Annotated in this window: 52 protein-coding genes (2 of these 52 running past the window's edge); 23 read left to right on the top strand and 29 right to left on the bottom strand. The window is 38.4% G+C overall.

The window, feature by feature from the left end:
• Together ACM03V_RS02470 and ACM03V_RS02465 are read left to right on the top strand one after the other, a co-directional pair.
• On the top strand, positions 1–178 hold the end of the coding sequence (locus tag ACM03V_RS02470; protein WP_414619159.1) for a sensor histidine kinase. The gene continues 1313 nt to the left of window position 1, outside the view; the window shows 178 of its 1491 coding nt (coding positions 1314–1491); its start codon lies off the left edge, out of view; it ends in the stop codon at positions 176–178.
• A gap of 722 nt (positions 179–900) precedes the next feature.
• Positions 901–1353, top strand: coding sequence for a DUF2267 domain-containing protein (locus ACM03V_RS02465; protein ID WP_414619201.1), 453 nt, complete (start codon positions 901–903; stop codon positions 1351–1353).
• 727 nt (positions 1354–2080) lie between these two features.
• On the opposite strand, the gene ACM03V_RS02460 is transcribed toward ACM03V_RS02465, so the two are convergent.
• Together ACM03V_RS02460 and ACM03V_RS02455 are read right to left on the bottom strand one after the other, a co-directional pair.
• A complete protein-coding gene (locus ACM03V_RS02460) occupies positions 2081–3175 on the bottom strand; it encodes a tetratricopeptide repeat protein (RefSeq protein WP_414619158.1) in 1095 nt (364 codons plus the stop codon).
• An 87-nt stretch (positions 3176–3262) separates the two neighbouring features.
• Positions 3263–3901 carry an RNA polymerase sigma factor gene (locus tag ACM03V_RS02455; protein ID WP_414619157.1) on the bottom strand — a complete coding sequence of 213 codons (639 nt, stop codon included), beginning with the start codon at positions 3899–3901 and terminating at the stop codon, positions 3263–3265.
• Between the two features lie 445 nt (positions 3902–4346).
• Between ACM03V_RS02455 and ACM03V_RS02450 the strand changes: the two genes are divergently transcribed.
• Positions 4347–4931: a glyoxalase-like domain protein gene (locus tag ACM03V_RS02450; protein ID WP_414619156.1), complete on the top strand. Its 585-nt coding sequence runs from the start codon at positions 4347–4349 to the stop codon at positions 4929–4931.
• A gap of 120 nt (positions 4932–5051) precedes the next feature.
• Here the strand turns inward: ACM03V_RS02450 and ACM03V_RS02445 are convergent, their stop codons facing one another.
• The 4 genes from ACM03V_RS02445 to ACM03V_RS02430 all read right to left on the bottom strand — a co-directional run bounded on the left by ACM03V_RS02445 (position 5052) and on the right by ACM03V_RS02430 (position 9030).
• A complete protein-coding gene (locus ACM03V_RS02445; RefSeq protein WP_414619155.1) occupies positions 5052–5513 on the bottom strand; it encodes a hypothetical protein in 462 nt (153 codons plus the stop codon).
• Between the two features lie 69 nt (positions 5514–5582).
• Positions 5583–6278 (bottom strand): hypothetical protein, encoded by a 696-nt coding sequence (locus ACM03V_RS02440; protein WP_414619154.1) that lies wholly within the window; start codon positions 6276–6278, stop codon positions 5583–5585.
• A gap of 123 nt (positions 6279–6401) precedes the next feature.
• The gene (lysS, locus tag ACM03V_RS02435; RefSeq protein WP_414619153.1) at positions 6402–7928 is read right to left on the bottom strand and encodes a lysine--tRNA ligase; all 1527 of its coding nucleotides are present in this window, start codon (positions 7926–7928) and stop codon (positions 6402–6404) included.
• 139 nt (positions 7929–8067) lie between these two features.
• Complete coding sequence (locus tag ACM03V_RS02430; protein ID WP_414619152.1) at positions 8068–9030, bottom strand: M48 family metallopeptidase; 963 nt, start codon at positions 9028–9030, stop codon at positions 8068–8070.
• Positions 9031–9321: 291 nt separating this feature from the next.
• On the opposite strand from ACM03V_RS02430, the gene ACM03V_RS02425 reads away from it, so the two are divergent.
• Complete coding sequence (locus ACM03V_RS02425) at positions 9322–10881, top strand: ATP-dependent DNA helicase (protein ID WP_414619151.1); 1560 nt, start codon at positions 9322–9324, stop codon at positions 10879–10881.
• 108 nt (positions 10882–10989) lie between these two features.
• Here the strand turns inward: ACM03V_RS02425 and ACM03V_RS02420 are convergent, their stop codons facing one another.
• The 6 genes from ACM03V_RS02420 to ACM03V_RS02395 all read right to left on the bottom strand — a co-directional run bounded on the left by ACM03V_RS02420 (position 10990) and on the right by ACM03V_RS02395 (position 19449).
• Positions 10990–11196 (bottom strand): hypothetical protein, encoded by a 207-nt coding sequence (locus ACM03V_RS02420; protein WP_414619150.1) that lies wholly within the window; start codon positions 11194–11196, stop codon positions 10990–10992.
• 479 nt (positions 11197–11675) lie between these two features.
• Positions 11676–14843 (bottom strand): translation initiation factor IF-2, encoded by a 3168-nt coding sequence (gene infB, locus ACM03V_RS02415; RefSeq protein ID WP_414619149.1) that lies wholly within the window; start codon positions 14841–14843, stop codon positions 11676–11678.
• Positions 14844–15321: 478 nt separating this feature from the next.
• Positions 15322–15579 (bottom strand): YlxR family protein, encoded by a 258-nt coding sequence (locus tag ACM03V_RS02410; RefSeq protein ID WP_414619148.1) that lies wholly within the window; start codon positions 15577–15579, stop codon positions 15322–15324.
• A gap of 57 nt (positions 15580–15636) precedes the next feature.
• A complete protein-coding gene (gene nusA / locus ACM03V_RS02405; RefSeq protein ID WP_414619200.1) occupies positions 15637–17016 on the bottom strand; it encodes a transcription termination factor NusA in 1380 nt (459 codons plus the stop codon).
• Positions 17017–17243: 227 nt separating this feature from the next.
• On the bottom strand, positions 17244–17708 hold the full coding sequence (rimP, locus tag ACM03V_RS02400) for a ribosome maturation factor RimP (RefSeq protein WP_414619147.1): 465 nt from the start codon (positions 17706–17708) through the stop codon (positions 17244–17246).
• Positions 17709–17997: 289 nt separating this feature from the next.
• Positions 17998–19449, bottom strand: coding sequence for a hypothetical protein (locus ACM03V_RS02395; protein ID WP_414619146.1), 1452 nt, complete (start codon positions 19447–19449; stop codon positions 17998–18000).
• Between the two features lie 341 nt (positions 19450–19790).
• Between ACM03V_RS02395 and ACM03V_RS02390 the strand changes: the two genes are divergently transcribed.
• A complete protein-coding gene (locus tag ACM03V_RS02390; protein WP_414619145.1) occupies positions 19791–20558 on the top strand; it encodes a peptidoglycan-binding protein in 768 nt (255 codons plus the stop codon).
• 103 nt (positions 20559–20661) lie between these two features.
• Here ACM03V_RS02390 and ACM03V_RS02385 read toward each other — a convergent pair whose 3' ends face one another.
• The gene (locus tag ACM03V_RS02385; protein WP_414619144.1) at positions 20662–21549 is read right to left on the bottom strand and encodes an SDH family Clp fold serine proteinase; all 888 of its coding nucleotides are present in this window, start codon (positions 21547–21549) and stop codon (positions 20662–20664) included.
• A 187-nt stretch (positions 21550–21736) separates the two neighbouring features.
• Positions 21737–23533 (bottom strand): protein kinase domain-containing protein, encoded by a 1797-nt coding sequence (locus ACM03V_RS02380; protein WP_414619143.1) that lies wholly within the window; start codon positions 23531–23533, stop codon positions 21737–21739.
• Between the two features lie 430 nt (positions 23534–23963).
• On the opposite strand from ACM03V_RS02380, the gene ACM03V_RS02375 reads away from it, so the two are divergent.
• Both ACM03V_RS02375 and ACM03V_RS02370 read left to right on the top strand, forming a co-directional pair.
• Positions 23964–24608, top strand: a complete 645-nt coding sequence (locus ACM03V_RS02375; RefSeq protein ID WP_414619142.1) for a CHRD domain-containing protein — start codon at positions 23964–23966, stop codon at positions 24606–24608.
• 351 nt (positions 24609–24959) lie between these two features.
• Entirely contained in the window at positions 24960–25874 is a 915-nt protein-coding gene (locus ACM03V_RS02370) for a c-type heme family protein (RefSeq protein WP_414619199.1), read from the top strand.
• 339 nt (positions 25875–26213) lie between these two features.
• Here ACM03V_RS02370 and ACM03V_RS02365 read toward each other — a convergent pair whose 3' ends face one another.
• Positions 26214–27449 (bottom strand): protein kinase domain-containing protein, encoded by a 1236-nt coding sequence (locus tag ACM03V_RS02365; protein WP_414619141.1) that lies wholly within the window; start codon positions 27447–27449, stop codon positions 26214–26216.
• Positions 27450–27828: 379 nt separating this feature from the next.
• Positions 27829–28716 carry a phosphate/phosphite/phosphonate ABC transporter substrate-binding protein gene (locus tag ACM03V_RS02360; RefSeq protein ID WP_414619140.1) on the bottom strand — a complete coding sequence of 296 codons (888 nt, stop codon included), beginning with the start codon at positions 28714–28716 and terminating at the stop codon, positions 27829–27831.
• A gap of 380 nt (positions 28717–29096) precedes the next feature.
• On the opposite strand from ACM03V_RS02360, the gene ACM03V_RS02355 reads away from it, so the two are divergent.
• Complete coding sequence (locus ACM03V_RS02355; RefSeq protein ID WP_414619139.1) at positions 29097–31526, top strand: ATP-binding cassette domain-containing protein; 2430 nt, start codon at positions 29097–29099, stop codon at positions 31524–31526.
• A gap of 322 nt (positions 31527–31848) precedes the next feature.
• Complete coding sequence (locus ACM03V_RS02350; protein WP_414619138.1) at positions 31849–32040, top strand: hypothetical protein; 192 nt, start codon at positions 31849–31851, stop codon at positions 32038–32040.
• 317 nt (positions 32041–32357) lie between these two features.
• Here the strand turns inward: ACM03V_RS02350 and ACM03V_RS02345 are convergent, their stop codons facing one another.
• The 3 genes from ACM03V_RS02345 to ACM03V_RS02335 form a co-directional block, all read right to left on the bottom strand.
• Positions 32358–33530 carry an ARPP-2 domain-containing protein gene (locus tag ACM03V_RS02345; protein WP_414619137.1) on the bottom strand — a complete coding sequence of 391 codons (1173 nt, stop codon included), beginning with the start codon at positions 33528–33530 and terminating at the stop codon, positions 32358–32360.
• Between the two features lie 173 nt (positions 33531–33703).
• The gene (locus tag ACM03V_RS02340; RefSeq protein WP_414619136.1) at positions 33704–35143 is read right to left on the bottom strand and encodes a hypothetical protein; all 1440 of its coding nucleotides are present in this window, start codon (positions 35141–35143) and stop codon (positions 33704–33706) included.
• Between the two features lie 419 nt (positions 35144–35562).
• On the bottom strand, positions 35563–35928 hold the full coding sequence (locus tag ACM03V_RS02335; protein ID WP_414619135.1) for an alr0857 family protein: 366 nt from the start codon (positions 35926–35928) through the stop codon (positions 35563–35565).
• A 746-nt stretch (positions 35929–36674) separates the two neighbouring features.
• Between ACM03V_RS02335 and ACM03V_RS02330 the strand changes: the two genes are divergently transcribed.
• Positions 36675–36932 carry a hypothetical protein gene (locus ACM03V_RS02330; protein ID WP_414619134.1) on the top strand — a complete coding sequence of 86 codons (258 nt, stop codon included), beginning with the start codon at positions 36675–36677 and terminating at the stop codon, positions 36930–36932.
• 191 nt (positions 36933–37123) lie between these two features.
• On the opposite strand, the gene ACM03V_RS02325 is transcribed toward ACM03V_RS02330, so the two are convergent.
• Positions 37124–37474 (bottom strand): hypothetical protein, encoded by a 351-nt coding sequence (locus ACM03V_RS02325; RefSeq protein ID WP_414619133.1) that lies wholly within the window; start codon positions 37472–37474, stop codon positions 37124–37126.
• 287 nt (positions 37475–37761) lie between these two features.
• Between ACM03V_RS02325 and clpS the strand changes: the two genes are divergently transcribed.
• The gene (gene clpS, locus ACM03V_RS02320; protein WP_414619132.1) at positions 37762–38043 is read left to right on the top strand and encodes an ATP-dependent Clp protease adapter ClpS; all 282 of its coding nucleotides are present in this window, start codon (positions 37762–37764) and stop codon (positions 38041–38043) included.
• A 123-nt stretch (positions 38044–38166) separates the two neighbouring features.
• Positions 38167–39006 (top strand): lysostaphin resistance A-like protein, encoded by an 840-nt coding sequence (locus ACM03V_RS02315; protein WP_414619131.1) that lies wholly within the window; start codon positions 38167–38169, stop codon positions 39004–39006.
• A 105-nt stretch (positions 39007–39111) separates the two neighbouring features.
• On the opposite strand, the gene ACM03V_RS02310 is transcribed toward ACM03V_RS02315, so the two are convergent.
• The 4 genes from ACM03V_RS02310 to ACM03V_RS02295 form a co-directional block, all read right to left on the bottom strand.
• Positions 39112–40266, bottom strand: coding sequence for a WG repeat-containing protein (locus ACM03V_RS02310; protein WP_414619130.1), 1155 nt, complete (start codon positions 40264–40266; stop codon positions 39112–39114).
• A gap of 280 nt (positions 40267–40546) precedes the next feature.
• The gene (locus tag ACM03V_RS02305) at positions 40547–41188 is read right to left on the bottom strand and encodes a pentapeptide repeat-containing protein (protein WP_414619198.1); all 642 of its coding nucleotides are present in this window, start codon (positions 41186–41188) and stop codon (positions 40547–40549) included.
• Between the two features lie 128 nt (positions 41189–41316).
• Positions 41317–42711 (bottom strand): DICT sensory domain-containing protein, encoded by a 1395-nt coding sequence (locus tag ACM03V_RS02300; protein ID WP_414619129.1) that lies wholly within the window; start codon positions 42709–42711, stop codon positions 41317–41319.
• Positions 42712–42960: 249 nt separating this feature from the next.
• Positions 42961–44553 carry a photosystem II high light acclimation radical SAM protein gene (locus ACM03V_RS02295; protein ID WP_414619128.1) on the bottom strand — a complete coding sequence of 531 codons (1593 nt, stop codon included), beginning with the start codon at positions 44551–44553 and terminating at the stop codon, positions 42961–42963.
• A 741-nt stretch (positions 44554–45294) separates the two neighbouring features.
• Here ACM03V_RS02295 and ACM03V_RS02290 point away from each other — a divergent pair.
• The 3 genes from ACM03V_RS02290 to ACM03V_RS02280 all read left to right on the top strand — a co-directional run bounded on the left by ACM03V_RS02290 (position 45295) and on the right by ACM03V_RS02280 (position 47065).
• Entirely contained in the window at positions 45295–45678 is a 384-nt protein-coding gene (locus ACM03V_RS02290) for a DUF1830 domain-containing protein (RefSeq protein WP_414619127.1), read from the top strand.
• A gap of 217 nt (positions 45679–45895) precedes the next feature.
• Positions 45896–46357: a DUF4079 domain-containing protein gene (locus tag ACM03V_RS02285; protein WP_414619126.1), complete on the top strand. Its 462-nt coding sequence runs from the start codon at positions 45896–45898 to the stop codon at positions 46355–46357.
• A gap of 171 nt (positions 46358–46528) precedes the next feature.
• The gene (locus ACM03V_RS02280; RefSeq protein WP_414619125.1) at positions 46529–47065 is read left to right on the top strand and encodes a hypothetical protein; all 537 of its coding nucleotides are present in this window, start codon (positions 46529–46531) and stop codon (positions 47063–47065) included.
• A 142-nt stretch (positions 47066–47207) separates the two neighbouring features.
• On the opposite strand, the gene ACM03V_RS02275 is transcribed toward ACM03V_RS02280, so the two are convergent.
• From ACM03V_RS02275 to ACM03V_RS02265, 3 genes are all read right to left on the bottom strand, one after another.
• Positions 47208–47642 (bottom strand): NUDIX hydrolase, encoded by a 435-nt coding sequence (locus ACM03V_RS02275; protein WP_414619124.1) that lies wholly within the window; start codon positions 47640–47642, stop codon positions 47208–47210.
• Positions 47643–47651: 9 nt separating this feature from the next.
• Complete coding sequence (locus tag ACM03V_RS02270) at positions 47652–48104, bottom strand: DUF3531 family protein (RefSeq protein WP_414619123.1); 453 nt, start codon at positions 48102–48104, stop codon at positions 47652–47654.
• 191 nt (positions 48105–48295) lie between these two features.
• A complete protein-coding gene (locus ACM03V_RS02265) occupies positions 48296–49222 on the bottom strand; it encodes a Sll0314/Alr1548 family TPR repeat-containing protein (protein ID WP_414619122.1) in 927 nt (308 codons plus the stop codon).
• 288 nt (positions 49223–49510) lie between these two features.
• Between ACM03V_RS02265 and ACM03V_RS02260 the strand changes: the two genes are divergently transcribed.
• Together ACM03V_RS02260 and ACM03V_RS02255 are read left to right on the top strand one after the other, a co-directional pair.
• Complete coding sequence (locus ACM03V_RS02260) at positions 49511–50185, top strand: ABC transporter ATP-binding protein (RefSeq protein WP_414619121.1); 675 nt, start codon at positions 49511–49513, stop codon at positions 50183–50185.
• Between the two features lie 136 nt (positions 50186–50321).
• Positions 50322–53003, top strand: a complete 2682-nt coding sequence (locus ACM03V_RS02255; protein ID WP_414619120.1) for a DNA methyltransferase — start codon at positions 50322–50324, stop codon at positions 53001–53003.
• 21 nt (positions 53004–53024) lie between these two features.
• On the opposite strand, the gene ACM03V_RS02250 is transcribed toward ACM03V_RS02255, so the two are convergent.
• Together ACM03V_RS02250 and ACM03V_RS02245 are read right to left on the bottom strand one after the other, a co-directional pair.
• The gene (locus ACM03V_RS02250; protein WP_414619119.1) at positions 53025–53309 is read right to left on the bottom strand and encodes a type II toxin-antitoxin system YafQ family toxin; all 285 of its coding nucleotides are present in this window, start codon (positions 53307–53309) and stop codon (positions 53025–53027) included.
• On the bottom strand, positions 53306–53506 hold the full coding sequence (locus ACM03V_RS02245; protein ID WP_414619118.1) for a hypothetical protein: 201 nt from the start codon (positions 53504–53506) through the stop codon (positions 53306–53308). The genes ACM03V_RS02250 and ACM03V_RS02245 overlap by 4 nt, the downstream gene beginning before the upstream one ends.
• 183 nt (positions 53507–53689) lie before the next feature.
• On the opposite strand from ACM03V_RS02245, the gene ACM03V_RS02240 reads away from it, so the two are divergent.
• The 6 genes from ACM03V_RS02240 to ACM03V_RS02215 all read left to right on the top strand — a co-directional run.
• Positions 53690–54004, top strand: a complete 315-nt coding sequence (locus ACM03V_RS02240) for a GIY-YIG nuclease family protein (RefSeq protein WP_414619117.1) — start codon at positions 53690–53692, stop codon at positions 54002–54004.
• A gap of 67 nt (positions 54005–54071) precedes the next feature.
• Positions 54072–54278: a hypothetical protein gene (locus ACM03V_RS02235; protein ID WP_414619116.1), complete on the top strand. Its 207-nt coding sequence runs from the start codon at positions 54072–54074 to the stop codon at positions 54276–54278.
• 258 nt (positions 54279–54536) lie between these two features.
• Positions 54537–54755 (top strand): hypothetical protein, encoded by a 219-nt coding sequence (locus tag ACM03V_RS02230; protein WP_414619115.1) that lies wholly within the window; start codon positions 54537–54539, stop codon positions 54753–54755.
• A complete protein-coding gene (locus ACM03V_RS02225; protein WP_414619114.1) occupies positions 54752–55021 on the top strand; it encodes a type II toxin-antitoxin system RelE family toxin in 270 nt (89 codons plus the stop codon). The genes ACM03V_RS02230 and ACM03V_RS02225 overlap by 4 nt, the downstream gene beginning before the upstream one ends.
• 110 nt (positions 55022–55131) lie before the next feature.
• Entirely contained in the window at positions 55132–55875 is a 744-nt protein-coding gene (locus tag ACM03V_RS02220) for a phycocyanobilin:ferredoxin oxidoreductase (RefSeq protein ID WP_414619113.1), read from the top strand.
• Between the two features lie 1013 nt (positions 55876–56888).
• A protein-coding gene (locus tag ACM03V_RS02215; protein ID WP_414619112.1) for an HlyD family efflux transporter periplasmic adaptor subunit crosses the window boundary here: on the top strand, positions 56889–57671 show its 5' portion. The gene runs 645 nt beyond the window's last position; 783 of the gene's 1428 nt are visible here — the first part of the coding sequence; its start codon is at positions 56889–56891; its stop codon lies off the right edge, out of view.

Genomic DNA, 57671 nt, shown 5'->3' with positions numbered 1-57671 from the left:
TCCAGCACGCAGCCATACATCGGGAAACACTTTGACTAAAAATACTCACGGTTCTGGTTTGGGACTACCTATCTCTAAGGCAATTCTGGAAAACCATCAAGGACAAGTGCAATTTGAAAGCGTTCTTGAAAAAGGTACAACAGTTACCGTCACTTTGCCAATTATTCCTGAGTCTTAATTCTGAACGCTAAAAATGTTTCGGCTGGTGGATGCAATTTGTTTCTAGTGGCAGATGTGGATGAGTAACTGTACCTATTAAGGTGGTTGATGAAGCTTAAAGGATAAAAATAATCATCGAATCAGTAGCAGTTTGATGCAAAAAGTAGAAAACAAATGATTTTTCTATTGATTCTTAATCTTTGATAATTTGATAATTTTTTTAGATTATCTAGATTATTTAGATTAATTCCACAAATTGCCAATTTACTTTTGATGATAATTTATTCAGCTAAATATAAATAAAAATAAAGCTTTCAGGAGAATTGAATGCCTATTAGTTTAAGAGAAGATGTTGCCTTTATTATACTCAAGAAAATTAAAGAAGGCGGTGACAAAATTCACGAAATTGGCTTCACCGAAACTGATTTTACAGGTAGAGGATTGACACAAAGTGACTTCATGGGTCATTTGGATTACTTAAATCAAAAGCAGTATATCCAAGCAAAGTTTTCGGGTAATGCATACGCAAATCAGGAAGATGTCCCCGATCTAATAAACTCAGATGAAGTTGGAGTTAGAGTCGCAAATACTTTAGGTGCCGAAGATGGCCCTCTTCCACATCTAATCAAATTTGAAGAGGCAAAATTAACAGATAAAGGGAAAAAGTTACTCGAAAGAATGGAGGAAAATCCTCCTCAAGCTTTAGATCAAGGTCCCGCAAGTCCAATAGCTACAAAAGATATGCCTTTCTTAGAAAAGGTAATGCTTAAAGGTGGTTTAAATGATATTTTCGATGCTAGAGATATTAGCGAAGTGGTATTTCGGGTAATGCGCGACCTAATGACTACAGAAGCAGCCGATCGCGTTGCTGAGGAATTGCACGAACCAGCAGAACCTACAAAAGATAAAGCCCTACAAATGGAAATTGTAGAGCTTTGGAAAGATACGAATCCAATTGTCGGATTTTTAAGTCGGGTACGTCCACCTTGGCAAGGTCCCGGTATCTTTAAAATTGACTCTGACCGTTTCTTATTCCGAGTCGCAAACGAAGGTGGAATGCCAAAAGATGTAGACCGCGAACAAGTTGTTAAGGCTATTTTCTCTGCCACAAAAGATGAGTTATCAGAAGAAAGAATTCAGGAGATAGCTAAATGGCTACCCGATCGAATTCTTGAACTGTGGAAAGCAGCTTAATTTTAAGTGTTAGGAGTTAGGAGTTAGGAGTTAGGAGTTAATTCCTAGCTCTTATTTTTTTAGTCTTTTTCCCTATTCAGTAAAAATTATCTTAACTGAGCTTAGACCATTCCCTTATCCTATTTTTAAGTCCTTGCTAAGATAGCCCATTTATCTTTCTTTCGTCATATATATCATCAAGAATATTTGGCAAATCCTCAGTTCTTGCACCATTACCGTTAAGCCCAAACACCCACCTTGTAAGCCGGAGGCTTTCTAGCCCGCACGCTCCGCGTGAACGCAGAGAAATCAGTTTCAAGGCTTATATACAAAGTGCGTTAAAATTCACATCTTGCACCATTCTCGTCTTTGCCCTAATTCCCGCCTCGGAATCAATTCCGAGGCTAATATACAAAGTACGTTAAAACGCACTAAAAGCCTCTCCTAGTCAGATTTATCTGACTTTGTTTATGAGCCTGGGAATTTATTCCAAGGCGGTATTGAGAATGGTGTAAGAAATACAAGAAGTAAATTAAGCCATCAGTAACTTCAAATAGCTTTTTCGCAACTTCTAGTAATTCCCTCAGCATCTTTGTGTTAGATTATGCTTTTTTTCAAGCATTACACCAACAATATCAGAACAAGTTTGTGGTTGGGAGTTAGGAGTAACTAAAGTCAAAGGTTAAAGGAAAAGGTTAAAATTCTCCTTGTCCCCTTGTCTCCCAATCCCCAATTCCCAATTCCCAAATCAGCTTTTTTTCATCATTTGAGTAACTCGATCGCGCAATAGCAATTCCTTTCTACTATCTTCAAGGGTTTTTGCTAAAGTAATCGCTCTTTCATAAAAGTTACGGGCTGTGGAATATTTACCAAGCTTTTCATATATTTGAGCGTAGGATTCAAAGGAATTTAGTTGCTCGCGGGGGCTTCTTAAGTATGAGGCGATCGCCAACCGTTTTTCTAATAATTCAATTGCACTATTGTACCGACCTACCGAACTATGAGCAGCTACTAATCCATCGATTGCTCGTAATTGATTAATATTATCTCTTGATGCTTGAGCAAGTCTTAAAGCGGCTCCATAAGTATCAATTCTGTCTTGATAACTACCAACTATTTGGTAAGCTTCACCTAGATTATTTAAGGTGTTTGCTTCACCTATGGGATTACCAACTTTTCGTCGATAATTAAGAGCGTTTTTGTACAGTTTAATTGCTTTATTATAATCTCCTACCCTTGCTGCGGATAATCCCAAATTACTTAAGGATATTCCGTAACCTTCACTACTACTAAGGTTTTGAGCAATTGTTAATGCTTGCTCAAAAGTTTGAGAAGCGGTTTGAAATTCGCCTTTTTGTAGCAGCAAGGTTCCGATGTTATTTAGCGCAAAAATCTGACTTTGAAAGTCTTTGGTGTCGCGAGCGATCGCCAAACGTCTGCGAATTGCGTCCGACGCTTTTTTATACTGTTTTAACTCAATGTAACTTTTGCCTAAAAACTCGTAGGTTAAACCAAGTGCATTTAAGTCACCAATTGAATGGTAAATTTCTTTTGCTTGCAATAAAGAGTCAACTGCTTTGTTAGGATTTCCCTCGATATTTTGTCTTTCACCTAAACGCAACAAAGTATCTGCTTCATCCCTTGATTGCTGCAATACTTTTTTGTCAATTTGAGGATAATGTAGTTGTTCGGTAATATCAGCAGCAGTTACAGTTATGGGACTTAATAATAAGGAAAATAGTAAAAAACCAAAAGCCTTGTTAAGCTTTTTGGGAAATTGCTTCCGGGCACGATAGGATGATGATTGAAATTTGGCTGCTGCTAGTAGGTTCGATTGTTTCATATAGATTTACCGTAAAAAATTATTTTTAAGTAAAAACATTTACTTTAAACTAAATTACTACCAGCTTGATTCGTTGAATAAGCATTATTACGCAGATACAGGTTGAAGGAAATTTTCACCTAAATATATGGCACGAATGTCTGCTGGTAATTTTTCTTCTAGCATACGATAACCTTGTTGAAGAAAATTTGCTACCTCATTTGGAGAAATACCTTCTCCCTCAGCTTGCAAATAAGCTGCAATTCTCGTTTCGCTCCAGTGGAAGGTTTGAGCCATTAAGACTATCAATCTCAACATAGGTGGTAATTGGTCTAAAGACTGTTCTACATAGCACCACAGAGGCGGAGAAGTAGTTTTGAGGGAGTAATGAATACTTTCCGTAGGTGGTAGTTCTGTTTCATTGATACAGTAAGCAGTCATATTAATCAGCCAATTTTGTAAAGTCATGGCTGGTGCTTGTGGATCTGTACTTTCTAAATTCACCCCACCGACTTGGTAGTAAATATGTTTCCAAGTCATGGCGAACAAATAATCGGCTTGTACTGGCGATCGCGCTGAATGCATAATCAAAGTGTAGACGATCGGACTATATCGGCAAAAAATCGCCGTAAAGTATCTTCCAGCGTCTGGGTACTGTCCAAATAAATTTATCAGTTCTTGATCGCTTTTATGGAACAGTGACTTAACTAAAGGATGGTTGGATTCTGGGAAATGAGGAATTTGCACAGTCTTTTTTAGTCTATATTGCTAGAATTATTTGAGGGATGTATATTTTTCGTTAATCGCATAATATCTTGGTGTTGATGTATTTAGCACGAACATTTAGATTAAAAGTTTTCATAGATTAGAAGCACTGCTACTCGAACAACCCCTTCATTGCTGGGTAAAGCTAGAAAGCAGAAAGCACAAAGTAGGAAGTAGGAAGTAAGAAGTAGTAAAATATTGTTATTTTTACAGCTTTCATTAACTCTGCTTAGATTCTAAGGATACTGCGGTGCAGGAGTTCTCTCATAAAGTAAGTGTCCAGGATTTTAGAATAAATTTCTACTCTTGATTAACGAAGATAATGCCGGAGCGCATTGAATTCCCTGCATTAACAATCCCTGCACAAAAAACATCCGTTGTTAAAATCCAAAATAGATTCAATTCTTATATATTTACTAATTTGTTCATGGTTACACTAGTTGACGCGATCGCTTACGTTTTTACTCCGAATATTTTAGGTTCTTTTCTGCCGTTGGATAGCTTGTTTTCCACGCAAGGCATAATGGTGATGCTCCTAGCAGCTTATGCTGGAGCGATGTGGATGTTTCTCTCCAGCGCTCCAAAAGTACATACTATTATGGTTTCTGATTTAGAGGTAGCCCGAGATTTATATGAAGGGCTGTTAGACTTACCCGCAGCGGAAGTACCTTTGCACTATTATTACAATTACGAACAAACAATCGGCGCAACGGGAATCGATCCGATGTATTTAGGTAGCAGCCCTAGCTATCCAAGCAGGATGTCAAATGCTACTGAAGGACTTTGGTATCAACTTAAGAAAAATACTCAGCTACACGTAATCACTGGAGCTAGTTTGGGCACCAAAAATCAACAGCGTCACGTATGCTTTGATCGTGATTGTCTAGAAATGGTATTACTGCGAGTTGAAACACGAGGTTTAAAATTTAAAATTCGCAATCGCAAGCCACTGAATTTTTTGGTGAAAGATTACGACGGCAGAGTTGTTGAAATGGCAGAAGTCGCAAATTAATAAAGGGAGTTGGGAGTTAGGAGTAACTAAGGTTAAAAGTTAAAGGTTAAAGGTTTAATTTCTCCTTGTCCCCTTCTCTCCCCATCTCCCACTCTACTCCTGTTCCCCGTTCCCTATTCCCTATTCCCGATCAAAAATTCTTTCCAATCTCTCTACCAATTGTTCGGCTAAATCTAATAAATCAACTGTATCGCTGTCATCGCTAAAACTACAGTTAATTTTTGCAAAACTCGCACTTTCAACTAATACGGTTTTGATCGCAAATACTCGACTTTGCAATTCAGAAAGTCTCAGACAGTCTTCCAATTGAGCCGCAATTTCACAGAGCGATTTACCTTGCAACTGCTTTCTTACACTTACAGCTACCCAATTATCACTTTCTAAAAAAGTTGTTACCGATTCGACAAAATTGGTTTGCGTATTCTCATCTTCATCCCACTTTTCTAACCAATCTCCATCTACATCTTCAGCATATAAATAAGCTGCTTCGAGTCCGTATCTAACTATGTCATTTTGTAATTTTTGAGCCGCTTCTACTGATTCTATAAACTTATCTAATCTCTTTTTAGTGTCTATTGACATTTCTTTTACCATTATGACTCGAATTATTAAGAGATATTACCGATGCTTTAATTAGCTAATAATCAAAAACTAAAAACTAAAAGTTAAATAAATACCTGTTTCTAGATTATTGCTGTTGTAAAGCGTCACGTTAACTATTCGGTCTACAAAATCGGTTATACCGGGATTGTAGCTTAATAGCAATCCTTTATCTATCTTCCAAAAACGTAGTGTGGATTCCCAATTGTTAAATTTATCTTGAAAAAATTCTTCACTTAAGCTAGTAAGTTGAACGCAAAGAGGTGTATCGTATTTACTGCTTACAATAATATCGGTAGCCATTGAAAAGTCGGCAATATATCTTTTTACGACAGTGCCTCCACGACGTTGAATATTATCAATAACGGATGTAATTAAATCGGCATCATCTGCGGAAAATTCGCCAGACATTAATTTTTGTCTCCAAATGTAAAATTTAGAGTCATTTTCGCTCAACCATTTAGGAAACAAATAGCTGTACCAAAATTTCAAACTTGGTTTAAGAGCATCAAAAGCCATCTGCTGTTCTTCATAGGTTGGTAAAGATTTAACTTTAAGCCAAACTTCAGCATCTCTAATTACTTGTTCTAAAAATAAAATTACAAATTTCTTTGCAGTTAACGAACCAGGTTTTAAATCTTTTACCCAACGGTTTATCTCATCTAATCTTCTTGCTAAATTTGGGTCTACTATAGATGCTTCCCTTCTAAGATATTTTAACCTATTTTTGATATCTTTCGCTTGCAAAAAATGGTATCCCTCGCATCCTAACTTAAAATTTAGATTGATTTAGATTTTGATTACACACTATATATATAAATTAAAAAGGGTGCGTTAAGCAACTACATAACGCACCTGAAAGTGTAATTACTAAGACTGCTCCTCGATTTTTTCGGTAGTATTTTCTGGTTTGAGTAGGGGAAAGGCGATAACGTCGCGAATACTTGCCGCATCAGTTAATAGCATCACCAATCGATCGATACCAATACCCAATCCACCTGTAGGAGGCATCCCGTATTCTAATGCGGTGAGGAAGTCTTCATCCACACCTTGGGCTTCTAAATCGCCAGCTGCTTTCCTCGCAGCTTGCTCTTCTAAGCGTTGACGTTGGTCGATAGGATCTGTAAGCTCGGAGAAGCTATTAGCAGTTTCTCTTCCTACCATATATAATTCAAATCGTTCCACCAAACCGGGTTTAGAACGATGGGGTTTTGCTAAAGGCGAAATTTCAACGGGGAAATCAGTTACGAATGTAGGCTGAATGAGATTTTCTTCCACTTTTTGTTCAAAGGCTTCATTAAGAAGTTTACCCAAGGAAGGGCAATCATCTATACTTTCAATCCCAGCATTTTTACAGGCAGCTTTGGCTTCTGCTAAATTTTGTAAAGAATTAAAATCTACACCTGAATATTCTTTCACCAACTCGTGCATGGTGACTCTTCGCCAAGGGGGAGTCAAATCGACTTCAGTTCCTTGGTAATTAATTTTCAGCGTGCCGATAACTTCTTGCCCAACGGTAGTAATAATACCTTCCGTTAAATCCATCATATCGTTGTAATCGGCATAAGCTTGGTAAAGCTCAATGGTAGTAAATTCCGGATTGTGACGGGTTGAAATGCCCTCGTTGCGGAAAATTCTTCCTAATTCAAAAACTTTTTCAAACCCACCAACAATTAACCGCTTTAAATGAAGTTCGGTAGCAATGCGTAAATACAGCTGCATTTCCAGCGTATTGTGATAAGTGATAAACGGACGTGCATCCGCACCACCAGCTTCACCTTGCATTACCGGAGTTTCAATTTCAATAAATCCCCGCTCGTCTAAATAGCGGCGAATCCCAGCAGTAATCAAAGCGCGACGGCGAAAAGTTTGTCGCACTTCTGGGTTAACAATCAAATCCACATAACGCTGACGATAACGTTTGGTGATATCAGTTAACCCATGCCATTTGTCGGGTAAAGGCAACAGGGATTTAGTCAGGACAGTATATTGTTTAACGTAAACCGATAATTCGCCCTTTTCAGTCCGTTTTATAGTTCCCTTTGCTCCCAGAATATCGCCCATATCCGTAAGCTGTTTGAGATTTTTGAAAGCATCGGCATCCATATCCGCCATACTTTCAGAAATGCGCTTCTTCTCCAAATAAAGCTGAATAGTGCCAGTTTCATCCTGCAAAGTAAAAAACGCCAGCTTACCCATGACACGACGTGTCATTATTCTTCCGGCGATCGCCACTTCAAAATCAACTTCTTCACCGTTAGCGATATCGGCGAATTTCTCTTGTAATTCACCCGCGTGATGAGTTACTTCCCAGCTATAAGCATAAGGATTCATCCCCTGCTCTCGTAGCTGCTTTACTTTTTCTAGCCTCGTGGCACGGATATCTTCTTCCGACATGGTTTACGAACTTTCTGAGGGCAAGGTTTTATTATAGTTCTCTGCCCGCATTGTACATTGAGAATAGTCGGGATAAGTTTTTTCAATTAAACCCACCTCCGTGGGTTTTGCTTGTGTAGTATTTTTTATTTCCCCTCGATCAATCGCGTTTAATTTGATTAATTTCTTGCTGTAATTCTTCTATTTGTCGCCGCAATTTATCAATTTCTTCGTTTTGATTAGCTTCAGGTTTGACTTCAACTGCACCCTCCGAGGCTTCTTTGCGATAATTTCCTCTTTTAATTTCTGCATATTCTTGAGATACAGCCCATTTTCTTAGAAAATCTACTCTTTCAACTGCAAAAGGATGACTGAGCATTACCCCTTGAGCGCCGTTATACATTAAAAATTTATACACTTGATTGAGTCCATCTTCGTCAAGTGCTTGATAATTTTCCGACTGACGAATAAATTCCTGTAAACTACATTCATTGGCATATTTATTACTACCGCCAGAAATTTTCATCATTGAAGACATAACTGTTGTTAAGTCATCTGTAACCAATAATGCGGCTCTATCTGCTGTTAACTCGGCTTTGCGTCGCCATTCAAAAAAAGCAAAAATCAAACCGCTGCTAACTATGTTACCAATCCCAAAAGTTAGTTCCCCGACAATAGAGGCGGCATTCATCGCCCACATCGCCATTTGAATTAAAATAGTATGACCGCACTTAATATGTCCTAACTCGTGGGCTAGCACAGACCTAATTTCGGCTTCGTTGAGTAAATCCAAAATTCCCGTGTTGATGACGATGTAAGGATGCTCCTGTCCCAAAGCATAACTATTTGCAACGGGATTTTGCTCGACAAACAGTTTGGGTTCTGGATAAATATCCAAATCTCGCACGCATTCCCGAAATATCTGGTAAATAGTTGAATATTGTCGCGGTCCGACTTCAATGGTGTTACCCATTAGATAAACTAATTGCGGACGTTCGTAGACAAATTCTACAAATTTACGGGCAAGAAAATCAAACCCTGGTAAACCTCTTAAAGATTCTTCGGCTTGACGATCTAAGGGATGTCTAAAAGCTTCGGCTGAAATTCCTTTATAAGTTGGCATAATTGCAAGAGTAATTAGCTATTTATTAGCAATAAGGGATAGAGTAAAAGCGTAATTCGGGTTCTGGCTGCTTCTGTACCGAACTACGTTACATATAAAAAATGTTTAATCGTCTGTAGTGTAACAATTCGGTACTATGTGCCGCCCTAAAACTAGCAAAATAATATAAATATAGATAAGAACTGTTGTAGGAGAACTGTTTAAAATTCTGGAGTTAAACAATTAACTTTCATATTTAACTAAAAACTAAAAGCTAAAAACTTACTTTACTATGTATGGGATTTAAAGCGCGTGATTGAAGCTGAAGTTCATTTATCACTACATAACTTCCTGCGATCGCAGGCAGGTTTTCCTTCTTGGCCGCATCATTTGACGATGGCGCGGTTGGTAGCACGAGCCTTGAGGGTGGGACGTAGCGCCTTAATTCAAGTGGGAGCGGCTTGTGGTTATCAAGGGCAGTATCGTACTAGTTTTGTGGCTTCGGCTTTGATGTGGCACGGGGCTGTAATTATTGTGGCAAATCGAGCAGTACAGCAGCGTTTGTTACAGGTGGAAATTCCCAGACTACAAAAGTGGTTAAAAGTCAATAAACCTATAATAGTTGCCGATATTTTCCCCTCTGATGATTTCAAGGGAATTCTCATGGTGTCTCCCCAAGCTTGGTTGGAAGCACAGTTGAGTTCTAATAATAATTTTCCTGCCAATATTCCCACAATTATTGACGGTGTGGATGATTTAGAAGATTGGATACGCAAACAGTTAACTGTCAGTATTGAATCCTACGATTGGGAACAGTTAATGTTGGCTTGCCCTTCGTTTGCCGAAGAAATTCGCACTATGAGGGTGCAGTTGACGCGCGAAATCTTTCAACATCCCGCAAATCCTTACGAATGTTACTTAATATCGGAACCTGAAGAAGAAATTTTATGCCGGACTTATTCAAGTTTAGAGTTAAATAGCCTTCCTGAATCTTGGAAGAAGTTTTGGCAATTATTTAGAACCAGACATGAAACTTTTTCCCCTAACAAATCTTCGCCTTCTCCTCCTTTACTTTGGGCTACTATTAATCGCCGTCAAGGTTTATTTTCCCTACATTGCGCCCCGATTGAATTAGCATCAATTCTCTCGCCGATTTGGCAGCGACAACCCGTAGTGTTAATTGGTTCTGCTTTAGAACCAGATACTGAAGCTACATTATTTCGTCAGCGTTTGGGATTGGGCGATTTGACTTGTCTAAAATTCTCTTCGGATAATCAAACCCAAGCCATTCAACTTTACATACCTAATAAATTACCCTTACCCAATACCCCAGAATTTAAACCCGTCTTTATTGATCAAGTTCGTCAGATGGTATGTTTGAGTGCAACATCACCTGGCTTAACCGTAATTTTAGTAGGAGATGTACCCTTGAAAGCTCAATTAGGAGCAATTTTGGCTTCTGAATTTGGTTCGCGGGTACAGGTAGATAAAACTTGTTTGGATGAAAATGGTATTTTAGTTTGCGGTTGGGAATTTTGGCGCGAAAATCAAAGAGTTTTACCATCGCCGCAAATGTTAATTATTTCAACTTTACCCCTACCGTCTTTAGAAGATCCATTGGTGGCTGGTAGAGTTGCTTATTACAAGCATTCCCATCAAGATTGGTTCCGCTTATATTTGTTACCTACAGCATTAAATGAGCTACAGCGAGCGGTAGCCCCAGCCAGAGATTCAAGCAGCGTAGTGGCTTTGCTTGATAGTCGGGCAATTTACCGCAGCTACGGCGCTCAAGTTCTTGCAGCCTTAAGTCCCCTTTCACGGATAAATTATTTAGATCCAAATTTGTTTTCTACGTTAGAAGAAGAAACTTGAATCAGTTAGCAATTAACAGTTATCAGTTATCAATTATCAGCAAAAAAATTGCCCTCTTTCTAAGGGCTTGTACTGGTTATTTATTGTTCATTGTTCACTGTTCACTGATTAATAAGCTAGGGTTTCTAAAGTTTCTCTTAAATATCGCTGTACTTGCTCGTCTAAGATTATTTGTCCAAAATCTTCGTCAGATTGCATTCGTTCCATTTGCCAGCGTTGAAAACCCGAACTAATCGCGATCGCCTGCTTCAAATTATTCCAAATCTCTGTATCGCCTTTTAAATTGCCATCACTTTTGACTGTAAAACTAGTCATGATTATTCAATCCTCTATTTAACTTTTTTAATTTGTGCAGAATATATTGTGATTTATTTTGATTAAATTGCTTGTGTTCTGAACTATACTTCAATATAAGGAGCTATACCGTCTATTAATGCCAATTTACAGATTTATTATCTTAATATTTTAAAGTTTAGTTTACCCGCGCTACAAGAGAATTAGGCAGTAATTAGATTAAGGTTTTATTCCATACTTTTTCAAAGTAGTGCTTCGCTTACGGACATTTCTGTTGTCCTTGTTACTAAAACAAATATTTTTTTCATAAATTTTACGGTCTTTTCCCCTGCTCCTACTCCCTAATAAAAAATATGTAGAGATCAAAGCAAAGTCTAAAATCTCTACATATTTTAATTTGGGTAATTTTATATTGGCGTATGGACTGTTATAGGCTAAGGCAACTAGGGGTAATAAATACCTAAGTTGCCTAGCTCGACTATGACACCGTTGTCTACTCACTATCTTGCCATTGCAAGAGTGCGACGTTTAGTCACCATTTGATAACCTTCAATCACATCACCATCTTCCCAACTATTGAATTTATCAACGCCGATACCACATTCATAACCGGAATTGACTTCGCGCACGTCTTCTTTCATCCGCTTGAGCGAATCAAGGGCACCTTCAAATACTGTGTTGTTACCGCGACGTACTCTCACTTTACAGTTACGAAGCAACTTGCCAGATTGAATGTAGCAACCGGCAACAGCGCCGCCGCCCACTTTGAAGACTGCACGTACTTCTGCTTGTCCTAAATGTTCTTCGACTAATTCTGGCTCCAGCAAACCTTCCAATGCATCTTGGATGTCTTCTAAGAGTTTGTAAATGATGTTGTATTCTCGTACATCTACACCAGCTTCGTCTGCTGCTTGTCTTGCACCACTAGCAAATGTGGTATTGAAGCCGATAATTACGGCACCACTAGCTGCTGCAAGGTCAATATCTGTCTGGGTAATTTCTCCCGGAGCAGATAGCAACATCCGAATATGTATTTCGTTTTGCGGAATTTGTTTGAGCGAACCCAAAATAGCTTCCACAGAACCCTGCACGTCTCCTTTCAGGATTAAGTTGAGTTCTTTTAACTCGCCTTCTTGTGCTTGTGCTGAAATACTTGTCAAAGTTACGCGCCCTCCCTGCATCAAGCGGGATTGACGTATTACTTCGGCTCGTTCGTTGGCAAGTAACCGTGCTTCTTTCTCATTCTTGAAGACTTCAAAATCATCTCCTGCGAACGGTACGTCATTTAAGCCCAATACTTCTACAGCAAAGGAAGGACTCGCAATGTCTACCCGTTGGCTTCTATCATCAACCATTGCTCTAACTTTTCCGAAGACGGAACCAGCTACGAGGATATCTCCTACGTGTAAGGTACCGTTCTGAATCAACAAGGTTGCAACCGCGCCTTTTGCTTTATCCAAATGAGCTTCGATGACGGTTCCTTTCGCCGAACGCGCTGGGTTGGCTTGGAGGTCTTCAACTTCGGAAACCAGCACAATCATCTCTAAAAGCGTATCTAGGTTTTCCCCATTAATGGCGCTGACGGGAACCATGATTGTGTCGCCACCCCATTCTTCTGCTGTCAAACCATACTGAGTTAACTCTTGCTTAACTCTATCTGGCTGTGCGGCTTCTTTATCAATTTTGTTGATTGCGACAATAATCGGCACTTCCGCAGCTTGAGCGTGCTTGATTGCTTCAATTGTCTGAGGACGAACGCCGTCATCTGCTGCCACTACCAATATGGCAATGTCAGTTACCCGCGCTCCCCTTGCCCGCATTGCTGTAAAGGCTTCGTGACCGGGAGTATCTAAGAAGACAATCTGCTGCTCTTTACCATCATGTTCTATATCTACATGGTAAGCGCCGATGTGCTGGGTAATACCTCCTGCTTCTCCGGAAGCAACCTTACTTTTGCGAATCGAGTCGAGTAGGGTTGTTTTACCGTGGTCTACGTGACCCATAATTGTTACTACAGGCGGACGATGGAGCAGATGATCCATATCCTCCAAGTCAAGCATTTCCGTAACTTTACGGGCTTCTGCTTTCGGCTCTGGAGTATCTACTAATACTTCTAATTCTTCAGCTACATTGATGACTGTGGAAGTATCAAGACTTTGGGTAATACTAACTGCAATACCCTTCATGAACAAGATTTTAACAATTTCCGTATCTGGCATTGCCAAACCATCTGCCAATTCTTGTACGGTCATTGGGCCGCTAACGGTGATGAATTCAGGGCGCTGACGTTTCGCTTCTGTTTCTGCATTATTATTGTTGCCGCCGCCACCACCGCGCCGACGATTTTGGTCGCGAGAACCGGATTTTTTGATTTTGCTAGGTGCAGCAGGTGTTGGTGCTGCTGTTGGTTTGGAACTTTTTGGCTTGGGAGGACGAACTATAGCATTACTAACTGCTGAAGCGATAGTATCTGCTGCTTCGTCTTCGTCAAGTAGGTCTACCTCAAAATCATCTTCAGCCGCCATTGGCTTCAGACGCTTGTTTTTCGGAGCCTTAGCAGCTTTTGCTGCTTCTTTGGCTTCGTCAATAGCCTCCTCTTGCTTGGAGCGCTTTTTCTGACCTCTAGGTAAGCGAGGTGGAGTTGGACGCTTGAGTTCAACTACTTCATCAACAACATCATCATCTTGATTATCATCAACATCAGTTGACTCACTTATAGCTGCCGGTTTCGCCGGTCGGGAAGGCGATCTAAGTGGTGTTGATACGCTCGGAGGCGCTGATGAATCTTGACGTGCTTGCTTCCTCGGCCGTCCAACATCTGAAGGACTTCCACCAGGTAAAACTTTCTTGGGCTTTTGTGGTTTTTCTGTTTTCGATACTGGTGCAGCCGTTGTCGGACGCGCCGTTTTAACTGGTGCGTCTGCTGACACTGCCGGTACGTTTGATTCTTCGACGTTTGATTGTTCGACTTTATCCGCAGTCGGCTTACGACCTTGCGGTTTTGATTGAGTGCGATCGCGCTTGAGAACTGGTTTTTCGACAGCGCGATTATCTAAACCGGAATTTGGGTTTGCTGCCGCAGGTCTAGTTGGCGGCGCAGTTAGTTCGGGTGAGTTTGGTCTTTCCGGCTTGGATTTGGGTGAAACTAGTTTTTCTTGTTTGCTCAAAGCTGTTTTATTTGATTCTGAAGAGGGGGTGTATGCTGAATTATCCGTATTTGCAACGGATACAGAGTTATCTGGGGAGACAGGTACAGTTGGTGTCACTGGTTCCATCGGCGAGACTGAAGAATTATTTGATTGGGAAAGCACAACCGAGGCAGATGCACTGTGTTGATTTTTTAAATCATTTTGCGGTGGCTTAGAAGTAGAGTCAGCGCTATTGGAATTCTTCGATGGCTTTGGTTTGCTACGAATTTCCAATATTTGTGGTTTGTTGGGTGCAGAAGCACCATTGCCAGAACCCTTATTATTTGTACCATGTTTGGATAACCCCAAAGCGGTCACTTTTTCTGCTTGCGAGCGAATACGTTCTGCATCTGATTCTGTAATCGTGCTGCTATGACTTTTGACCGCGATATTGAGCTGATCGCAAATTGCTAATAGCTCTTTATTTTCCAAATTCAATTCCTTTGATAATTCGTAAATTCTGACTTTGCCGTTGTTCATCCACTCTTCCCCTATAATTTACAGTTTTAACGGATGGTTGCCAGCTTTTGCGACATCTCCATCCTTTGTTTACTGTGTAATGGTTGCCATTTTCAATTTGAAAAGGTTCCTCCGCTCGAAAGGAAAGAGAGATGTTACCGTTGGAAAGCTGGCATTTCCAAGCAGAGCGCCATATTGATTAACGCTCAAATGAGCAGTAATTGGCGTTCTTCTGTGCCAATATTTAATTTTTTGTTTTGAGTTTAGTGTTTTTGTTGGGTTTAACACACGATCCGCCTACAATGACTAAGTGAAGGCAAGTGCCCTCCTAGCTAAAAAGAGCCATGTGTCAATACTCATTTATAATGCCAGGTAAAACACGACCTTTACTAAAAGATAATTTAATTAACCATTAAAGCCGGATATGATTCCTCGACTGTAATCGCTTTTTTGCCGAAAGTACCCCCTATCTAAAGAATGAGTTAGGAAAAAGTTATTGTCAGGTATCGAGGGGAGATAATCGCTGCCACAATGTCTTATACAGTGTTTCTGGCACTGATGCACGTAATGCCCGTCCTAGCTTATTTTTTTTTTGAGCAACACTAAGGCAACTCGCGCTCGGACAAATATAGGCTGAACGCCCCATACCCCGATCTAATTGTACCTTTCCTGAAGGAAAGACGCGGACAATCCGCCAAAACTCATGTTTTAAACTGACTTTTCGGCAACTGATGCAACGCCTCCAATTTGGTTTCATTTTAACTAACTTTTAATTAACTATCTTACCTTTCAACTATTACCTCGTAAATTACTACTAATAAATTGTTTGATTCTCGGACTCAAATTCTTCTTGGATTTCCTCATATGAAGTTAATGGTAATTCAGAATTAACTTGTTGATTCTGAGCATTTAACTTGTCGGATTGCAGTCTCTCGGCTTCAAGTTGTTCTAATTTTTCAAGTTGTTCTAATTCTTCACGTTCTTCTAGTTCGTTAAGTTCAACTGCGTGCTGCGCCCTTGCTGCGGCGAATTTTGTATCTTCTGCTTCAAAATCATACTTGGCTTTGTCTTTGATATCTATTTTCCAACCTGTAAGTCTAGCAGCTAAACGAACGTTTTGTCCTTCTTTACCAATTGCTAAACTTAATTGGTCTTCAGCTACAAGTACGTGAGTTTGTCTGGTTTCTGGGTCCATAAGACGAACATCATCTACTCGCGCCGGACTCAAAGCGTTGGCAATATAAGTTGCTGGATCTGGGGACCAACGAATCACGTCAATTTTTTCACCGCGCAATTCATTTACTACTACTTGAATTCTAGAACCTCGCGCTCCAATACAAGCACCAACTGGGTCTACATCTCTGTCTAAGGTATCTACGGCTATTTTTGTTCTTGGTCCAACGTAAGAAGATGGAGGATTGGCTTCGCGAGCAACGGCTACAATTCGTACAACTTCATCTTCGATTTCCGGTACTTCGTTGGCAAACAGGTACACAACTAAACCGGCATCAGCCCTAGAAACTAGCAATTGCGGCCCTCGCTGTTGACCCCGCGAGACTTTTTTCAAATAGATTCGGAAAGTTGCACCAATACGGTAATTGTCGTTAGGTAACTGTTCGCGTTTGGGTAATTCCGCTTCTACTTCCGGCTGACCAAAACCGCTGTTCACGGCCATAATTACCGATTGTCTTTCAAAGCGCAGTACTCTTGCTTGCAGTACTGTTGCTTCTAAATCTTGGAACTCTTCCTGAATTAATTGTCGCTGCTGATCGCGTAGTTTCTGCGATAGCACTTGCTTGGTTTGCATGGCTGCCATGCGACCAAATTCTTTTTTGTCGGGGGTTACATCTACAACTACTTCTTGTCCCACTAGTTGCGCTGCATCATCGCCAAATTCTTCTACTTCTTTTATAACGTCTTTAAGCGCAATTTGATGGTCGGAATTTGTGACTTCTTCAACTATAGTTTTAGTCGAAACAACGCGAAATCCTTCGTCTTCAATATCAAGTTCTACTTCAAAATTTTCAAAATAATCTTCATCAAATTGCTTGCGGTCTAAATTTTGAGCGCGACGATAACGTTCGTAACCTTTAAGTAGTGCTTCTCTAATTGCCGATTGCACTGAGAGACGCGGTAAATTTCGCTCTCGACTTATACTTTCAATCAGTTCTTTTAATCCAAGTAATTTAAGCATTGACATAAGCTATCTCCTAAAAAAAATCACAATAGATAACATTCTATTTAAAGACGAAAAATAAACGGTGTGCGAAACCATACGGCTAATTGCTAGAAAGTAACGGTCAATTGGAAGGTTAGTTTAACAATCAAAGTTAACCATTAATACGAAGGCTTCCTTAGCAAAAAACCGCTCTTCTTCACAAGGGCGTAAAAAGCAGTCCTAATTAAAATTAGTCTCCCTATTTAATCGCGTTCTTCGTCTAATAGCACGCTCGTGATGTTTGAACGGGGAATTTCGATTACACGACCCTTTTTATTTAAGTAAACGCTTTTTTCATCCCGGCGAACCAGTTTACCATTCAACTCAGACTGTCCTTGATGAGGTGAAGAAGTGTAAACCTTAATCGGGAACCCTTTGAAAGTTAGGTATTCCCGGTCAGTCTGCAATTGTTGGGAAATACCGGGACTAGACACTTCCAATACATAAGCATCCGGAATAACTGACGCTGCATCCAAGCTTGCTTCTAAATTACGGCTCATACGCTCGCAATCATTCAAACTAGTATCGGTTATAGGATTACGGATGTCTACTCGCAATATTGGTGGGCTTTGATTAGTATGAAAAACCACTTTCACGACCTCTAGTTCAAGGTCTTCTGCTACTGGTGTCGCTAAATTAAGGATTTGGGGAACTAAAGGATGAGTCATGTGGCAATTCCAACAAAAAAAGTGGGCTATAACCCACTCCCTGCGATAAGTATATCTTCCAAGAAGTCTTACAACGAACCGTAAGAAAGTTCGTCCTTAATCTGAGTTTAGCGCATTTTTTCAAAATGCTTGCAGCAAAAAATGTACAATTACTTATAATCTGAGCTAATTTTAAGTTTAATAAATTTCCTGGAAAATATAGGGAATGGGGAAGGGAGAACGGGGAATAGGGAACGGAGAATAATAAGCAATTATCAATTATCAATTCACAACTCCTCACTCCTTACTCTTAACTTTTTATTCCGGAAGACTTCCTGATTACATTTGTATCTGCTAACAAGGGAACAGACACTCCTGAATGTAGATTTCTAGTTTGTTCGAGAATTTGCTCTATGTCTTCTTCGGAAAGCTGTTGAACGTAATTAATTTTAATTTCTTCTAAGAAGTCGATTAACAAGCTCTGAATTTCTGAAAGTACTTGCTTTTTTTGAATTTCCGAACTCAAAGATTTAGAGAAGCGTTTTACTAAATCACTTGAAAGTTTAGCAGAAACTGGGTCTTCTGTTGCCGATACTAAAGCATTGTAGAGATTTGTGGCAATTTGAGTTGCCAATTGTTGGCTTAACTGGCTTTGCATTTGTCCAAGTCCGGGTAGATTACCGAAATTGCGATAGATGGGAGACTGGTTAAATGCGCTATCTATATTGTGTCGCAAAAGAGCAATTATTTGCGGTTGAATTTTTGGTAGTACTTCACGAATAATTGTTTGTACAAAAATGGAGGCCAAGGCTTCTATTTCATCAACGTTATTGATATCTACATAAGGACGTAATGTTTGACTTTGTTGCAGCCAGCGAGTTAAGTTTCCTCGTTTAATTGAATTTTGAGTTTGATTTATCACCCGTATAACTACAATTTGCGTTATTTCTTCAGCAAAATTCGCTACAATGCCTTTTTGTGTTTGCTGTTTCAATCCTTGTAAATTTAATAACTTGGCTTTATCTAAACGAACTAACACAGGTATGATTCGTAGCGAACGCCAAAAAGGTAATATTAAAAATACATCGTACCAACGCCAAAAAATACAATCTAACCAACTAAATCCAGCGTGACGGCGTTTTATATAAAAACTACGCGCTAATAATTCAAGTAAAAATAAAATTACAAATGGTAAGTCAATTATCCAAAATTTATCTATAAATTCCCCATTTTCACCGATACTTCGATAATAGTTAGTCGCGATTAAGGGTTTAATTTGATTATTAAAAAAGTCCAGTTCTTTATCTAAACCTTCTTTTAATAAATATTCTTGACTCCAGAAAGTAGAAAAAGCGCCTTTTGAAGATTCATTCTGTAGGCGATCGCGCATCCGATTTTTGATTTTTTCCAAGGTACCGCTTTTTGAAGCTCCGGCAAATGGATTATCATCTATCATTTCTAGGCTTAAATCGCGTACTTCTTTCAACTTTGCTGCTGATTTTACCGATTTAATTCCTGTTACGCTTATTTGCTGCTCTAGTTTTTCTACGGTTCTTAAATAATTTTCAGTTTCTCGATGAGGCTCAATTCCTTTAATAGGGTCATATATTTCTTGGATTTGAGGCAAATTACGTAAATAAAAATCACGCCATCCAACGTAAGTTAAATTAAATAATACTAATCCTAAATTTACCGTAGCCATAAGCGCCATTACTCTTTCAAACCAAAGATTTCGCTTTTTTATAATTTTTGTCTTTTCCATTTTTTTTCAGTATTACTACATATATTTTATTAGATGTAACGTATTAGATTTCATCACTTTCGGTGAATCGAGAATGTTTATTACAAGTTAAAATAAATTGATTTAAGTGTAATTTGTATCACTGAAGATATTTACTTAATCCAAAATTATTTAACTATTTATACAAGCTTTTCAAGATACATCTATAGGAAGATGACAAAACAATTTATTGTTACTTATTTAAAATAATTACAGAAAGTTCAGATTGATGAAAAAAATTGATAAAAATAGCTTAAATAAACTTAGAATGCAGCTGTACGGCTTAAAAATACTGCCGATTTTAATAACTCGGAGTTTTAATCATGTGGTGTGAGTTTAGTAATAAGAACATTAGCGTAGCGGTTGCCTGCCTCATTGTAAGCGGTGCCGCAGTTTCAAGTACGGTTTTAGCTGCTCGTCAGCGCAATTATACTCCACGAGAATTTCGTTCCGTCTTATACGGATTGGGGTATAACGTCCAAGTCTCCGAAGACCCTCTGACAGATGCTCAAACCAGAAAAGCAATTCGCGAATTTCAGCGAGGATACAAGATAGGAATTGATGGTATAGCAGGGCCAAACACTCAAGATTTGGCTGCCGAAATTGTCAAAAGTCTTAAGTACAACTTGAACTTAGTCGCGAATCCCGATCCCAAGTTAACCATCAATCAGTTTTACGGACTAAGAACGCAAGAAGTAGTTAAGAAATATCAGGAACAGCTAGAAGTCGAACAAAGTGGAATCGCTGATTTAGCTTTGCGGCAAAGACTTAATCAGCAAGCGAAGGAAAATCCCGAACTTCCAACGCCAACACCAACAGCGACTCCAGAACCAACACCATCACCTACGGCGACACCTGAAGTCACCCCAACACCTGTAATACCAGAACCAACACCAATACCTACGGCGACACCTGAAGTAACGCCAATTCCAGAAGTAACACCAATTCCAGAACCAACACCATCACCAACAGCGACACCAGAAGTTACCCCAACACCTGTAATGCCAGAACCAACCCCAATACCTACCGAATCACCTGAAGACGAAGAAGAGGTAACACCAACTCCGACTCCTACGGAAACACCCAACTAGGATTTTGGATTGAGAGTTAGGAGTTAGGAGTTAGGAGTTAGGAGTTAGTTTGGTGCATCTTCCCCTTGTCCCCTTGTCTCCCTATCCCCCATCCCCCATCTTTCTAACCGTTCGGCTCTTCCATTGGTCTACCCTTGGGAACCGGAAGGAGCGGACGACGGTCATCATAAGGCATTGGGATGTACTGCACTGAAGGTCTTCCACCTTGCGGTTGCGGGTATAGCTCCATCAGGTCGTAGACTATTCGGGGCAGTCCGGCAGTGACGGGCAGCCCCATTTCCGTGGCTTCTTCTACGGTTATTGGGTAATCGTGGGTAACTTGTCCGGTTGTTAAAGCTTGGATAATTTTTTCGATATTTTCTGGTTTAACTTTTTCTTTGGGGATGCAGTCTTGAAGTAAAGTTCTGACGAAACGCTGTACTTGATTCATAGCTTTGCGCGACAAGTCAGCCATAATCAAGGTTTGGTCGTCAACTTCGCCGATGGGTTTATCTTCAACAACTTTGATGATACTCGCAGCAGGATAATTACCAAGCTGGGGATCGACAGGGCCAAGAACCGCATTTTCATCCATGACGATTTCATCGGCTGCCAGAGCAAGCATCGTACCGCCACTCATCGCATAATGCGGTACAAAAACTGTTACTTTGGCTTGATGGCGAATTAAAGCTCTGGCAATTTGTTCGGTCGCTAAAACCAAACCACCGGGAGTGTGCAATATTAGATCGATAGGAACATCTGATGGGGTTAAACGAATTGCTCGGAGAATTTTTTCAGAATCTTCGATGGTGATGTAACGCGAAATTGGTACGCCTAAAAAACTTATAGACTCTTGACGATGAATCAGTAGAATTGTGCGACTTTTACGGTTTTGCTGAAACTCATCAATACTGCGGAAACGACGATACTCCATTTTACGCTTCTGCCAAATCGGTTGTATGGAAGAAAGCAGTAGAAAAATCCACAATATATCGAAAATACGAAAATCCATAAGACTAACTGTTGAAATTTAACGGTTTCGTCATTCATTCTTGCAATTTTTAGTCAATTGGATGTCTATCTGGAGAGACAGTTATCAGTGAACAGTGAATAGTGAACAGTCAGGAGTTAGGAGTTAGGAGTTAAGAAAGATTACCAATTACCAATTACCAATTACCTCTCTCCCCATCTCTTCCTAACTACTGCTGTTGCCAAATTTTAATAGTGCCGTCATCGCTACCGCTAACTAAAGTCTGCCCGTTGGGACTTATGGCGATTGACCGAACATAATTAGAATGATCTCTCAAAGTACAGATTTCATTACCCGTAATTATTTGCCAAATTTTGATTGTATTGTCCCAACTACCGCTAACTAAAAATTCTTTATCTGGACTGAGTGTCACCGTCCAAACCGCATCATCGTGACCTTTGAAAGTACGAATTTCTCTACCCGTACTCGCTTGCCATAGCTTAATAGTATTGTCAGAACTACCACTAGCCAAAATTGTGCCATCTCGGCTGTAAGCTAGGGAATTTACGAATAAAGAATGACCATACAAAGTGCGAATTTCTCTACCAGTACTCGCTTGCCAAATTTTGATTGTGTAGTCAGCACTGGCACTAGCTAAAAAATCTCCATCTGGACTCCATGCGATCGAGGAAACTGAATCGGAATGTCCTGTAAAATTGTTAACTTCTTTATTGTCTATTACCTGCCAGAGTTTGATTCTAGAGTCAACGCTACTGCTTGCTAATATTTGATCTTTGGGATTAAAAGCAAGAGAATTTACGCAGCTATTATGACCTTTTAAATGGCTAATTTGTTTACCAGTACTTACAGACCATAATTTGATAGTTTCATCCCAACTACCACTAGCAAGAATCTCTCCATCATGGCTGAAAGCGAGGGTGTCAACTATACCTGAATGACCGGAAAACCAGCGCCCAAGTTGACGCAGCAGTTTTCCACTTTGAAGTTCCCATAATTTGATAGTTTTGTCGCTGCTACCGCTAGCAATAATTTTACCGTCGGGACTGATGGTAACTGAATGAACCATACTGGTATGTTCTTTAAGGGTATTTACGCATTTCCAACTATAAGGAAGCAGGGATTTCGGAGCGGGTGTAATAACTTGCGTTGGGGGTATTATCCCAAAATTCTGTTTCTCATCAATGGTTTTTTCTAGTAATTGCAACCACTCATGCACTGATTGCGGGCGATAGTCGGCATTTAACGCCATTCCGCGCATTATTGCTTGGTTTGTTCGATCGCTGATATGAGGATTTAAGTCTTGTGGTGGTTTGAGTAAAATGTGTTGATTTCTGTTCTCGGCACTTGTAGGAGTAACTCCTGTAAGTAAAGTGTATAAGGTGGCTGCTAAAGCATAAACATCAATAAATTCTCCCCGTGGTGCTTCAATTTGGTATTGTTCTGGTGGGGCAAAACCGGGAGTATGATAAATTGTATGTTTTTGCACCTCATTAGGAATAAATTCTCTAGCTATACCAAAGTCAATTAATACAGCTTCTGTTTTATTTTGGCGGATAATAATGTTGCTGGGCTTGATGTCTCGATGTAGCAAACCTCGACGATGAATCACTTTTAATGCATCACCAATTTGCTGAATGTATTGCAGCGCTTCAGTTTCAGATAATATTCCCATTCGTCGTAAATATTTACTTAAATCTGCGCCTTCAATGTACTCCATCGCAATACAAGGCAAATTTTCTTCTTCAAAAATAGTTTTTATCTTAACTATATGTGGATGAAGACATACGGATAATCTTACTGCTTCATCGCGAAAGTCTTGTTGTATTTTTTTGAGATAAGGTTTCCAAGCGGGATTGTCAAGAATATCTTCTCGAAGCGTTTTGATAACTCGGAGTTCGCTACGTTGGTTTTTTGCAAGATAGGTTACACCTATTCCACCTTCACCGAGTTTCTTTTCAATGATGTAGCGATTTCCAGATAAGCTTTGCCCCCTTTGCCAAGCCATTAGTGAAAATTGTAAAGTTGCTGGTATTCATTTTTGCATAAATTTTATGTTTGGGTAAGAAGATTTCATGAGGTTTAAGTAAATCAGATCATCTCTGTGGGGTTGGTAAGAGGGGTATAAGTAGGATCTAACGAAAAAAAGCAATTCAAAAGAGAAAAAATAAAGGTAGGGTAAATTTTTCATAAATAGGGTTGTGGTATTTACGGATTATTGATTGAATTAGCACATACCATACATGACTTACAATTCAAAAGCCAAAAATGTTTTGCAGCTAAGACACCGTTATCAAGATAATAGATAACTTGTTTTTCGATCTTTCTTTATTTTTGGAATATTGCAGTTTCAGTGTCTAGATTGATTACTTGCTGTTGACTTTAGTTAAAAGCAAGTTTATCTAAATTAATTAAAATCACAAGGAGTGAATAAGCAGATGAAAAATCAATACAGGTATTTATTAGGATTAGCTGTAGCTACAATTTTCTTCGGAATAATTAATCCAGTACAAGCAGCTACTTTATTTCGCACAACATTAAATTCAAGATTAGTCCCAAATGTAGAGTCTAGTGCTACAGGGAATGCGAAATTTACTTTAAATGATGCTGAAGATACACTGGAGTACGAAATTGAAATTATGGGAGGTATAGCTAATTTAGGGGACGAAAATTCGGGGAATAAAGTCACTAAAGTCCATCTTCATGTAATCGAAGGTGATGAATTTAGAAATGGTCAAATATTCGATGACGGCAAACACGTTTTTAATGTATTAACCCCCGATGATAATGACTTACAAATAATTCAAGGTGATGGAAAAGTTACCTTTAAAGGTATGTGGGATGCAAACGATTTTGTTCCTGAAAATCCGGGATTACTTGATAACAGGAAATTAACAACTCAATTAGGTAATTTATTTGCTGGTAATCTATTTGTAAATATTCACACCGCAAACAATCCTAGTTCCGAAATTCGAGGGATAATTAAACAAGTGCCGGAATACAATGGTTCTTTAGGTCTTCTGATTGCAGGCTGCACTTATCTATTATGGAATCAGAAGAAATTAAATAAAACTGAAAACTGATTCGCTCGCAGATAATAAACTCAAGAAGTAACAAGATAATGCTCATAATAATGCTCATAAATTTCTTTATGAGCTTTCGAGCCTTTATCTTTTTATTTTGTAGTCTGTTAGGCTTCACCTAAAGGGTGCCGATCGGCTTGTCTGTAAAGGGGGTGCATCTTATGCGAAATACCTTAATACAGCGGTTTTCATTGAGTCAAATGGCATCTTTATCTATTCTAAATGTTACATTTTTTAAAATTTTGTGATTGTTCAAAGCGCTATATTTATGATGAAGTTAATGTTACTCATGACTTAAAAATTTTGTTTAAAATTTGAGATTTTTATATGCAAACAAGACCTTTTATATTTATGCTCAGAAATTTGCAAATAAAACAAAAATTTACAGTATTACTGCTGTTTGTTTTGCTTGTGGGCATTAGTATCAGCGGCTTAGCTCTATCTTTCGTACTTAGGCAAAATGCTCAACTTGAAGTTGAGAACACAGCTTTAATTTTGATGGAAACGATGAGTTCGATTCGTAATTATACTAGTACCCAAATAAATCCAGAATTGCAAGAGCAATTGGTAACAAATTTTTTACCCCAAAGCGTACCTGCTTATTCGGCTAGAGAAGTATTTGAAAACCTACGAAGTAAAGGAGAATATAAAGATTTTTTCTATAAAGAAGCGACTCTAAACCCGACTAATCTTCGAGATAAAGCTGACACTTTTGAAGCCAAAATTGTTGAGCGTTTCAAGGATCAAGGAAAAACCGAATTGAGCGGTTTTCGTTCGCTTCCTGGTGGAGATATTTTCTATATTGCTCGTCCGTTAGCAGTAACAGAAGAAAGTTGCTTGGTGTGTCATAGCACAGTTGATGTTGCACCTAAGAGTATGATACAGCGTTATGGTACCGCTCATGGATTTGGATGGAAGTTAAATGAAATAATCGGCGCTCAAATCATTTCAGTACCAGCAGATAGAGTCATTCAAAAAGCGAATAAATCATCTGTTGTAATCATTGGGATTGTATCTATTATTTTTGTGACAGTTATTGTCTTAGTAAATGTATTCTTAAATAGACAAGTTATACTTCCTCTCAAACGTATTACCCGCGTGGCTGAAGAAGTTAGTACCGGACATATGGAAGTCGATTTTGACCAGGTATCTAATGACGAAATCGGTAATCTTGCCAGAGCCTTTAAAAGGATGAAACTAAGTTTAGAAATGGCTATGAAGAGACTTAAAAATTCAGGTGGTACGAATAGAAATACAGCAGAATAATTAGCAAATAGATTATATCTAATTGACTCTACGGAAATATTACGGCGAACAAAATTAATTGATCGTGCCGTACTTCTTATGCTAATTTAATAGTTGTAAAATAGGGAATAGGGAAAAAAGACCACATTAGTAAATAATGTTAGTTTTTGAAGCCGATAATCTTTGTATAGTAATTAACGAGGCACTTTACACAAAGATTTTAGCATATTAGGTACGGCTATAACCAATTAATTTAACAAAAAATAGTAAGATGCTGATAATGAATAATTTAGGTTTTTTAACTCGTAAACTTTTATAAATAAGAGATGAAAATTAGATGTTTAATAATTTTAAATAATTTTAAGAAAACATCCGCCGTGTAAACTCAATCGCCATTTGAGAATCAGGAATTTCTCTTGCTAATAGTTCTACTAGTTGATGGGGAGTTGAACGAGGATTTTTTGCTAGTATATCTTCTATAATAAAATTTGCCATTGGACCAATATAGTAAGCTAACTGTTGATGACAATTTTCTATAAAGGAAGGGTTTAGCAGGTTTACCTGTTCTTGATTATCGATGTTGTCCCGATTATTAATTGAGTTAACTACTGTTTGTTGGATTTGGTTCTCAGAGGGGGGTATTGTAGGAGTTAGCTTAGAGTTAGGATAAACTAATGTCGCAGGTGTTGGAAAAGTCTCTGGGGATGATGAAAATGCTTGCGATTCACCTAGCTGTTCGAGTTGTGTCAAAACTTCTCTAGTTGTTTGGAATCGTGCTTTAGGAGTATCTGCCAACATTCTATCGAGTATCCGCGCGAAAGCATCGCTAATATTAGCATATATTCGCCAGTTCCAATCGAGTGAATATTGGTCTATCAAGTTAGTTGGGCTTTTAGCAGTAAGCAATACTATAGCCGTTACTCCTAATGCGTAAATATCGCTGCTTGGAGAACACAAACCCAAACTAATTTGTTCTCGGGGAGCATATCCTACTTTTCCGACAAGAGACATATTACCAGCAAATTCTGTTTGATTTATTTGAGTAGCTTCGTTGAGTTGAGCTATTTGTTTTCCTACACCAAAATCAATCAACACGGGTAAATCTCCGTTTTCAGGCAACATTATATTATCAGGAGAAATATCTCGATGAATGACTTGATGTTGATGGACGTATTCCAAAACTTGTAATAAGTTTTTCAACCAAAATATTACTTCATTTTCAGAAAATGTTGTTCCTTGGTGCTGCCGTTCTTGTAATAACCTTGAATAAGTTTTACCATTTACATATTCTTGCACTAGAAATAACCGACTTTCTCCTTCAAAACAAGCTAAAAAGCGTGGTATTTGAGGATGTTCTAATTTATGAAGAATTTTTGCTTCTCTTTTAAACAAATCGCGACATTTTTCTAGTCCACCGTTACCAGTACCGAAGGGAGCAAATTCTTTTAAGACGCAAGGTTCATTAAAACGACGGGTATCATGTGCTAAGTAAGTTCGTCCAAGTCCCCCTTGTCCTAACATCATTTGAATAATATACCGGCTATCAACTAAAGTCCCGGAAGCTATTTCTGGTTTGGTCATAGGGGGCACAGACATTTACTTTCCACTCCTAGAAGTTGCTCTATCTATTGATTTATTAGTCATGAAGTCCGACTTTATGCAGATAAATTCCCCATACCGCATTTTTTTCATAGAAAAGGAAATTTTTAAGGAAGATTATTTTCAGCTTCTCATTTTTTTAAGTTCCATCTCTTGACTTTAGACAAAATTTTATTTTTAATTCGCTTCCAATTATTTAATGATTTCAATCAATAATAATTAAGTATAATTGAGAACTTATAAAACTCAGTTAAATTCAGGTTTAGATTTTTTGAAGGTTGAGTGGATTTGTTAACTATCTCAATTATCTATCAATATAAATTTGAGACATTTCGCCAAAACTTCATAAAAATTTATTAAAAATTGTAAAAGTTAATTAATTAGTTTTGTCTGTGTTACTAGAGGTCTTTGGTAGCAAAACAGCAGGTGTTTCCTTAACCCGTAGTTCTAAAGGTTTAACTTTTTTAATTAGCTGAATAAATTGCTTGTATTGAGGAACTTTGACACTGGGAATATAACCTGCATCTGCTGTCATATCTGCTGAAGCTTCACTCATAAATTGCCGGATTTGTTTTTCGCGATTTCGTTCAACATTTGGTGATAGCAGTACTAATCCTGGCGGAATCCAACGACTGGTATGTATAATTCTAAACTTTGTTTGGCTAAATTGCCGTTTATAAACTTCAAAGTTCTTTTCAGATAAAGCAATAGCATCAACGCTAGCTTCTTCTAGCCATTGGAGTGCTGTTTTAGGAGTGGGAGCAAAACGGATTTCACCCAGAGTTAAACCGTAAAGATCGTATAAAGGAACATAATAGCCAGCAGCAGAACCTATTTGACCTAAAGCAAGAGTTTTATTCGCTAAATCTGGAATTTCTTTAATTGGACTATCGTCTCGGACTATCAGTAACGAACGCTGTCTGCTACTGACTTCACCCATTGAAAATAGAGGTTCGTAAAGTTGTTGATCGATGGCGATCGCCGCTAAACCTGGGGGTGCAAAAACAATGTCCCAGCGGTTGCGACTGATTTGGTCGATAGCTTGTAGTTCGTTGTAAGCTGGTTCTAATTCTACAATTGACTTTGTTTGTAATGCTATGTAGTTTTTAAAGCGCTCGTATTTATCGAGTGAAATATCTTCTTCTCCATAGCTGACTACGCCTATATTCACTTTTTCTGGGAGTATATTCGAGGATTCGCATCCAAATAGCAAAAGTGTAAGTAATATTAAAAATCTAAATCGCACAAACCCACGTGCAAACATACTTTTTTCTAAGTTTACTTAAATATTAGTTAAATAGCTGCATATTTAATTATCGAAATTCACAAATAGTTTCAGAACTTAATGTTTCATAATATATTCATAATGTAAACGTGTTATTTCAAAATACCTATTGACTAACATAGGCGATATCTGCTTTTTTTAAGTAAATAGATATAAATTATTACAAAATTAGTTCATAATCAGACAATTATAGTCTCGTGCCTCTACGGAAAATATTTTTTTGAGATGTAACTATTTTTGCTATCTTGAAATAATAAAATTTTGTATCTATTAATGTCAAGTTAATTTAGTAATTCTTTAATCTAAATAAATCCAAAATTCCTGCATAAACGCATCCGTTGTTAAAATCCAAAATCCAAATGACTCATAGCTTTGACAAACCAACGCTTGTAAGTCCCGAACCTTATTTAGAATTAAATAATCAAGGTCAAATTTTACGACTTTATCTGAAGGAAGATGAGCATCGCTTGGGACGCGGGCTTGAATGGGCCGATTTAGATGTTCCTGTGGGTTGGGAAGTAGTTTCTAGAAAGCAAGCTGTTTTAAAAAAAGAAGGAAAAGATTATCGGCTTTTTGATGGCGATCGCAAAATAGCCAGCCGTAACGGTATTTTGATTGATGGAAACCGAATTGATCCAACGGGCTGCTTACTAAAGGATGGATTGCAACTTCAAATCGGACAATCAATTCACAACCAAATTCAGTTAACGTACTGTCACCCAACTGACATTCCGATGGCTATACCCAGCAATCGGCGTTTGATTTTCAAAGGCTTGAAGCAATCTCCTATCCAGTTAGGACGTGCTGCTAAACCTGATGATTACTCGTCAATGCAGTTGGATGCACCTACTGTATCCCGCATCCACGCAACTCTTTTACCGGATGGCCAAGGTGGTTATTTTCTTCAAGATTCCAGCAGCAACGGTACTTTTGTTGACGGCGAACGAATTTCTAAACGGGTAAAATTAAGCAATGGTAGCAAAATTCAAATTGGTCCGTTTTCTCTACTTTATACGAAAGAATATTTAGAATTATTAAATAATGGCAGCCAAGTTCGCCTTGATGTTCAGCAGTTACGGCGAATTGTCAAAGTAAAAGGCGGCGCTCAAAAAGCTATCCTTGATGATGTTTCTTTGGTAATTGAAACTGGACAGTTAGTGGCTTTAGTGGGTGGAAGCGGTGCTGGTAAGTCCACTTTGATGAAATCCTTGTTGGGAATTGCCCCCGTGACATCGGGTTCGGTATATCTGAACGGAGATAATTTACGCAAAAATTGGGCTGTTTATCGCTCTCAAATTGGTTACGTACCTCAAGATGACATCGTACATCCAGATTTACGTGTAGAAGAAGTTTTAGCTTATGCCTGTAAATTAAGACTTCCCCCCGATACGGATGTGAAAGAAGTAGTAGAAAGAACTCTCGACCAAATTAAATTAACTCACGTTAGAACTAATTTTATTAGCAACCTGAGTGGAGGACAGCGCAAGCGGGTAAGTATTGGTGTCGAATTACTCGCCGATCCCAAATTATTCTTTCTTGACGAACCCACGTCTGGACTCGATCCCGGCTTGGATAAAGAGATGATGCGGTTATTGCGGGAGTTAGCAGACCAAGGACGAACGGTAATATTAGTTACTCATGCCACCGCGAATATTGAAGTTTGCGACAGAATCACCTTTATGGGTAGAGGTGGCAAATTATGTTACTACGGGCCTCCAAATGAAGCGCTAAATTACTTTGAAATGCCGTCGAACGAATTAAAATACTTTTCCGATATTTATATCAAATTAGATCAAGGAGGAAGTCCTAAAGAAGTAATAGAAACAGTAGAATATTGGTCGCAAAGATATCAAAATTCACCATTATTTAAAAAATATGTTGGGAATTTAATCAAACCAGGCAAAGATACCAAAAAGAAACCCGACGATAAAATTCATACTGGCATATCTCCATTCAAACAGTTGATATTACTGAGCCAGCGATATTTCCAATTAGTGGCTAGAGATAGCGCCAGTTGGATATTTGCTTTGATATCCGGACCAATTGCGATCGCGCTAACGGCTTGGATATTAAGAAACGAAACTCCCCTACGTAAGTTAGATCCATTAGAGATTACTCAAGGTCCTTTAGCACTCAAAGTATTATTTATCTTTGCCTGTATTGGTATTTGGGTAGGACTTTCAAGTTCGGTAAGGGAAATTGTCAAGGAATCTGCTATTTATGCCAGAGAGAGGCTGATTAATTTGGGTTTGCTACCTTATTTAGCTTCTAAAGTTTTCATACGTGGGGGTTTAACTTTTTTACAAACTTTATTGATTGTAATAACCGTTGTAATTGGTTTCAAATCGCCAGAATATAATCTCATGCCTTGGCCATTGGGCTTAGGAATCACAACTTTTTTAACATTGCTGGCAAGCGTTAGTCTCAGCTTAATGATTTCCGCAGCAGTCAAAAATGAAAACGAAGCCAACAGCATACTTCCTTTAATAATGATTCCTCAGATAATTCTTTCTGGGGTGCTATTTGAACTAGAAGGATTATCGGGAAAACTTGGCTGGCTAACCATTAGCAGATGGTCGATGGGTGCTTACGGTGCCTTAGTTGACGTTAACGAAATGGTTCCAGCAGCGACTCCTGGGGCACCTTCATTAGACGATATTTTTGCCACATCTTCAGTGTATGACGCGACTTTAAATAATTTAGGATTGAATTGGGGAATTCTCAGCTTGCATACGTTAGTTTATTTGATTATCGCTTTAGTGTTACTCAAGCGGAAAGATATTGTATAGGTAGTAGGGAATAGGGGATGGGGAATGGGGCATGGGTAATTAGTAATGGGTAATGGGTAATTGGTAATTGGTAATTGGTAATGGGGTAGTTCACAAGAGCTAACAGGGAGCAAGATGCGAACATTATAATTGTTTTGCTTTATAAATGTTCATCATCTTCCCCATCCCCCCATCCCCCCATCTCCCCATCTCCCCATCTCCGCAACTCCCCAACAACTGGATGCAACAGGGAAGCCTACCTTAAACTAAAGTATAGGAGTGTAATTATTGACTCTTATACTAAATCATGGTAGAAAATATTCTTTTTTTGGAGTAGATAAAAATGGGTGGAGTTTTCGCTGGTTTACTGATTGTCGCTTACGTAGGCGGTGTTTGGAAGTTTTGGACTGGATTTAGAAAAACTAATTTCAGCAACAGCTTAACAAATCGTCTTGCTTTATCACTGCTATGGCCAGCTTGCTTTGTTGGTAGTAAATCCTATCGTAGAAATTTTACAAAAGCCCTCAAAGGTTAGCAATTTAATTTACGTTTGTCCCAAATATATGAGGCAAAATAAAATTGTCAGAAGAATAAAATCTCTGGCATTTTTTTTATCAAAACAGTTTGCAGTGTTCGTATCTTGCTTCCTATTTACTGATATCTTGCACCAATGTCGTTAAGCCTTCACAACCGCCTTGAAATAAATTTCAAGGCTAATATACAAAGTAAGTTAAAACGTACTAAAAGCGATGCTTAGTCTTCTAAAGAAGACTTTGTGTATTAGCCTAAGAATTTATTCTAAGGCGGTTGTTGAGAATGGTACAAGATGTCAGTTTACCAATCCCCAATCCCCTATCTTTTCCGCCTTCTTTTAATAACTTGCTCGCGTACTTGTTGATTTAATAAATAACCAAAACCAGCTTTTTCTAAACGATGAACAAATTGATCGTAATTGTTCCCTAATGCTTTAGCAGTCGCATCAATATTCCAATTATGTTCGGCTAATTTACTAAGTAAGTAAACCCGCTTGGTTTGTGCGGTAGATAAACGGAAGGTTTTTAAATACTCTAATTCTCCATCTTCTCTAGTAATTGCTTCTCCAATATGATTTTCTTCTTTAAGCTGTATATCAGTAATAAAACGCTGCAATCGAAATGGTCCGGCATTGTAAACTATTTTAGATTGCAATTGACGACCTAAAATTCCTTCAGCCATAAAACCTTGAAAAGAAGCCCAATCCGTTCGCATTTTTTCTATCGCTAATCTCAAACTTGCTAAATCATTAATTTCCGATTCATTTATAGATACATCCATAGGAAAAGTTGTATCGTAAAGCAAACCGTATTGATAAATTAATTCACCGTAAAAATCTTCTAATAAACTCGCGTGTAGCAAACGATAATCTTCTGGAGTTGGAACTACAAAAGCCGATGCTAAAGCTTCCGCGACAAAAATTAAAACTCCTACCTGTTTGGGATAAATTTCAAATACTCGTATAGCATCTTCTAATCTAGCAATATAACGTCCTTCTACAGCAGTTTCGTAACGACAACCTAACCCATGTGAAAGAGCATACTTAGAATATTCGCTCCAAGCAATATCGGGGCCAGAAAAGAACATGGAAAGAAAACCTTCCATCGCCAAATGTAGCGGTAAGAATCTTAATTGATGATTTGACTCTCGCTTTCTCATGCGATGCATTAAACGCACGCTAGCACAACCGTAATCAAGTCGTTTACCGTCAGATTTTGATTTATGCATTTGTCCGCCGAAAGCAGCTAACGGGCTACCATCATCAGTCCAAGACATCACTAACCCGTGAGGAACGTAAGAATAATAGTTAATATCTTTTTCTAAAGAAACAACAGCTAAATCTTCATCATAAGAACGTTTCATTAAACGTAAATCGCTGCGTACATTTCGTCTGAGCAGCGGCACAATTCGCACCGCACCACGCACTTGAGAACAAGCGATTTCTAATCCTTGAAGCGATATATCTGTTAGTAAGTTCTTTTTTTGTGCCACGGTATAAAACTTAGGAGTTAAGAATTATTAGTTAGGAATTTTATTAGTTCGTAGTTGCGCTTTAGCGCTTCTTCTAGGAGGCGCTAAAGCGCAACTACAAACCTAATTCATATTTCGATATTCGCAACATTACATTTTTTATGATGAAGCTGTTCAATTTTTTACTAAAATATTTAGCCCCGATCAGAATTCAAAAAGCTAAAGCTTTTACTATGAACTTCCAAATAATCTTCCAACTCTGATAAAGAAGCAGAACCATTTGCAAATTGAGCAAAACCCAACATAGTTGGTAAATCTTCAGCATCTCGCAATCCAACGGTGGGAATATCGGCACACAATGAACGCACGGAAAAGTCGTCTGAGTTGAAAACTGGATTGCAGTGAACTATTGATGTACGATTGTTGGGATCTAAACGATTCCGAAAAATCCTTAATACCTGCGCGGCTCCGCATGGTGGGTAATTTTCGCAACCATCGGATACAATTACTACTAAGTCTGCACCCCACTCCAACGCATCTAATAAAGGTGTTGCTAAGTCGGATTGTCCGCGAGGACTTACTTGTAATGGTTCTGCTGGTGGTAGCGTCCAAAAATCTTGATATTCCTTAGATGCGGCTTTTAAGAAATAGTGAGTAGCTAAAGCTACACCCAATGGACGACGGCGCTTTTCGGAGGAACCATAACTGGAGTAGCTGCAATCTAAAACCGCTGCGACTCTTGTTAATTTCATTGGTGCTTTTTTGAATATTTTTTGAGCCGATTTTTCTAAAGCTAGATTGAGAATATGCCGTTTTTGTCTTCGAGTTTCCACGGGTAAGGAAAGTATATATAAAGCTAATTTGGTTAAAGGAAGTCGAGCTAAATCTAAATCAATTTTTATTTCAGCACTACAAGCCGCATTTTGGAAACGTAATTTTTCATTTAAAGTCATCCTTTCTTGGATGCGCGACAAGAAAACTTCTCGTTTAATTTTATGCTTTGCTGCTAAACCTTCAGCAACAGTAAAAGGCAATTGGTAAACTGCTTCAGCGCTAAAATGAGCTTGACGAAAATTTTCAAATAATTCTGTTTGGTATACTTTTTGCTTCCAGTTACGAAACAGAAAATTACTTAATTCTCCTTGAAGTTTCAAGTGTGCGTGAGTAACTATTGCCCGTACTTTAGAGCGATATTTCACCGCATCAAAATCAATGTTACGGCGATAATTCATATAATCGCGGGCGATCGCCCGACTGCGACGGTTGTTAATTTTTCGTTGTCTCAACTGCTGCAATACGGACCAAGCACGCTGCGGCGGTAATTGTTGCAGTGCCCAAGCAATCAATGCGCCTTCTTCTTGCCGATGCTGTACAGATGTATTTTTTCCCGTAGCCAATAGATTTAAAATTATTTGTACTTGATTAAAATGATTAATTCCTGCTGCCAAAGTCCGAGCATAAAGCAATCGGTAATTACCTAAAATATATTGATGTAGAAAGTCAATTGAAACCTTCTGTCCGTAAGCATCATCATAAAATTCTCGCTGTCCCGTACAGGATAAACAAGCATTAATAAACATAACCAAATCTTCCCGCGCAACAATTTCCGCACGGTTATTTGAAATAGAAATCATGGAAATTGGGAATTGGTAATTGGTAATTGTGAATGGGGAATGGGGAATAGAAAAAAGATAATACTAATAAATGTAAATAAATTAATTTGTAGTGCGGGCATCTTGCCCGCTAGAAACAAATAAACCTAAAATCCAAAATCTAAAATCTAAAATCTAAAATCTAAAATCTAAAATCTAAAACCCCAAATCTAAAACCAAAACCCAATATCTAAAATTTAAAACCCGAAATCCAAAATCTAAAATCCAAAATCCAAAATTGAAGAGGGGGTGCTGTTCGGGGAAAGGCGGCACGACTGACTAAGACCAGTTAGAAGATGGGATTCGGAAGTCGCACCATAGTCCCGCGAACAGCAAGACTAGAAATTATTTGTAATTGTTGATTGTTAAATTTATTAAATTTATTAACTTTATTAACTTTATTAAGTTTGAGTGCAAAGTTCGCGTTCAAACAAACTCTGCAATAAATATTCAGTATATTCCTCAAGTTCAGTGACGAATACACCCGTTTCGCTTTCCACAACTGAAGTCAACCAAATACCTTTTAAAACAACTTCAACCGATTCGCGATCGCAATGGCAGAACTCTACTATATTTTCGCTGTTGATTTTATTTAATTCACCAATGAAAGACGATGCCGGTACTAAAATAGAGGCGGTACTAGATTCAATATTAATACTGAGAGTACTCCGTATACTTATAAGTACTCTGGTATTTATCCAGTCTTCTAAGGATTGTTTTAAGCAATCTAAGCTTATCTTATCGTCGGTATAAGTAAGTTTTAACATGGTTACTTTTCTACATCATCGGTGAAATCATTAAGAAAACAGAAAGTAATAAAATATTGATTTGTTTATCTGTTAAATACACTATATGCGGAGGTCATTCCCTTAAGCTAATAAAATTTAAAATATTTGAAAAGCTAGTAGCTTCAAGGTTATACAGCTAGGGGAAGCTGTTCAAGTTGGGGGAATCCCCTAAGTTGTTGGAAAAATGCACCCTTTAATGATGTATTATTAATACTCTGGAAAAGAAAATTAAAAAATTATTGAGCTTTAACTCATCCTATGTTGAAAAATATAAATCTATTACTTTGGAAGGATAGATTCCTATTTTCTTTTTCAGGACAATAAAGTTATGTTTGCTTCGAGTCAATGCTTGAATACCAAGTTTATCTCGTTGATAGCAGCACAAATATTTGTAATATCAGGATATTTATGTTAAAAATATCAACTGCTTAATAGGGTGATATTTCGGATTCTCTTTTGATAATTTCCAAGTTAGACTCGGATAGAAAATAATACCTGGGTTGAGCCAACGTCACTGTTGGTTATTGATATTTTTTAATTAATACCCTTGTATAAGCATGGGGTAACAGTTATTTTTTATGCTTTTCCTTGTGTGAAAAGATAATTTAATCAACCCATTTTATTAATTAGTTCCCATTCATAACCATTTCTTAATAGGCTATGAGCGCTTCAAATAGCATCTTTGAAGCGTATTTGACCATCAATTAAATTTCTTCGGAGGAAAAATGCTTCAGGGTAATAATGGCGAAACTCTTTCTATTTACGAATGGTTATCTAGAGCAGGATTCAAAAATTCCGATGTCTTTAGAATGGAACCAGAATTAATTCGCCATCTCCATAAACAGTGGTTTGTATATCGCGAAATTGTGCAAACTTTTATGTCAGAAAATGACTGTTCCGATCCCAGCGAAATTGAAATAAACCACCCCTATCGCACACCTCAAGTACCTCAAGCAATTTCTTCTTACTCTCAAATTGCTTAAACGTGCTACAGCGTTGTAGTTAACTATGTAGTGAAAAAACATGGTTAGTAGGAGTCACAGCATCCCATTTTCGGGGAAGTTGTTCGGCTCCTACTACGAAAATTTCAGCCGATTTTATCGCCGGTAAAGTTAGGAGGGAAAAGGGAACAGGAAACAGGGAACAGTAGTAATTATATAATCTAAAATCGAAATTACGCTTCATTTTGATTTACTTGCCAAAGTTGCTGAATAAACTGATGAAGTTGCTGTTTGGCTGCGGGAAATAATTCTGGCTTTGGTTCTTTTACTAAAATCTGCGTGTATAGCTCAATCACTTCCGTATCTAAAGCTGGTTGAAACAGGTTTATCGCCCAGAGCAAATCGGAAGTAGAGCGTAAATCGGTTACTTTTGGCAATTCGTACTCTTGAATAACAAGTAGTAAAGGACGTACCCAACATAAATTACGCTCAACTACTACCTGAATAACTTCTGCATATAGTCTGCTGCCCTTGTATTCTAGAAAGACTATTTGTCCGGCTTGAAATTTTGCTTCGATCTCCATATTTAGGGGGTTATAGGGCGACAAGGGTTATTTGCTGTGCTTCGATCCATTTTTATCTATTTTTTAAGCCTTAGTCCAGATAATCGGAAGAAAATAGTTACTTGTGCAACTCAAATTTAGCCCAAAAAGTATGCTACTACTCTGGTAATGATTATTCGCCGATGCAATAATTAATCGATCGCATAAAACTTTTCTTATATTCGAGCATCGTAATTAGATGCGATACAATATTTTAAATAAGTGTTAAGTAAAGTGTAGTAAACAAGCAAGAAAAGAGCATACTAACCGTGTCAGTCGAAACCATACAGAAGCCTTCAACAATCCGTAAGCACGCGCCTCGGTACCGTGTTTTGCTCCATAATGATGATAATAACCCGATGGAGTATGTGGTGCAGACGCTAATCACCACAGTGCCGAGCCTCAGCCAACCCCAGGCTGTCAGCATCATGATGGAAGCCCATACGAATGGATTAGCTTTAGTTATTACTTGCGCTCAAGAACACGCGGAGTTTTATAGCGAGACTCTAAAAAATCATGGGTTAAGCAGCACAATTGAGCCGGAAGACTAACGTTAAACAAAAAAGAAACTGTCACTACCAAGTTGTCGTCATTTAACGAACATGGTAAAGAAACATCAGATATTATAAGTCTGTTTACTGTTATCTAATCTTTGCCAATACAAACGACTTGGTATGAAAATTAATTTATTTAGTTTATCTCAGCGCCCTGCCCCTATAAGGTTGGGCTGCTTTATTTTAAGTTTGTTGTTGCCGTGGTTGCCTTATGCAGCGGCGGTTTACATTACAGTCAAAGATGATGAAAATACCCGCACTATTTTAACGATGGGTATTTTAGCAGTTGAATTTTTATTTTTATTGCCTTGGTGGAGTAAATATATCCATCAGCAAACTCCAGCATTCCGCCATTATGGTTTGGAGTTTACGCGCAAAAATGGAGTCGAGTTGCTGCGGGGTGTGGCAATTGGATTAATTAGTATTTTAGTATTATTTGCTTTGCAAGGAATATTCGGTTGGCTAGTTTTCCAGCAACCGAGTTTTTCGATGGTGCAATTAGTTTTGGAAGGGTTGCTTACTGGTTTGGGTGTGGCTTTTGCGGAAGAATTGTTTTTTCGGGGATTTATATACGATGAATTGCAGCGAGATTACAATTCTAAATCGGTAGTTTGGGCAACCGCGATTATTTTTGCTGTACTGCACTTTATTAAGCCGCTGCCAGTAATTATAAGTACATCGCCGCAATTTTTGGGATTAGTACTTTTAGGGTTAGCTTGCGTCTGGGCTAAACGCAGTTGCAGAGGGCGTTTGGGCTTATCCATCGGACTTCATGGGGGTTTAGTCTGGGGTAATTATATTCTTGAAGTAGGAAAATTGATTAAATATTCTGGTACAGTTCCTCAGTGGGTAACTGGTGTAAATAATAATCCCTTAGCAGGGGTAATGGGTTTATTGAGTTTACTATTGTTAGCTTTGTGGATGCGTCAAAAGCAGTTAACAGTGAACAGTAAACAGTGAACATTTAGCGGTGAGCAAGAAAATTCTGGTTATTATTTTTTTATCTTGAGAACAAACTATTATTCTTCTTCTCCCCTATTCCCTACTCCCTAATTCCTACTCCCTTTATTCATTCAAAGGGATGCTGATATAACCCCATTTATCGCCAACTTTAACCCAAGCTTTTCCTACTTTTGGATAAGCCGTAGTTGTTTGGTATGACAATATTTCACCTGCATGATCGAATTGTGGCGAGATTACTATTTGACCTTTTTTATCAATATAGCCCCATTTATCATCAATATTTACCTTTGCCAAACCTTGAGAAAATTTACCAACGTCTTCAAATTGTGGCTTAATAACAAGCTTACCTTTCTGATTAATATAGCCATACTTCCCATCTATCCATACTGATGCAAGCCCGTTAGAAAAATTACTGGCTTCTAAAAAAGTTGGCTTAATATGAAACTTACCTTTGCTATTTATATATCCCCATTTGCTATCCTGACTCGCTAATGCCAATCCTTCGGAAAAATTCCACGCTCGTTCAAATTGTGGTGCGATCGCTAATTTACCTTCGCTATTAATATAACCCCACTTGTCGCCAACTTTAACTGGTGCCATATTTTCGTTAAAGGAAGCAGCTTTGTCAAATTGAGGTTTTATGACTAAATTTCCACTTCTATCGATATAACCCCATTTGTCGCCGACTTTCACGGGTGCCAGGATTACTTTATTCACAACCTTACTTTGCTCATCTGTTGTAAAAGACATGGCATCGTCATATTGGGGCTGGATAACAAATTTACCAGTTTTGTTGATGTAACCCCATTTTTCACCTGACTTAACCAGTGCCAATCCTTGAGTAAATTCCCGCGCTGAATCAAAGGTGGGTTTAATAGCTAACGAACCATTTTTATGAATATATCCCCATTTATCAGCTATATCTACCCATGCTAATCCTTCGGAGAATTCTCCAGCAGCATCAAAAACGGGAGGGATAACCACTTTACCAGAGTTGTTAATATATCCCTGACGATAGCCAATATATACAGAAGCAAATCCTTCAGAAAATTCGTTTACAGATGTAAATTTTGGCTGAATAGTAAAAGTAAAATTGTTATTTCTACTATTTATTAGACGTTTAGATAATGAACTGCTATCCTTAGAAAACGCTGGTGGTAAGGATATTAACCAGGGAATAGTGACAACAACTAAAGCATAAATTGCTGCCAATCGATTGCAAGCTACTGAAAAATTGGCTTTGGATGATACAACCATATAATTGTGTCAATTTTTATAGATTTTAATACTGGTACAAACTAGTTAAATAAAGGTTAATAAATTTTTATACTTTCAAATAAAATTATTCACCCTGGTTTGATAACGTTTGGGGTTAGTTAAATGTTCCTGTATCAGTTACCAGTTATCAGTTACCAATACTTATAATCAAGGTTCGTAGTAGCGCTTCAGCGCCTCTTATCGGAGGCGCTGAAGCGCTACTACGAACCAAATCTTTATCTATGTATAAGCAATTAAGCTAACTTAATACCACGGTAGTCTATTTAACAACCTTTTGAACTATAGTTCCCACCAAACAAGTTTTGTCAAAATTTACACCGTCTAAATTTGCACCTTCTAATTCCGCACACAATAAATTTGCACCTGCTAAATTTGCACCGGCAAGGTTAGCTTTGCGTAAGTCGGCTTCTTCTAAGTCGGCTTTGCTTAATAATGCACCTTGTAAATCTGCACGACTTAAGTCTGCACCTTTAAGGTTTGCACCTGTAAGATTAGCACCGCGTAAATCAGCACCACGTAAGTCAACTCCTTGCAAGTTAACGTTAATTAAATTACTACCGCTTAAGAAAGCACCTGCAAAAGAAACTTCGTTAAGTCTGGCACCCATGAAGTTAGCGCCGCGTAAATTGCTACCTCGTACATCCGCGCCGGTTAAATCTGCTTGCATCAAGTTGGCTCCCATCAAGTTAGCTCGCAAGTCAGTTTCTTGGAGGTTTGCGCCCATTAAATTAGCTCCTTCTAAATGGGCACCTTCAAATTTGGAATGAGCAAAATCTGTACCTACTAGGGTTGCACCAGCAAGATTAGCTCTACTGAAATCGGTTTTAGATAAATCTTCGTCTTCTAAATTAACTCCAGCTAGCTGCTTTAGTTCACCGGATTTAATCGCTTCAATATTCATCATGTGTATTCTATATAAATTATTTTAACTTAAGTTCCGGCGGCACTGGACGCAAAGAGCTATAATACAACTTCTCTTTACGCCCGCGATCTAATTTATTATCCATTGAAAATGCCAGCAAAGCTAGATTACTTAAGGTAAGTTTTTACTTCACTAAACTCGCCAATCTCTGCTTGTTTGCTATCGATTAACCACATTCCAGCACTTAATTTTGGTGTAATTACGGTTAATTCCAATCCCTGATGTAAACCCATAACTAATAAAGTTAAGGTTTCTATTAGTTTAGGATCGAAACGAGTTGATTGTTGTTGAGTGCATTCTTCTAAAGCTTGAGTAAGTGTTTCTTCCTTATTTAATCCGGAAGATAACTTCTCGTTCACTCTAAATTGAAAATCTGCGATTAAAGCCAAAATTCTGGACTCTAAAGGAATTTCGTCTGCTGCTAATCCTGCCGGTTTCCCGGTACCATCCCACCATTCTGTTTGATGGGTAATAATTTGCGCTACAGCTCGCAGTCTTGGCATAGTGCGTAAAACCTGCGTCCCCGGTACCAAAGCACAAGTCAAAGGACAACTGGGTGCGTCTTCTTTGTAACTGTTAGATGCTCCGGGAGTCAAAACGCTTTCGGCTGTTTGTAGGGGATGTATGCGATGTAGAAAACCCGCAAGCCGCAATCGTTTCATTTGCCATGCAGGCAAATCTAAAAGCTGCCCCATTGTTTCCGATAATGCTACAATCTCTGTTACTGCCATTGGGTTGACAACATCAGCAGCATCAAGAAGTTGTGCCATCCGTAAAAATGCCTGAATCTCATTAGAAAATAAGTTTCTATCTAAAGTTTTATGGCGACTACCGGCGGGAAGGGAAATATTTGTCTGTCCCGTCTGCAAATAGTCCACAACCCTGGAAACTACAGCTGCTAATTCTTCTGATGTGGCAACTGCTGGCTTAATTTTCCCTTCGTATTCGCGCAGCTTTTTCGCGAGTTCCGGATTATAACTTTCAATATGATTTATAGCTATTTCAGCCGTTTCCCTGACTAAATCTGGCTCAAACGTCCACAATCCATAAAATTTACGTTCCAAATCCGATTCTGGCTGTCCTGATGGGCCATAATCTTCTTCCGATAATTCTTGACAAATTACCATCGCTGTGTATTTGGGCGATAAAATAATTAAATGCCATTCTTCGGAAACAGGATCGGCTGAATCTATAGATACTAAATCTACATTAGCTAGGTTACTAGTGGGATGTTCCAGCCAGCCGCTATCGGCAGCCGCCATAATAGCAATTTGCTGCGAACATTTGGCAATACCTGCATAACGTTCGGCTTCTTGTAAATACCACTTGCCTTGCTGAAAAGCCGTGATAACTAAAGGTTTACTATCGTCTTCTAATATATGGTCTTCTAAAGCATGGCAAAGAGCCACTAAGGTATTTTTGTAGTAAACGCCGTATCTAATCGGTCTTTTACTATCTTGATGAGCTTTATGTAGCCTTTGGAGTATTGAGCCTTCTAACATTTGATTTTATTAAAGTAAAACTAATCTCGAATGGATTGCGAGCAATTCTAACACTGCTACAGGTATAAAGGGATTTATCTATGATAATTATTAATTATTCTGAAAAATTCCCAAAAATATACATAAATAGCTAACTTATTACTTTGAGTCCAAATTTCCTATAGCATTTTTGCTTACCCAACCTCCTGTATTTTCTCTGCTCCCCTACTTTATTTCTAGTAGAGTGAACTGTGCCACCCTACTGATTCTTTATGATACACCAGCAAGTTGCTTTGGTTTTGTTTGAATTGGTGCGGAAAGTGCTTCTTCTAATGGGGCACAGCCAAGTTTTTCTTCTAGAATTTTCATGACTTCGCGTCCGAAATCCGACGGGTTTTGTCGCGTGGCTTGCAAGCAGACTTCACCAAAAAATGACCCCAAAGGTTCGGGATTCCATAGTAATTTTCTAGCATTCCACGGAGCTAAAAGCATCGGATTGTAACCTTTATTGAGAATACCTTCTTTAAAAGCGTATTCTTCTAAATGGGTGTGCGGTTGCAATCCGATGAAGAAAATTGCTGGTTCAACTTTATCTACTCCGAAAATTCTTTCTAATTCGCGATGGTAAGCGATTGTTTGACGAATAGTCTCGGGACGTTCATCTATTACATTAAAAGAATAGTTAACAGAAACCAAATCGTTAAACCCAGCTGCTTTTAAATCGCGACAGTTTTCTAAAACGGTTCGCAGATTGTAACCCATCCGCATTTTCCGGACTAATTCCTGAGAGCCGCTGGTAATACCGATTTCAAAATAATTCATTCCGGTTTTTACCATCAAATCGCACAACTTCGGAGTTAGGTTATCGGCGCGGATATATGCCGCCCAATTAATATCCGTCATTCCAGAATCAACGATTTTTTCCAATAATTCCACAGCATCATCCATGAATTTTCGTGCTGGGATAAATTGAGCATCGGTAAACCAGAATCTACGAATTCCTTTATCGTAAAGTTGTCGCATTTCCGCAACTACTTCATCAGCAGGATTAATTCGCACCTGCTTACCTTCCACAACCGTGTAAACGCAGTAGCAGCAATTATGAGGACAACCGCGCTTGGTTTGTACGCCTATATAGAAATCTTGTTCTTGCAGATAATAGTTAAACTCAGACCAAATGCTTTCTATATAATCGTAATTACAAGCACTTTTCTCAATGGGAGTCGGTTGTTCATGAATTAGGCGATCGCGCGGTTGAGTTTCTCCCACCACATAACAGCGTTCGTCCCTAAATTCTTTGCCGCTTAAGAGTTTTTCTAATAAGCTTTCCCCTTCACCAACGGAAACTATAGAACCTTTGGGTAAACTGTTGTTCAACTGCTCGTAATAAACGCTCACCGCACCACCACCAACAATCACGCGGACATCTTTGTTGTATCTAAGAGCGCGTTTTAATCCGCGTTTAATCAATGCCGAATTGCGCCAAAGTTCTGTATAAAAGCCTTTGAGCATTTGCACGCCACCTAAAGCTCCGTGCAGTTTCACAAAAGGATTTTTGGCGTAGAAAATTTCAAAAGAATACTGTAAAGGATTTCCACCTCTTCCACCAACAGGAGCAAAAATATGAATATCGCGCCAAGAATAAATTAATAGCGTCGGTTTAAATTCATCAATACAGGCATCCAGAGCAGATTTGTAATCTAAAGGTGGTACCGTTCCCAAATCAAAAATCCGTTGTTCGACATTCTCGAACAGTTTATGGACGTGATCTGCAAGGTAAACAACCCCAATCGGAAAAATGGGGTTACAGGGAAGGCGCACGTAGAGAATTCTGTTTTCCATTGTGGGTGTTTCAACTTCCATCTTGCTGTTATCAATTAAAAAATAAAGAGCTTATATTCGCTTTAAAACTACGTATTTAAATTAATTTTCCACCTTTATGACCATCGTACTTGAGTTTTTACTCAATCATGAATAAGCGTAGATTATTGACTAAAACGCCTGTTAATAGGTAAAAACTCCCGTTAGGGCGAAATTAACCAATTGTCTTCATACATATTTTTTATACATATCTTTTATGAAAATCAACTTCACATACCTTTACGATAACATCCACTTACTTCATCAAACCGACTTTATTTAGGAATGATGGAAAGATGGGGGGATGGGAAGATGGGGAGATGGGGAGATGGGGAGAAGAATTTGATATTTACGATTTGAAGCTTGAATATAAAATCTTTGCTTTTGCGTTTTTGTGACCGATCGTTATCACCAAACTGCGGTTCATCGCTCAGCAACCCAATTACCAATTATGAATTGTGACGCTTTGATATATAGATTTAGAGATGTATCTAGTATAAAACTCATTAAAATGCATTACTTGATTCTATAAATTTTATAAAAATAATAGCAATGATTATTGCTTAATCTATGATGGCAAAAAAAGCATAGATTTTTACAAAAATTTTTTATCTGGAAAATATTTTAAGGTAGAAATAGCATACAAATAGCCAGTTGGTATTGAGGGTTACAGCAGGCGGGGATCGTCAAGTGCTAATTTTGTAAATGTAAGATACAATTGTGGCGATAAGCTCCTCAGTAGTTATGGCTCAAATACTAGATCCTCTACCTCCTGAGCAATCAGGGAAATCTCTGTGCTGCTACGTTAATGCCACGAGCAAAATCCAGGTGGCTCGCATCTCCAACATCGCTAATTGGTACTTTGAACGGGTTGTTTTTCCCGGACAAAGACTAGTTTTTGAAGCACCCGATGAAGCTCAATTAGAGATTCATACGGGGATGATGGCAAGTTCAATTTTATCGGATACAATTCCGTGCGATCGGCTTGCAATTAACCAAGCAAATATTTCAGATATAAAAACAGATTCAGATAATCGGAATGCTGATTCAGGAGAAGAAAATTCTCTTGCATCCTCAATTCATTCAAAAAACGGAGATAACACAAAACCATTAATAATCGTTGGCTAAAACTGGGTAAGCCTTTGAAACCTTTATTAATTCAAAATTTTTTTCTCTATTTTTGGGTTGCTACCGTTAGCAACCCATTTTCAGTTAACAGTTACCAGTTATCAATTACCAATTAAAAGTTTTTAGCTCCTAACTCCTAACTCCTAACTCCTAACTCCTAACCTTCTCCTTGTCCCCCCACTCCCCATATGTCCCGGTTCGATTTACAATTCTAAATATGGATTTACCTTCATTTATTTGGTTGTGGAAAATCGCTGCTTGGTCTATGGGATTGTCGTTACTTGCTTATTTTTTGTTAGCGGTAACGGGTGTCTGGATGTTTCGTACTAGAGCATCTGGAAATCCTAGCTTCGCGGCGATGTTGCCGGGAGGTTATGCCGGACTACGCATACTCCACTATGTAATGGGTATCACTATGGTTGCTTTAGTGATACTGCTACTCGCTATTGGTATTGTCGGTACTTTAGGTGAATATGGTTCTTTAGGACATTCGCAACACTTAGGGGCTGGCTTAACTACGGTGGTATTAGTTTTAATATCTGCTGGAAGTGCGATCGCGATTCGTACTGGTTGGGTTTGGGCTAGACGGATTCACGTTAGTACAAATATTGCTTTATTTCTCGTATTTGTCTGGGTTTCGCTGAGTGGTTGGACTGTAGTGCAAAAGTATTTACCTTAATCAGTTAACAGTTATCAGTTAACAGTTATTTAATTAATATAAGGAGCAGGGAGCGGGGAATAAAGCAGGAAAAACGTTTTTGCGCTGGTTGGGATATGCCCAATTTGTAACTGATAATTGTATGACGCTACCGCGTCACGCTTCGCTAACATTGATAATTGTTAATTTATTATGGATTATACTATTTTTCGTCTATCTCCTTTAATTAGGGTTACGCTTTTAAGTTTGTATTTAGCGCTGACTTTGCCGTTACCTTTTCTTGCTGATTTCACAAATGCAGCCGTACCATCTCCACTACTTTGGATTGGTATCGGTATTGGTTTTGTAATTTTGTACGCCGTTTTAACCGAACGAGTAATTTTGAATGAAGAGGGGATTCAGGTTGTTTATCCTCCTTTGGTACCAAAGTTTTTTCGTAAAGGTTGGTTTTTGGCTTGGGCAGATGTAGAGGATTTAAAACCACGAACTACCGGACAAGGAGGTATTGTCTACTATTTTGTTAGCAAAGACAAGAAAGGTTATTTGCTGCCGATGCGTGTAGTAGGTTTTAACCGTTTGGTGAAAATTGTACAGGAAAAAACGGGTATTGATACTACGGATGTTTACCCATTATCCCAACCTTGGATGTATTTAATTTTGCTAGGTTTTACATTATTGATGTTTCTAGTTGATGGTTGGACGATTTTAACTGCACTAGAAGTTGGTTAATAAGTGGGAATGGGGTATGGGGCATTGGGAATAGTTAGAGTTAGGAGTTGTTAAGGTCAAAGGTCAAAGCTTAAAGGTTAAAGGTTAAAATTCTCCTTGTCTCCTTGTCTCCTTGTCTCCCCATCCCCCCATCTCCCCATCCCTATCCCAGGTACTCTACAAATCCCTCCGGAACTAACCTAACGTTGCCACTTTTTAAAGTTTTAATATCTACCCAAAGTGCTTCCTTCTTTCGTTCCCCTTCGTTGAATGCGATTGTTTCCTGCTCGTAAAATTTGGGGTGTACGAAGTCGCATTCGTAAAGTTGAATGATTTCGTGTCCTGATTTTCCTTGAAAAGTAAATATGTTTTCTAAACAGGTTAAGTAGCGAATGTTAGTTATTTCTGCTTGGATTTCTTCTTGAAATTCGCGTTGGAGAGCTTCCTTACTGGTTTCGCCAAATTCAACGCCGCCGCCCATTGCACGATAGAATTTGTCTTTCTTGACTGGATCGTAACCTTCGGAAAGAAAAATGCGATTGTTTTGATCTCGAATTAATCCCAGTGCTAAAACGCGGATTTTACCTTCTTTATACATTTATTTTCCCTAGTTATCGTGAATATACGAAGGACGACTATCGCTATCTTCAATCGACCAATCCGTGTTTTCGCCACCAATATAAACTTCATCAATGGTGACGTATTCTTGACCTAATTGAGTAAGAGCGTTGATCAGAAGATCGAGTGCGATCGCGTCGGAAGTTCCTAAGTCAAACCAGCATCTTCCCCAATCTCCGTTGTATTCAAATTCGCCCATATTGTGCATCAGAGCTAACAAGCTATTTTGATAACCATCTTGGTCGTAATGTAAATAGCTAATATCAAGTCCGGTATCTTGTACTTGAAGATTTTCGGCATTGAAAGCACCCAATTTACCTAAATAAAACCAGGAATTAAAAAGTTCTTCTACAAATTGTTTTTCGCGTTCGGAAGGAACAGTACTAAACCTTAACCAAATCCAGACATCAAAAGGATTAATCTCGCGGAATTCTATTTTCATCTATTGGAATATCCAGATTACTTTTACCCAAAGTTATTTTATAAGAAGTGATGGGGAGATGGGGAGATGGGGAGACAAGGAGACAATCATAAATTATTAACTCCTTACTATTCCCAATTACCAATCCCCAATTACCAATTACCAATTACCAATTGCCAATTCTCAATTCTCAATTCCCCATGCCCAATTCCCTATTTCACACTTTGCGCTGCACTTTTACGTTCGCTTTCTATTTGTTTTACTAAACTGGCAGGTAGTTGAGATTTTTTCGCTAATGCTTGGTCAAAAAGAGTAAGTGCTTCTTGGATCATTTGAGGGTTTTTCTGTTTTTTGCCTTGTTCGCGGAGGATTTGTGCTTTGAGATAGTACAGTTCCGGATTATCGGATGTTGTTTTCAAGGCGCGGTTTGCGTATTCTAGGGCTTTGGGATAGTTTTTTAAGTCTCGGTAGGCTATGGCTATACCTCTATCTACTAAATACTGAGGGCCTGCATTTTCTTCTAATCTTTGAATTGCTTGCTGAGGGTTGGCGAAGGGTAAATTTACAGCGAGGAACAAATCCATGTAACCCTTGATTAAATTGAGTTCTGGGTCTTTTGGAGAAATGGCTTCGGCTTTGTCTAAATGCTTGTAAACTTCTCGCAGACGACTTAGTGCTTTTGGAACACCGCTAACCGTACCTTCACGAGTCAGGATTACTGCTCCTTCTAAAAAATGACCTACGGCAGCGTATAAATTACCACGCAATGGGTCTGATGAAATTAATTTTTTAGCTGTATCTAAAGTTTTTGTGCTGTAAGATTCTAATGCACTTGTATCTTGGTTTGTATAAGCTAATGATGCCTGCATGGCATAAGCTAAGGGTTCGTTCGGCTCGGCTGATATTGCCTGTTGCAGATACTTTTGTCCTGCTTGATAGTTACCTTGCTCGAATACTGCTTTAAATGCGGCTTCAGTATTGTCACCGATATCGCGCGGTTGACTGCGGGGAAAAGGGTCGGCAGCGATTGAAGAATTTATCCCTAGATTGAGTACTATTAAAGTTGTAAAAACAGCTTTAGCAAAATGTACAATTTTTTTGGAAGTGGTGGCTTCGGAAACAGAAAATTTTCCAGTCATTTTAAACCTCAGAATTATTACTGTTGAATGGGTTTAATATCTTACTTATAATTACGTAAATAGTTTACCTATACCCCGTGTAGATTTACGCAAAGATTTTATAAATAGTTTGACTGGGTAGATTTGAGACAGTTCCCAGGTTTTTTTATGACTAATAGCAAACGGGGATTCGTCTGCCACAATAAGTTAAGGCGCTTGTTTAAGCTGTAATTTGAGGATTTTTTCGGAAGGAAGCTTTGTACCTAAGCGTGTAGTTATTAATGAATGGCTTATTTTTAATCTTAACCAATGCTTTATCTCAGAAATTTAACTTATCATCCAACTGCTACTCAGAATGCAATTCTCAAATCAATTAATTTAGATTTAGCTGCTCAAAAACTAGGTCTAATTATCGGGCCAAGTGGTTCTGGAAAAAGCACGCTACTCGAAATATTGTCTGGACTAGCAGAACCTACATCTGGCTCACTATTTTGGCGAGAACAAGAATTATTAGCCGAAGAAATTCAGCAGTTAGCTGGTTTGGTGTTTCAATTTCCCGAACGTCATTTTTGCGGCGGTACAATTTTAGAAGAATTACGTTTGGGACACCCAGAGTTAGGGATAGAGCGAGTTAGAAACGCATTAAGCGAAGTAGGATTAGAACATTTATCTTTTTCAACGGCACCCTACGCTTTGAGTGGCGGACAGCAAAGACGTTTGGCTTTAGCAGTACAGCTAATTCGTCAGCCACATTTATTATTATTAGACGAGCCTACAGCAGGTTTAGACTGGTCAATGCGTCGTCAATTGGTAAATTTATTAGCAAAATTAAAAGAACACTGGACTTTGTTAGTAGTTACCCACGATGCGGGAGACTTATTACCGATCGCCGATAGTTGCTGGACACTCAATCATGGTCAATTGGAATCAATAGATCCAGAGAAGTTGAAGCGTCAGGTTGAGGAATCCGAAGCAGCGGTTTAGGAAGAATTAGGAGTTAGGAGTTAGGAGTTAGGAATTAGGAGTTATTGATTCAAGGCTTCTAACTGGTTTTTGGGCAAATTATGAGATACGAAATAACATAGAGTATGTTGAAATTACGTAAGCAATAGCATCTCCAATGGTTGCAACTTCCGATAGTCTAAGAAAATTTGTCACTTTTTGTCAGAAGTACATCAAAGGTGAGGAGCGTAAAGAAGCACAAACATTTCTGGACAGATTTTTTCGTGCGTTTGGACATGACGGAGCGTTGGAAGCGGGTGCTAGTTACGAAGAAGCAATTAAGAAGGGTAGTAAAAAAGGTAAAACTGGGTTTGCGGATTTAGTGTGGAAACCTCGCGTTTTGATTGAGATGAAGAAGCGAGGGGAAGATTTGAGCAAGCACTATTCGCAAGCGTTTGATTATTGGACGCGGTTGGTTCCCAATCGTCCGAAGTATGTAATTTTATGCAATTTTGATGAGTTTTGGATTTACGATTTTGATACCCAACTCGATACTCCTGTAGATGTCGTTGAGTTGCAAAAATTGCCCGATCGCGCTGGTGCGTTTGGGTTTATGGAGTCGGAAAACCGCAAACCCGTTTTTAATAATAACCAAGTTGAAATAACCGAACGTGCAGCACGACGCATGGGTGAGTTACTTTTGGAATTGGAGAAGCGGGGAACTGTTAAGTTAACTGCACAAAGATTTATTTTGCAGTGTGTGTTAGCAATGTTTGCTGAAGATAGGCAACTTTTACCGCGAGATATGTTTGTGTCTTGCGTTCAAGATTGTTTGAATGGGGAAAATTCTTACGATATTTTGGGTGGGTTGTTTCGGGAAATGAATCAACCAGGAATTACACCTGCGGGACGATATCAAGGTGTAGATTTTTTCAATGGTGGGTTGTTTTCGGTAATTCATCCGATTGAATTAACACCGGAAGAATTAAAGTTTTTGGAAGTTGCAGCAAAAGAAGATTGGAGTAAGATTCGTCCGGCTATTTTTGGGAATTTATTTGAAGGAACGGTCGATAAAAAAGAGCGTCATGCCAAGGGAATTCACTACACTTCGGAAGCGGATATTATGAAAATTGTCCGTCCAACGATAAGTAGGTATTGGGAAGAAAAAATTGAAGCTGCGGGGACGATTGGAGAATTATCAACTTTGCAGATGGAATTGCAAAGCTATCGAGTTTTAGATCCTGCTTGTGGTAGTGGCAATTTTCTTTATATTGCCTATCAAGAATTAAAGCGCATCGAGAAATTATTATTAGATAAAATTACCCAGCGACGCAGAAGTACAAACGAGCAAATTCAAATAAGTTTTGTCACACCACTGCAATTTTATGGAATGGATACAAATCCGTTTGCGGTGGAATTGGCAAGGGTAACTTTGATGATAGGTAGAAAGATTGCGATCGATAATTTTAATTTGACGGAAGCAGCCTTACCTTTGGATACTTTGGATAGTAATATTGTCTGTCAAGATGCGCTTTTTACTAATTGGTTTAAAGCTGATGCCATTATTGGTAATCCTCCTTTTTTGGGTGGAAAAGATATGCGTTTAAATCTAGGTGATGAGTATATCGATAATATTTTTAAACGTTTTCCCGATGTGAAAGATTCGGTTGATTTTTGTACTTATTGGTTTAGATTGGCACATAACAACATTGATGAAAAGGGTAGAGTTGGTTTGGTTGGCACAAACTCAATTAGTCAAGGAAAAAGTCGGGTTGCTGGGTTAGATTATGTGACTCAAGCTGGTGGATATATTCATGAGGCTATTTCTACACAAGTTTGGTTTGGGGAAGCGAAGGTTCATGTGAGTTTAGTGAATTGGTCTAAGGAGAAGCCGGAGAAGTATTATTTAGATAATAAGATTGTTGCAGTTATTAATTCTTCTTTGCAAGCAAGTATTGATGTTTCACAAGCGGTGAGATTAAAAGCAAATTTAAATAAATGTTTTCAAGGTGTTATTCCTGTTGGTAAGGGTTTTTATATTCAAGAAAATCAAGCTTTAGAATGGATTAAAAAAGATTCCAAAAATCAAAATGTGCTTAAGCTATCTTCTTCTGCTATGGATTTAACAGATAATCAACATGGAATACCAAGCAGATGGATTATTGATTTTAATGATATGAGTTTGGAAAACGCAAGCAATTATTTCTTGCCATTTGAATATATTAAAACTCATGTAAAACCAGAAAGAGAGAAAAATCGTAGAGATACAACAAGAGTTAATTGGTGGAAACATGGTGAAAAAAGACCAGCAATGAGAGAGTCAATCTTATCGTTGTCGTGTTATTTTAGTATCCCTAGACATTCAAAATGGTTTATTTTTCTTCCCTGTGAAATTAATTGGTTGCCGGCAGATTCAACAAATGTTGTAGCATCAGATGATTGCTACATTCTTAGTATTCTCACATCAAAAATACACCGACTTTGGATAAAAGCTCAAAGTTCAACTTTAAAAGGAGATACTCGCTATACTCCAACTACTTGCTTTGAAACCTTTCCTTTTCCCCAAACACCCGACACAAAATTAATCGAAAAAATCCGCGAAAAAGCTAAAGAACTGCATCAATATCGCAGCGAACAAATGGAAGCGAAACAATGGGGAATGACAGCATTATACAATGCCTTTTTTAACGAACCTAGCAGCAAATTACATAAACTTCATGCTGAATTAGATCGACTCGTCATGCGAGCTTACAATTTTAAAGACAGCGATGATATTTTAGAGAAATTATTGGAATTGAATTTGGAATTAGCAGAAAAAGAAAAACGAGGAGAAGCAATTATTGGTCCTTGGGCACCATAGCCCGATTTCTGATAAAAGTAATTAATAAACATCATCATGAGAACCGAGAGTTAACAAAAATATATCTTCCTCTCCCGAATCTGGATTTATTATAAATTCAAATAAAATCCGATTATCATAATCTACCGAACAAGACCATACACCACCTAAATCGCCCTTTAATTTATGAGTCCGCAAACTAGAATTAAAAGGGTCTTCCGTCAGTAATTCTAATGTTTTTTCAATTTGAATTCTCAGCTGTGGGTTTTTCTTTGCTAGACGCTTAAATTTACGTACAAATCCCGCACTCCAAACCAAATTTTTCACTCATCTAACTCCGCCATCAAATCAGCAACAGAGCCACGTTTAACATTACCTTTTTGGTAATCATCTCTCGCTTGCGCTACATCTATTATCAATCCATTGCGACGTTCTTGAGTTAAACGCTTGCTAATAATATCTAGCAACATTGCTTGTTCTTCTGGTTCAAGTGCTTCTACAGCATCAATTGCTTTTTGGAGCATCGATATTTTTTCCACCATAGATTTTATCTTAAATTTTAATAATAAATTATATCTTTATCCGTAGAGCAGCACGCCAGTAAAAATATCCCTGATACACAGTATTTCTATAAATACATAAGTTCTGTAAACTACGGCAAAATTTGTGAGAGGATGATTTGCGGTGCATTTAGCCTTCTTACTTTCATGCCGATAAACGATTCCCAATTACAAATCCAAGCCCAAAGAATCCTAGATGCAATTGCTTTTACACCGTTCGAGCAGTGCTATCCTGTGAGCCGAGAATTTGCTAATATTCCTGCTCGTCCTGGTATTTATGCAGTCAGACATAAAACTGATGGTTTGCTTTATATCGGTAAAACTAAGAGCTTGCGGGGTCGTTTTAGTGGGGACACAAAGCTTTTTTGTGGGCATGGCTTGATAAATATAGTGATGAAGATATTCGTATTGCAGTACAGCCAATTTCTTACTGGGAAAACCCTAAGTTATTATTGGAGTTAGAAGCTATTATTCTAAGAGCAACCGAACCTCCTTACAACGTCCAAATTCCACCCGAAAGGTAGAATCTATGCAAGCTAAACTTCAAGAGCAACTTACAAGTGCGGATGCCGAAGTCATTTTAGAGACTTTACCTAAACGAATTCAAGAAGCTTTAATTGCTCGTGCTAACAAAATTGAATATCCAATCGAAGCAGTAATTGAAATGGCGATCGCGAGTTTTCTTGATACAGAGGCATTGGGTTTTGCCGATTGTAAACCAGGAAGAGGTCAATAACAATTGCGATTTTCTATTTTAGTCTTTAGGCGTGTCATAAGTTTACTTGCTAAGACTATCTTAACTGTTAATTGTATGTCCCTCCGGAACACGCTCCGCTAACGCTAATAAACAGTTACCTGAATAAAGAGATATTTTTTCTGCTTATGGGTAATCAAAACTACTCTAATGATTTGCCTTTGCAGCGATCGGGTTTCCGACTTTTCGATCAATAAGCGATAATTGAAGTCACCTCCTTTATAGATGTAGATTTTTAAGATGACTGAGCGACTTGAAGAGGCGATCGCCCGATTGAAAACCCTGCCCACTGATAAGCAAGATGCAATCGCGGCTCTAATTTTGGAAGAACTCGAAGAGGATCGGCAATGGGATGAGTCATTTGCCCGTTCCCCGGATTTATTAGCTAATTTAGCAGCCGAAGCAATTGCAGAGTACCGAGCAGGAAAAACTCAGGAATTAGACCCAGAAACATTGTGAAATCCTTTACCACTGCTCAATTTCGTAAGCTGTTCGCTGCTCTGCCAGAGTCAATTCAGGAGCAAACTCGCAAAGCCTATCGGCAATTCAAGCAAGATCCAAATTATCCAAGCTTGCGATTCAAGAAAGTTCATCCAAAATTGCCTATTTATTCTGCACGCATCAACAAAGATTACCGTGCTGTTGGTCAATTGGAAGAGGACACTACGATCTGGTTCTGGGTTGGTTCTCATGCAGAATACGATCTGCTGCTCGATCAACTGTAGAAATGCCAGCTAACAAATCGCGCTCACTGGAACGGAACATCTTACTAATGAACCACGCTTGCCAACGATCGCGATAAACTGACAATTAGTTAATATTTGTTGGTTTAAATATGTCGTCTGCAACTAAATCTTCACTGCGCGAGCAACAACATCCCCTCATTCGTCAGTTGGCTGATAGCATCGAAAGAGTTTGGCATCAGCATTTGGATTTATCTGCTTATAATTTGCCTGCTGAGTTGGGGTATGTGGAAGGTAAGTTAGAAGGTGAAAAACTTACTATTGAAAATCGCTGTTACCAAACTCCTCAGTTCCGCAAGCTACATATGGAACTGGCAAAAGTTGGCTCAATGCTGGATATTTTGCATTGTGTAATGTTTCCTCACCCGCAATATGACTTACCAATGTTTGGTTGCGATTTGGTAGGAGGTAGAGGTCAAATTAGTGCGGCGATCGCCGATTTGTCTCCGCTGAATATGAATCGTACTTTACCATCAAATTACAATACTGCGCTTGCTGAACTACCCGAACTCAATTTCTCCCAACCTCGCGAGTTACCCGAATGGGGAGAGATTTTTTCTGAGTTTTGCATTTTTATACGCCCTGGTTCACCCGAAGAAGAACAAATGTTTCTCTCACGGGTTGAGAATTTTTTAGAAATTCATTGTCAAAATGCTGTTGCTGCAAAACCTGTTTCATCAGAAGTAGCAAGTAAGCTGTTGGAAGGACAATTAAATTACTGTACTAAACAGCAGCAAAATGATAAAACTCGTCGCGTTTTAGAAAAAGCTTTTGGTTCGGAGTGGGCTGAAAATTACATGACAACTGTTTTGTTTGATATGCCTTCAAGGGAGTAGCGAGTGGGGGAAAAGTACTTACTATCTGGCGATTGAAATCGCGTCTACACAGGCAAAGTCCACCTGCGTGGACTAATTTTTATAACCCGCGCAGGCGGGTTTCGTTTGTGTAGCAGCGATTTCAATCGCCAGATACTTTCCCACTGAAATAATTTTAAATTATTATGCAAACTCGGTTTTTTCAAAGCTAGGTTTTTTATGATGTCTTTTTTACAATTATATAGAATTTATATAGTTATCAGTTAACAGTTATGAGATACAAAATGTATTATTAAGTCTGCGAATCTATTTATTATCATGGATGATTAACGATTATTTTATAATCCAGTAAAATCACCCACTAAAATACTATTATTCATCTGTAGATTATGTTACGTTTTAAAACAATACTTCAATGTACACTTTATTTATTGTGAGTGAAATATAGCTATATAATCTTAAGAAATATGGGGCACGAAGTATAAAGCAATGAATCTGTAAAAATACTTGCTTACTTATTTTTATTTTTAGCATTTATAGTTTGTTTATCTATCATCTTGAATGATAATTTAATATTTAACCCGATTTTTTATTTATTTGAACTGTTTATTAAACCTTGACTAGCTTGATTTATTTTGCTTGTTCTCGGTATTTTCGTATAATAAATCGAGACAAATGAGAATCAATAAATATCTGTAAGATGATTAGAAAATATATTGTTATTATTACCGAGTTTTTAATTCAAAAATATTGTCATTGTAAGCAGAAAACTGCTGCGATAAATATCAATATAAAATGGAACTACACCGCAATTTTAGCTAGAAGCTAGCTAAGATAATTTTAATCAAACTAAAAGTTATCAATTATTACGATTTTTGAGTTTTAAATACACAGCAACTATACAGCAAATGTAGGTTGATTATCAAAAAATGTTTGTAAAACCTGTTGAAAAAAAAAATAGTCCGCAATGTGGGCTTGAGATGGAATTATTTATTATTTCTACTCAGCATGATTAAAAGTATGGAGAACATATCATGTCAAGGGTAAATGAGAAACCACCTATAAGAGAACAGCTAAAAGAACAGCCACCCGGCAAGTCGATACTTTGGTGGTGTATTGCTGCTGCTATACCCTTAGCAATTACTGCTGGAGTACTAACTAAAGCGAGAATAGAACGATTAAATAGCTCTAATACACCAGTACCAGTTAATCCAGCGATAACTAGCGTCAATGCATCTGGACGTTTGCAGCCTAGAGGAGAAGTAATTAAGCTTTCTGCACCAACAGGAATACAGGGCACGTCACGAGTCGAAGAAATGTTGGTGAAAGAAGGGCAAAAAGTAAAAGAGGGTCAAGTAATTGCTGTTTTAGATGGGTTTAGGAGCAGTCAAGCCACGGTAGAACAAGCAAAAGCCGCGATTCAAGAAAGCCGTGCGAATCTTGCTGGTGTGAAAGTGGGTTCGCCGCGAGAAATTCAAGCTCAACAAGCAGTAATTGCTCGGCTTGAGGCACAGTTACGCGGCGAACAACAGGCTGGTGATGCAACAATTGCTCGTTTGCAAGCACAGTTACAGGGAGAATCTGTATCTCAACAAGCAACAATAAATCGATTAGCTGTTGAATTAGAAGGGCAGCAAGATTCTCTCAGAGCTACAGTAGCGAGGGTACAAGCGGAAGCTAGAAATGCTCAAGTAGATGCTCAACGTTACGAACAGCTATATAGACAAGGTGCTATTTCCCAACAAGAAAGGGATAGAAGACAACTATCGGCACAAAGCGCCACTCAGCAATTAATAGAAAGTCAAGCTAATCGGAGA

Origin of the sequence: Calothrix sp. CCY 0018 (assembly GCF_963920925.1) — a bacterium.
Lineage (GTDB): Bacteria > Cyanobacteriota > Cyanobacteriia > Cyanobacteriales > Nostocaceae > Rivularia.
Note: the sequence above shows the minus strand (reverse complement) of the source record. Positions and strands in the feature narration are given on the sequence as shown.

Bases quoted from the DNA above. Each gene is read 5' to 3' on its own strand.
- ACM03V_RS02465 (WP_414619201.1), top strand. From the start codon at position 901: ATGCCTTTCTTAGAAAAGGTAATGCTTAAAGGTGGTTTAAATGATATT.
- ACM03V_RS02460 (WP_414619158.1), bottom strand. From the start codon at position 3,175: ATGAAACAATCGAACCTACTAGCAGCAGCCAAATTTCAATCATCATCC.
- ACM03V_RS02450 (WP_414619156.1), top strand. From the start codon at position 4,347: ATGGTTACACTAGTTGACGCGATCGCTTACGTTTTTACTCCGAATATT.
- ACM03V_RS02445 (WP_414619155.1), bottom strand. From the start codon at position 5,513: ATGTCAATAGACACTAAAAAGAGATTAGATAAGTTTATAGAATCAGTA.
- lysS (WP_414619153.1), bottom strand. From the start codon at position 7,928: ATGTCGGAAGAAGATATCCGTGCCACGAGGCTAGAAAAAGTAAAGCAG.
- ACM03V_RS02430 (WP_414619152.1), bottom strand. From the start codon at position 9,030: ATGCCAACTTATAAAGGAATTTCAGCCGAAGCTTTTAGACATCCCTTA.
- ACM03V_RS02420 (WP_414619150.1), bottom strand. From the start codon at position 11,196: ATGACTAGTTTTACAGTCAAAAGTGATGGCAATTTAAAAGGCGATACA.
- infB (WP_414619149.1), bottom strand. From the start codon at position 14,843: ATGAACAACGGCAAAGTCAGAATTTACGAATTATCAAAGGAATTGAAT.
- ACM03V_RS02410 (WP_414619148.1), bottom strand. From the start codon at position 15,579: ATGAAACCAAATTGGAGGCGTTGCATCAGTTGCCGAAAAGTCAGTTTA.
- nusA (WP_414619200.1), bottom strand. From the start codon at position 17,016: ATGCTTAAATTACTTGGATTAAAAGAACTGATTGAAAGTATAAGTCGA.
- rimP (WP_414619147.1), bottom strand. From the start codon at position 17,708: ATGACTCATCCTTTAGTTCCCCAAATCCTTAATTTAGCGACACCAGTA.
- ACM03V_RS02395 (WP_414619146.1), bottom strand. From the start codon at position 19,449: ATGGAAAAGACAAAAATTATAAAAAAGCGAAATCTTTGGTTTGAAAGA.
- ACM03V_RS02390 (WP_414619145.1), top strand. From the start codon at position 19,791: ATGTGGTGTGAGTTTAGTAATAAGAACATTAGCGTAGCGGTTGCCTGC.
- ACM03V_RS02385 (WP_414619144.1), bottom strand. From the start codon at position 21,549: ATGGATTTTCGTATTTTCGATATATTGTGGATTTTTCTACTGCTTTCT.
- ACM03V_RS02380 (WP_414619143.1), bottom strand. From the start codon at position 23,533: ATGGCTTGGCAAAGGGGGCAAAGCTTATCTGGAAATCGCTACATCATT.
- ACM03V_RS02375 (WP_414619142.1), top strand. From the start codon at position 23,964: ATGAAAAATCAATACAGGTATTTATTAGGATTAGCTGTAGCTACAATT.
- ACM03V_RS02370 (WP_414619199.1), top strand. From the start codon at position 24,960: ATGCTCAGAAATTTGCAAATAAAACAAAAATTTACAGTATTACTGCTG.
- ACM03V_RS02365 (WP_414619141.1), bottom strand. From the start codon at position 27,449: ATGTCTGTGCCCCCTATGACCAAACCAGAAATAGCTTCCGGGACTTTA.
- ACM03V_RS02360 (WP_414619140.1), bottom strand. From the start codon at position 28,716: ATGTTTGCACGTGGGTTTGTGCGATTTAGATTTTTAATATTACTTACA.
- ACM03V_RS02355 (WP_414619139.1), top strand. From the start codon at position 29,097: ATGACTCATAGCTTTGACAAACCAACGCTTGTAAGTCCCGAACCTTAT.
- ACM03V_RS02350 (WP_414619138.1), top strand. From the start codon at position 31,849: ATGGGTGGAGTTTTCGCTGGTTTACTGATTGTCGCTTACGTAGGCGGT.
- ACM03V_RS02340 (WP_414619136.1), bottom strand. From the start codon at position 35,143: ATGATTTCTATTTCAAATAACCGTGCGGAAATTGTTGCGCGGGAAGAT.
- ACM03V_RS02335 (WP_414619135.1), bottom strand. From the start codon at position 35,928: ATGTTAAAACTTACTTATACCGACGATAAGATAAGCTTAGATTGCTTA.
- ACM03V_RS02330 (WP_414619134.1), top strand. From the start codon at position 36,675: ATGCTTCAGGGTAATAATGGCGAAACTCTTTCTATTTACGAATGGTTA.
- ACM03V_RS02325 (WP_414619133.1), bottom strand. From the start codon at position 37,474: ATGGAGATCGAAGCAAAATTTCAAGCCGGACAAATAGTCTTTCTAGAA.
- ACM03V_RS02315 (WP_414619131.1), top strand. From the start codon at position 38,167: ATGAAAATTAATTTATTTAGTTTATCTCAGCGCCCTGCCCCTATAAGG.
- ACM03V_RS02310 (WP_414619130.1), bottom strand. From the start codon at position 40,266: ATGGTTGTATCATCCAAAGCCAATTTTTCAGTAGCTTGCAATCGATTG.
- ACM03V_RS02305 (WP_414619198.1), bottom strand. From the start codon at position 41,188: ATGAATATTGAAGCGATTAAATCCGGTGAACTAAAGCAGCTAGCTGGA.
- ACM03V_RS02300 (WP_414619129.1), bottom strand. From the start codon at position 42,711: ATGTTAGAAGGCTCAATACTCCAAAGGCTACATAAAGCTCATCAAGAT.
- ACM03V_RS02295 (WP_414619128.1), bottom strand. From the start codon at position 44,553: ATGGAAGTTGAAACACCCACAATGGAAAACAGAATTCTCTACGTGCGC.
- ACM03V_RS02290 (WP_414619127.1), top strand. From the start codon at position 45,295: ATGGCTCAAATACTAGATCCTCTACCTCCTGAGCAATCAGGGAAATCT.
- ACM03V_RS02285 (WP_414619126.1), top strand. From the start codon at position 45,896: ATGGATTTACCTTCATTTATTTGGTTGTGGAAAATCGCTGCTTGGTCT.
- ACM03V_RS02280 (WP_414619125.1), top strand. From the start codon at position 46,529: ATGGATTATACTATTTTTCGTCTATCTCCTTTAATTAGGGTTACGCTT.
- ACM03V_RS02275 (WP_414619124.1), bottom strand. From the start codon at position 47,642: ATGTATAAAGAAGGTAAAATCCGCGTTTTAGCACTGGGATTAATTCGA.
- ACM03V_RS02270 (WP_414619123.1), bottom strand. From the start codon at position 48,104: ATGAAAATAGAATTCCGCGAGATTAATCCTTTTGATGTCTGGATTTGG.
- ACM03V_RS02265 (WP_414619122.1), bottom strand. From the start codon at position 49,222: ATGACTGGAAAATTTTCTGTTTCCGAAGCCACCACTTCCAAAAAAATT.
- ACM03V_RS02260 (WP_414619121.1), top strand. From the start codon at position 49,511: ATGCTTTATCTCAGAAATTTAACTTATCATCCAACTGCTACTCAGAAT.
- ACM03V_RS02255 (WP_414619120.1), top strand. From the start codon at position 50,322: ATGGTTGCAACTTCCGATAGTCTAAGAAAATTTGTCACTTTTTGTCAG.
- ACM03V_RS02245 (WP_414619118.1), bottom strand. From the start codon at position 53,506: ATGCTCCAAAAAGCAATTGATGCTGTAGAAGCACTTGAACCAGAAGAA.
- ACM03V_RS02240 (WP_414619117.1), top strand. From the start codon at position 53,690: ATGCCGATAAACGATTCCCAATTACAAATCCAAGCCCAAAGAATCCTA.
- ACM03V_RS02235 (WP_414619116.1), top strand. From the start codon at position 54,072: ATGCAAGCTAAACTTCAAGAGCAACTTACAAGTGCGGATGCCGAAGTC.
- ACM03V_RS02230 (WP_414619115.1), top strand. From the start codon at position 54,537: ATGACTGAGCGACTTGAAGAGGCGATCGCCCGATTGAAAACCCTGCCC.
- ACM03V_RS02220 (WP_414619113.1), top strand. From the start codon at position 55,132: ATGTCGTCTGCAACTAAATCTTCACTGCGCGAGCAACAACATCCCCTC.